At 55.8% G+C, this 57671-nt stretch carries 49 protein-coding genes, 1 pseudogene and 1 CRISPR repeat array (2 of these 51 only partly in view); of the genes and pseudogenes, 39 read left to right on the plus strand and 11 right to left on the minus strand.

The window, feature by feature from the left end; all coding sequences use genetic code 11:
* A protein-coding gene (locus tag ACE3MN_RS05225) for an LLM class flavin-dependent oxidoreductase (RefSeq protein ID WP_024358514.1) crosses the window boundary here: on the plus strand, nt 1-68 show its 3' end. Its footprint begins 1339 nt before the window's first position; only the last 68 of its 1407 coding nucleotides appear in the window; its start codon lies beyond the left edge, outside the window; it ends in the stop codon at nt 66-68.
* 155 nt (nt 69-223) lie between these two features.
* Here the strand turns inward: ACE3MN_RS05225 and ACE3MN_RS05230 are convergent, their stop codons facing one another.
* The 5 genes from ACE3MN_RS05230 to queF form a co-directional block, all read right to left on the minus strand.
* On the minus strand, nt 224-1165 hold the full coding sequence (locus ACE3MN_RS05230; protein ID WP_024358513.1) for an aliphatic sulfonate ABC transporter substrate-binding protein: 942 nt from the start codon (nt 1163-1165) through the stop codon (nt 224-226).
* Nucleotides 1166-1313: 148 nt separating this feature from the next.
* Nucleotides 1314-2681 carry an L-serine ammonia-lyase gene (locus ACE3MN_RS05235; RefSeq protein WP_049088644.1) on the minus strand — a complete coding sequence of 456 codons (1368 nt, stop codon included), beginning with the start codon at nt 2679-2681 and terminating at the stop codon, nt 1314-1316.
* Between the two features lie 53 nt (nt 2682-2734).
* On the minus strand, nt 2735-4024 hold the full coding sequence (locus ACE3MN_RS05240) for an HAAAP family serine/threonine permease (RefSeq protein ID WP_004137269.1): 1290 nt from the start codon (nt 4022-4024) through the stop codon (nt 2735-2737).
* 536 nt (nt 4025-4560) lie between these two features.
* The gene (ppnN, locus tag ACE3MN_RS05245) at nt 4561-5928 is read right to left on the minus strand and encodes a nucleotide 5'-monophosphate nucleosidase PpnN (RefSeq protein ID WP_102650037.1); all 1368 of its coding nucleotides are present in this window, start codon (nt 5926-5928) and stop codon (nt 4561-4563) included.
* A gap of 111 nt (nt 5929-6039) precedes the next feature.
* Nucleotides 6040-6885 (minus strand): NADPH-dependent 7-cyano-7-deazaguanine reductase QueF, encoded by an 846-nt coding sequence (queF, locus tag ACE3MN_RS05250; protein WP_049085088.1) that lies wholly within the window; start codon nt 6883-6885, stop codon nt 6040-6042.
* Between the two features lie 69 nt (nt 6886-6954).
* Here queF and syd point away from each other — a divergent pair, with 69 nt between their 5' ends.
* The 8 genes from syd to ACE3MN_RS05290 all read left to right on the plus strand — a co-directional run bounded on the left by syd (nt 6955) and on the right by ACE3MN_RS05290 (nt 15454).
* On the plus strand, nt 6955-7500 hold the full coding sequence (gene syd / locus ACE3MN_RS05255; RefSeq protein ID WP_004137273.1) for a SecY-interacting protein: 546 nt from the start codon (nt 6955-6957) through the stop codon (nt 7498-7500).
* A 633-nt stretch (nt 7501-8133) separates the two neighbouring features.
* Nucleotides 8134-8463, plus strand: a complete 330-nt coding sequence (locus ACE3MN_RS05260; protein WP_004137278.1) for a YqcC family protein — start codon at nt 8134-8136, stop codon at nt 8461-8463.
* Entirely contained in the window at nt 8463-9257 is a 795-nt protein-coding gene (gene truC / locus ACE3MN_RS05265; RefSeq protein ID WP_024358510.1) for a tRNA pseudouridine(65) synthase TruC, read from the plus strand. Before ACE3MN_RS05260 ends, truC begins: the two co-directional genes overlap by 1 nt.
* A gap of 2 nt (nt 9258-9259) precedes the next feature.
* Nucleotides 9260-9703, plus strand: coding sequence for a flavodoxin (locus ACE3MN_RS05270; RefSeq protein ID WP_004137281.1), 444 nt, complete (start codon nt 9260-9262; stop codon nt 9701-9703).
* A 484-nt stretch (nt 9704-10187) separates the two neighbouring features.
* Nucleotides 10188-11546 (plus strand): galactarate/glucarate/glycerate transporter GudP, encoded by a 1359-nt coding sequence (gudP, locus tag ACE3MN_RS05275; protein ID WP_004124361.1) that lies wholly within the window; start codon nt 10188-10190, stop codon nt 11544-11546.
* A complete protein-coding gene (locus tag ACE3MN_RS05280) occupies nt 11543-12883 on the plus strand; it encodes an enolase C-terminal domain-like protein (RefSeq protein ID WP_024358509.1) in 1341 nt (446 codons plus the stop codon). The genes gudP and ACE3MN_RS05280 overlap by 4 nt, the downstream gene beginning before the upstream one ends.
* 19 nt (nt 12884-12902) lie before the next feature.
* On the plus strand, nt 12903-14243 hold the full coding sequence (gene gudD / locus ACE3MN_RS05285) for a glucarate dehydratase (RefSeq protein ID WP_004137284.1): 1341 nt from the start codon (nt 12903-12905) through the stop codon (nt 14241-14243).
* A 71-nt stretch (nt 14244-14314) separates the two neighbouring features.
* Nucleotides 14315-15454 carry a glycerate kinase gene (locus ACE3MN_RS05290; RefSeq protein ID WP_004137285.1) on the plus strand — a complete coding sequence of 380 codons (1140 nt, stop codon included), beginning with the start codon at nt 14315-14317 and terminating at the stop codon, nt 15452-15454.
* Nucleotides 15455-15494: 40 nt separating this feature from the next.
* Here the strand turns inward: ACE3MN_RS05290 and barA are convergent, their stop codons facing one another.
* Nucleotides 15495-18248, minus strand: a complete 2754-nt coding sequence (barA, locus tag ACE3MN_RS05295) for a two-component sensor histidine kinase BarA (RefSeq protein ID WP_102650035.1) — start codon at nt 18246-18248, stop codon at nt 15495-15497.
* 124 nt (nt 18249-18372) lie between these two features.
* On the opposite strand from barA, the gene rlmD reads away from it, so the two are divergent.
* The 5 genes from rlmD (at nt 18373) to eno (ending at nt 26146) form a co-directional block, all read left to right on the plus strand.
* A complete protein-coding gene (rlmD, locus tag ACE3MN_RS05300) occupies nt 18373-19716 on the plus strand; it encodes a 23S rRNA (uracil(1939)-C(5))-methyltransferase RlmD (RefSeq protein ID WP_102650034.1) in 1344 nt (447 codons plus the stop codon).
* A 97-nt stretch (nt 19717-19813) separates the two neighbouring features.
* Nucleotides 19814-22051 (plus strand): GTP diphosphokinase, encoded by a 2238-nt coding sequence (gene relA / locus ACE3MN_RS05305; RefSeq protein ID WP_004137289.1) that lies wholly within the window; start codon nt 19814-19816, stop codon nt 22049-22051.
* Between the two features lie 59 nt (nt 22052-22110).
* Complete coding sequence (mazG, locus tag ACE3MN_RS05310; protein ID WP_049085091.1) at nt 22111-22902, plus strand: nucleoside triphosphate pyrophosphohydrolase; 792 nt, start codon at nt 22111-22113, stop codon at nt 22900-22902.
* A 227-nt stretch (nt 22903-23129) separates the two neighbouring features.
* On the plus strand, nt 23130-24767 hold the full coding sequence (pyrG, locus tag ACE3MN_RS05315; protein ID WP_004124328.1) for a glutamine hydrolyzing CTP synthase: 1638 nt from the start codon (nt 23130-23132) through the stop codon (nt 24765-24767).
* Between the two features lie 80 nt (nt 24768-24847).
* Nucleotides 24848-26146, plus strand: coding sequence for a phosphopyruvate hydratase (eno, locus tag ACE3MN_RS05320; protein ID WP_004124327.1), 1299 nt, complete (start codon nt 24848-24850; stop codon nt 26144-26146).
* A 67-nt stretch (nt 26147-26213) separates the two neighbouring features.
* Here the strand turns inward: eno and ACE3MN_RS05325 are convergent, their stop codons facing one another.
* Entirely contained in the window at nt 26214-27323 is a 1110-nt protein-coding gene (locus ACE3MN_RS05325; protein WP_004137295.1) for an SDR family oxidoreductase, read from the minus strand.
* A gap of 459 nt (nt 27324-27782) precedes the next feature.
* Here ACE3MN_RS05325 and queE point away from each other — a divergent pair, with 459 nt between their 5' ends.
* Nucleotides 27783-28454: a 7-carboxy-7-deazaguanine synthase QueE gene (queE, locus tag ACE3MN_RS05330; protein ID WP_004124321.1), complete on the plus strand. Its 672-nt coding sequence runs from the start codon at nt 27783-27785 to the stop codon at nt 28452-28454.
* Nucleotides 28455-28510: 56 nt separating this feature from the next.
* Here the strand turns inward: queE and queD are convergent, their stop codons facing one another.
* On the minus strand, nt 28511-28873 hold the full coding sequence (gene queD, locus ACE3MN_RS05335; RefSeq protein WP_102650033.1) for a 6-carboxytetrahydropterin synthase QueD: 363 nt from the start codon (nt 28871-28873) through the stop codon (nt 28511-28513).
* 436 nt (nt 28874-29309) lie between these two features.
* Between queD and cysJ the strand changes: the two genes are divergently transcribed.
* From cysJ to cas2e, 11 genes and pseudogenes are all read left to right on the plus strand, one after another.
* Nucleotides 29310-31109 carry an NADPH-dependent assimilatory sulfite reductase flavoprotein subunit gene (cysJ, locus tag ACE3MN_RS05340; protein WP_375364287.1) on the plus strand — a complete coding sequence of 600 codons (1800 nt, stop codon included), beginning with the start codon at nt 29310-29312 and terminating at the stop codon, nt 31107-31109.
* Complete coding sequence (cysI, locus tag ACE3MN_RS05345) at nt 31109-32821, plus strand: assimilatory sulfite reductase (NADPH) hemoprotein subunit (RefSeq protein ID WP_004137301.1); 1713 nt, start codon at nt 31109-31111, stop codon at nt 32819-32821. The genes cysJ and cysI overlap by 1 nt, the downstream gene beginning before the upstream one ends.
* 99 nt (nt 32822-32920) lie before the next feature.
* Nucleotides 32921-33655, plus strand: a complete 735-nt coding sequence (gene cysH / locus ACE3MN_RS05350; protein WP_024358494.1) for a phosphoadenosine phosphosulfate reductase — start codon at nt 32921-32923, stop codon at nt 33653-33655.
* A gap of 189 nt (nt 33656-33844) precedes the next feature.
* Nucleotides 33845-36505: a CRISPR-associated helicase/endonuclease Cas3 gene (locus ACE3MN_RS05355; RefSeq protein ID WP_064410879.1), complete on the plus strand. Its 2661-nt coding sequence runs from the start codon at nt 33845-33847 to the stop codon at nt 36503-36505.
* 11 nt (nt 36506-36516) lie between these two features.
* Nucleotides 36517-38073, plus strand: a complete 1557-nt coding sequence (gene casA, locus ACE3MN_RS05360) for a type I-E CRISPR-associated protein Cse1/CasA (protein ID WP_102650031.1) — start codon at nt 36517-36519, stop codon at nt 38071-38073.
* Nucleotides 38070-38621, plus strand: a complete 552-nt coding sequence (casB, locus tag ACE3MN_RS05365) for a type I-E CRISPR-associated protein Cse2/CasB (RefSeq protein ID WP_004137309.1) — start codon at nt 38070-38072, stop codon at nt 38619-38621. The genes casA and casB overlap by 4 nt, the downstream gene beginning before the upstream one ends.
* 14 nt (nt 38622-38635) lie before the next feature.
* Nucleotides 38636-39694: a type I-E CRISPR-associated protein Cas7/Cse4/CasC gene (gene cas7e / locus ACE3MN_RS05370; RefSeq protein ID WP_064410881.1), complete on the plus strand. Its 1059-nt coding sequence runs from the start codon at nt 38636-38638 to the stop codon at nt 39692-39694.
* Between the two features lie 9 nt (nt 39695-39703).
* Nucleotides 39704-40450 (plus strand): type I-E CRISPR-associated protein Cas5/CasD, encoded by a 747-nt coding sequence (gene cas5e / locus ACE3MN_RS05375; protein ID WP_102650030.1) that lies wholly within the window; start codon nt 39704-39706, stop codon nt 40448-40450.
* A complete protein-coding gene (gene cas6e / locus ACE3MN_RS05380; protein WP_064410882.1) occupies nt 40432-41082 on the plus strand; it encodes a type I-E CRISPR-associated protein Cas6/Cse3/CasE in 651 nt (216 codons plus the stop codon). The genes cas5e and cas6e overlap by 19 nt, the downstream gene beginning before the upstream one ends.
* Nucleotides 41079-42000, plus strand: a pseudogene (cas1e, locus tag ACE3MN_RS05385) (type I-E CRISPR-associated endonuclease Cas1e). Before cas6e ends, cas1e begins: the two are co-directional and overlap by 4 nt.
* A complete protein-coding gene (cas2e, locus tag ACE3MN_RS05390; protein WP_004137319.1) occupies nt 42000-42293 on the plus strand; it encodes a type I-E CRISPR-associated endoribonuclease Cas2e in 294 nt (97 codons plus the stop codon). Before cas1e ends, cas2e begins: the two are co-directional and overlap by 1 nt.
* A gap of 98 nt (nt 42294-42391) precedes the next feature.
* Nucleotides 42392-43643: direct repeats of the CRISPR family, unit length 29 nt; unit sequence GTGTTCCCCGCGCTAGCGGGGATAAACCG.
* A gap of 359 nt (nt 43644-44002) precedes the next feature.
* On the opposite strand, the gene ACE3MN_RS05395 is transcribed toward cas2e, so the two are convergent.
* The gene (locus ACE3MN_RS05395; protein ID WP_004137323.1) at nt 44003-45058 is read right to left on the minus strand and encodes an aminopeptidase; all 1056 of its coding nucleotides are present in this window, start codon (nt 45056-45058) and stop codon (nt 44003-44005) included.
* Nucleotides 45059-45304: 246 nt separating this feature from the next.
* On the opposite strand from ACE3MN_RS05395, the gene cysG reads away from it, so the two are divergent.
* From cysG to rpoS, 13 genes are all read left to right on the plus strand, one after another.
* Nucleotides 45305-46711, plus strand: a complete 1407-nt coding sequence (gene cysG / locus ACE3MN_RS05400) for a siroheme synthase CysG (RefSeq protein WP_180971298.1) — start codon at nt 45305-45307, stop codon at nt 46709-46711.
* 9 nt (nt 46712-46720) lie between these two features.
* Nucleotides 46721-47629, plus strand: coding sequence for a sulfate adenylyltransferase subunit CysD (gene cysD, locus ACE3MN_RS05405; protein WP_004104981.1), 909 nt, complete (start codon nt 46721-46723; stop codon nt 47627-47629).
* A gap of 9 nt (nt 47630-47638) precedes the next feature.
* Entirely contained in the window at nt 47639-49066 is a 1428-nt protein-coding gene (cysN, locus tag ACE3MN_RS05410) for a sulfate adenylyltransferase subunit CysN (protein WP_004137327.1), read from the plus strand.
* Nucleotides 49066-49671 carry an adenylyl-sulfate kinase gene (cysC, locus tag ACE3MN_RS05415; RefSeq protein ID WP_004124289.1) on the plus strand — a complete coding sequence of 202 codons (606 nt, stop codon included), beginning with the start codon at nt 49066-49068 and terminating at the stop codon, nt 49669-49671. Before cysN ends, cysC begins: the two co-directional genes overlap by 1 nt.
* Before the next feature lie 53 nt (nt 49672-49724).
* The gene (locus ACE3MN_RS05420) at nt 49725-50051 is read left to right on the plus strand and encodes a DUF3561 family protein (protein ID WP_004137329.1); all 327 of its coding nucleotides are present in this window, start codon (nt 49725-49727) and stop codon (nt 50049-50051) included.
* 139 nt (nt 50052-50190) lie between these two features.
* A complete protein-coding gene (gene ftsB, locus ACE3MN_RS05425; protein ID WP_004124270.1) occupies nt 50191-50508 on the plus strand; it encodes a cell division protein FtsB in 318 nt (105 codons plus the stop codon).
* Between the two features lie 19 nt (nt 50509-50527).
* On the plus strand, nt 50528-51238 hold the full coding sequence (ispD, locus tag ACE3MN_RS05430; RefSeq protein WP_004137332.1) for a 2-C-methyl-D-erythritol 4-phosphate cytidylyltransferase: 711 nt from the start codon (nt 50528-50530) through the stop codon (nt 51236-51238).
* Entirely contained in the window at nt 51238-51717 is a 480-nt protein-coding gene (ispF, locus tag ACE3MN_RS05435) for a 2-C-methyl-D-erythritol 2,4-cyclodiphosphate synthase (protein WP_004124268.1), read from the plus strand. The genes ispD and ispF overlap by 1 nt, the downstream gene beginning before the upstream one ends.
* Nucleotides 51714-52763 (plus strand): tRNA pseudouridine(13) synthase TruD, encoded by a 1050-nt coding sequence (gene truD / locus ACE3MN_RS05440; RefSeq protein ID WP_024358492.1) that lies wholly within the window; start codon nt 51714-51716, stop codon nt 52761-52763. Before ispF ends, truD begins: the two co-directional genes overlap by 4 nt.
* Entirely contained in the window at nt 52744-53505 is a 762-nt protein-coding gene (gene surE, locus ACE3MN_RS05445) for a 5'/3'-nucleotidase SurE (protein WP_004124266.1), read from the plus strand. The genes truD and surE overlap by 20 nt, the downstream gene beginning before the upstream one ends.
* Nucleotides 53499-54125, plus strand: coding sequence for a protein-L-isoaspartate(D-aspartate) O-methyltransferase (locus ACE3MN_RS05450; RefSeq protein WP_024358491.1), 627 nt, complete (start codon nt 53499-53501; stop codon nt 54123-54125). The genes surE and ACE3MN_RS05450 overlap by 7 nt, the downstream gene beginning before the upstream one ends.
* A 122-nt stretch (nt 54126-54247) precedes the next feature.
* Complete coding sequence (nlpD, locus tag ACE3MN_RS05455; protein ID WP_004137339.1) at nt 54248-55366, plus strand: murein hydrolase activator NlpD; 1119 nt, start codon at nt 54248-54250, stop codon at nt 55364-55366.
* Nucleotides 55367-55524: 158 nt separating this feature from the next.
* Nucleotides 55525-56517 (plus strand): RNA polymerase sigma factor RpoS, encoded by a 993-nt coding sequence (gene rpoS, locus ACE3MN_RS05460; RefSeq protein WP_004104962.1) that lies wholly within the window; start codon nt 55525-55527, stop codon nt 56515-56517.
* Between the two features lie 65 nt (nt 56518-56582).
* Here the strand turns inward: rpoS and ACE3MN_RS05465 are convergent, their stop codons facing one another.
* Both ACE3MN_RS05465 and ACE3MN_RS05470 read right to left on the minus strand, forming a co-directional pair.
* Nucleotides 56583-56960: a hypothetical protein gene (locus ACE3MN_RS05465; protein WP_024358490.1), complete on the minus strand. Its 378-nt coding sequence runs from the start codon at nt 56958-56960 to the stop codon at nt 56583-56585.
* Nucleotides 56957-57671, minus strand: partial view of an MFS transporter gene (locus tag ACE3MN_RS05470; RefSeq protein ID WP_024358489.1) — the 3' portion only. 500 nt of this gene lie beyond the right edge of the window; 715 of the gene's 1215 nt are visible here — the last part of the coding sequence; its start codon lies off the right edge, out of view; it ends in the stop codon at nt 56957-56959. The genes ACE3MN_RS05465 and ACE3MN_RS05470 overlap by 4 nt, the downstream gene beginning before the upstream one ends.

Raw genomic sequence — 57671 nt, forward strand, 5'->3', positions numbered from 1 at the left:
CACATCCGGGCGCAGGCTATCGTCGCGGCGAGCAGGTCGCGGTCGCGAGCGAAGAGAAGGTGAGTTAATTCCCTCTCCCCTAAGGGCGAGGGGGCGGGAGTGCGGGGAGGTGTTTTTTCCCGGAGGCGGCGCTTGACGCGCCTGTCCGGGCTACGGGTCCACCGTCGTCTGCGGGCCGGTAGCCCGGGTAAGGCGCCTGCGCCGCGACCCGGGAAGAGAAGGCTTACTGCTTATCCAGCGACCAGGTTGCGCTGCGCACATCGACTTTCACCGGCAGCAGGCCGATGCGGGTGAAGGTATCCGCCAGTGCCTGCTGTTCGTTATAGACCGCAGGGGTCATGCGCTCGGCGCCGTAGGGCAGACGCGCCAGCGTTTTCAGCCAGATAGCCTTATCCAGCCCGGTTGAGGTGGAGAGGATCCCGGCGGCATCGTCCTGATGACCGTTGGCCCATTCGCTCAGTTTACCCAGCTCATCCACCACCTGCTTTGCGGTATCCGGATACGTGTCGGCAAATTTGCGGCTGGCCAGGTAGAAGGTGTAGTGCGGCACCAGCCCTTCGGCATTGCGAATCTGTCGCGCTTTGGCGTTGGTTTCCACTTCGGCGAGGAACGGATCCCAGATAACCCAGGCGTCAATGGCGCCGCGCTGGAAGGCGGCGCGGGCGTCAGCAGGCGGCAGATAGACCGGCGTGATATCTTTATAACTCAGCCCGGCTTTCTCCAGCGCGGTCACCAGCAGATAGTTCACGTCGGAGCCTTTATTGAGCCCCACGCGCTTGCCCTTAAGGTCGGCGACACTCTTAATCGCCGAGTTTTCCGCCACCACGATGGCTTCGGTTTTAGGATTCGCCGGCGAGTGGGCTAAATAGACCAGATCCGCCTGCGCCGCCTGGGCAAAGGCCGGCGGCGCATCGCCGGTGGCGGCGAGGTCGATGCTGCCGACGTTCAGCCCTTCCAGCATCTGCGGTCCGGCGGGGAATTCAATCCAGCGTACGGCGATACCCTGCTTTTTGAAGCTTTCATCGAGAGTGCCGCGATATTTCAGCAGCGCGAAGATATTGGCTTTCTGATAACCAATATTCACGGTCTCTGGCGCTTTCGCCAGCGCGGAAGCGGATAAGCCAGCCAGCAGGAGCAGCAGCGCCGGGCGGGATAATCTGAGCATGATTTGTTCTCCTTGAGCGGTTTTCCGTAAGGTAACAAATCGTCTTTATAACTAATAAATAACTAAATTATCATTTATATAACATAAATGAAGGAAGAGGGCAGGGGGAAGAAAGCCCGGCATGCCGCAGCATACCGGGAGGGGGACGTTAATCGCAGGCGACAATCTTCATTGCCAGGCCGCCGCGCGAGGTTTCACGATATTTGGCGTTCATATCTTTGCCCGTTTCGTACATGGTCTCGATGACTTTATCGAGGCACACCCGCGGCTCGCTGGTGCGGCGCAGGGCCATACGCGCGGCGTTGACCGCCTTGACCGCTGCGATAGCGTTACGTTCGATGCACGGCACCTGCACCTGGCCGGCAACCGGATCGCAGGTGAGACCGAGGTTGTGCTCCATACCAATTTCCGCCGCGATGCATACCTGACCCGGACTGCCGCCCAGAAGTTCAGCCAGACCGGCCGCCGCCATTGAACAGGCTACGCCGACTTCACCCTGGCAGCCCACTTCGGCGCCGGAAATTGAGGCGTTCATCTTATAGAGCGAGCCAATGGCGCTGGTGACCAGCATATAGCGCGCCAGCGAGTTGGCGTTCACTTTGCGGATGAACTTGTCGTAGTAGGCCAGCACCGCAGGTACGATACCGCAGGCGCCGTTGGTCGGCGCGGTCACGACGCGCCCGCCAGCGGCGTTCTCTTCGTTAACCGCCAGGGCGAACATGTTAATCCAGTCAACGACCGCCATCGGGTCGCTGTTGGTGTTGTCCTGGCTTACCAGCATCCGGCGCAGCGCGGCGGCGCGACGGGGAACCCGCAGCTTGCCCGGCAGAACCCCTTCGGTGGTGATGCCGCGCTCAATTCCGCTGCTCATCACCTCCCAGACCGCAGCAAAATGCTGCTCCAGCGCTTCTTTACTGTGCAGCGCCAGCTCGTTTTGCATCATCAGGCCGGAGAGCGATAGCCCGCTTTCGCGGCAGTGGCGCTGCAGGTCGGCGGCATTTTTATACGGATAAGGGACGGCGACTGGCGCTTCGGCGGTCACGCCGAAATGGTCTTCGTCGACGATAAACCCGCCGCCGATGGAGTAGTACGTCTGGCTGTAGAGAACCTTCTCGCCGCCGAGAGCGGTAATACGCATGCCGTTCTCATGCCGCGACAGGTTGTCGGCGTGGAAATTCATGCACCGATCGACCGGGAACGCCACTTCCTGCTGGCCGTTCGCCAGCATCAGGCGGCCATGGGTGTTGACGTCCTGGATAAAGCCGGGAATCGCGTCGATATCGACGGTATCCGGCAGGTTGCCCGCCAGGCCCATAATAATCGCGATGTCGGTATGGTGGCCTTTACCAGTCAGGGAAAGGGATCCGTAGACATCGACGACGACTTTGGTTACCTCGGGAAGCAGCCCGCGCTCAATAAGATCGTCCGTGAATTGTTTGCCCGCTTTCATCGGTCCAACGGTGTGGGAGCTGGAAGGGCCAATGCCGATTTTAAAAATATCGAATACGCTGATCATGATGCATCCAGTGCTGTCGGGAGGCGCGCCGCCGTTAAGCGGCGCGGGGGATATTAGCTAAACAGAGAGTAGAAAATCGCGGAGATAGCAATCAGGCCCATAATCACCACGAATACGTTGCTGACGTGGCCGCTGTATTTGCGCATCGCCGGGACTTTCTGAATCGCGTACATCGGCATCAGGAACAGAATCATGGCGATAATCGGGCCGCCCAGGGTTTCGATCATCCCAAGGATGCTTGGGTTCAGCGTCGCCACAATCCAGGTGGTGACCAGCATGAACAGGGCGGTGATTTTGTTCAGTTTGTTGATTTCGATGGACTTGCCTTTACCGCGCAGGGATTTAATCACCATGCCGTTAAAGCCTTCGCGAGCGCCAAGGTAGTGGCCGAGGAAGGATTTGGTGATGGCGATCATCGCAATGATCGGCGCCATCCAGGCGATGACCGGCGCGTTAAAGTGGTTCGCCAGATAAGACAGAATCGAGATGTTCTGATCTTTCGCCGCCGCCAGATCCGCCGGAGAGAGGCTCAGTACGCAGCTGAAGACGAAGAACATCACGGTCAGCACCATCATGATGTGCGCGCGGGCCAGAATGCTGGAACATTTTTTCTCCGCGCCCTGGCCGTACTCTTCGCGTTTAGCGACGGCGAAGGAGGAGATGATCGGCGAGTGGTTAAAGGAGAACACCATCACCGGAATCGCCAGCCACAGAGTCATCCACAGGCCGTTGCCGGTCGCGGTCGCGCTGCTCAGGGAGAGGGTCTCCAGCGCCGCGCCGTTCCACTGCGGGATCAGATAAAAGGCCAGAATCATCAGCGCGACCACGAACGGGAACACCAGTACGCTCATCGCTTTCACAATCATCTGCTCGCCGAAGCGCACGATGGTCATCATGCCGACAATCAGAATCAGGGAAAGAATGGCGCGCGGCGGCGGCGTGATGTGCAGCTGGTGCAGCATAAAGCTTTCGACGGTATTGGTGATCGCCACGCTGTAAACCAACAGAATCGGGTAGATGGCGAAGAAGTAGAGCAGGGTAATCAGCTTACCTGCGCCGACGCCGAAATGCTCTTCGACCACTTCGGTGATGTCCTCGCCCGGATTCTTACCGGACAGCACGAAACGGGTCATCCCGCGGTGGGCGAAGAAGGTCATCGGGAAGGCCAGAATCGCCATGATGATCAGCGGGATCATACCGCCGACGCCGGCGTTGATCGGCAGGAACAGGACGCCCGCGCCGATAGCCGTGCCGTACAGGCCCAGCATCCACATGGTGTCCGTCTTGCGCCAACCGCTACGGGTAGCATCCGAAACGATGGTGCTGGTTTGAGTGGTTTCCATCTGTATCTCCTGGAGGAAGCAACAAAATCTATTGAATAAAAAAGACCAAATAATATGAAATTCGTTTGTTTACGGTTTTTTAGGCATTTTCTCCGTAACAATTGGTGCGGGAAGATACATTTATATGGTGAATGCATCAGTGATCGCGATCTCAAATGCAATAATCCACTTTAAATGTAAGCAATTTTAGTCCAACAGCCTGTTTCTGGGGATCAGCCAGAGATTTGTGGCGCGGAGGCTATCATTTTCAGCATATGAGAGAATAGTGGCGGGACGTAATAACGAGGTTTTTACTGTAAAAATGCGATGTTCTCGACGTTTTTACGTTAAAAGTCGTCTTTCCTGGTGATATTTATTGCTGTTTTTGGAAACGCAAACGATTGGCTTTTGTGAGAGTGGTGCTAAAAATTCATAAAAGGAATGATTTATCTGGAAAGCGTACGGGCGAATAGATAAGAGAAAAGGGGGAATGCGGCAGGGCGGGGAAAATAGCCCGGGGGCGTAAGCCGCCGCCCGGGAGAAGAACAGAAGATAACTCAGGAACAGATTTCGTAGCAGGGGATGTAGGCGGTGCCGCCCGGCAGCTTCATACGATGCTGCGCCACGAAGCCCTGCAGCAGGTCATCCATGCGGCGCATCATCGCCGCATCGCCGTGAATCTTATACGGGCCGAATTTCTCGATAGCCTGGATACCCACCTCTTTAACGTTACCGGCAACGATACCGGAGAAGGCGCGGCGGAGATCCGCTGCCAGCACTTCCACCGGCTGGTCCGGATAGAGTTTAAGGTTGGCCATATTGTCGTGGGTGGGATCGAACGGCATCTGCAGGTCCGGCGCAATACGCATCGACCAGTTGAAGCTGTAGGCGTCTCCGGTTTCGCGGCGGTTCTCTTTGACCATCGGCATCGCTTTTTTCATCTGACGGGCAACTTCCGCGGCGTCGTCGATGATAATGCGATAGTGACGACGGGCGGATTCGCCCAGCGTATGGACGATAAACTCATCCAGCACGCGGAAATAATCGGCGCTCTCTTTTGGCCCGGTGAGGATCAGCGGCAGAACTTGCGACTTGTTCGACGGGTGCATCAAAATGCCCAGCAGATAGAGCAGCTCTTCCGCCGTGCCCACGCCGCCCGGGAAGATGATGATGCCGTGGGCGATACGCACGAACGCCTCCAGACGTTTTTCGATATCCGGCATGATGATCAGTTCATTCACCAGCGGATTCGGCGGCTCGGCGGCGATAATCGACGGCTCGGTCATCCCGATAAAGCGGCTGTCTCTGTAACGCTGCTGCGCGTGGCCGACGGCGGCGCCTTTCATCGGCGCTTCCATCGCGCCCGGTCCACAGCCGGTGCAGATGTTAAGCTCGCGCAGACCCAGCTGGGTGCCGACGCGGCGGGCGTACAAATATTCGTTTTCGTTAATCGAGTGGCCGCCCCAGCAGACAATCATATTTGGCGCTTCGCCAACGTGCAGGGCGCGGGCGTTACGCAAAATGGAGAAGACCAGGTTGGTGATATGCACCGAGCTTTCAAGATCGAGATTCGGGAAGCGGACGGTGTTGTGGATCTGGCCGTAGACGAACAGGATATCGCGCAGTACGGCAAACAGGTTGGCCTGCAGGGAACGGATAATACGCCCGTCAACGAAAGCGTCTTCCGGCGGGTTGATCAGTTCCAGCTTCACGCCGCGTTCGCGACGCAGCACGTTAATATCGAAGTTTTCAAAACGAGACAGAAGCTCCTTGCTGTTATCGGTCAGGCTCCCCGAGTTGAGCACAGCAAGCGAGCAGTTGCGAAAGAGTTGATACAGGTCACTGCTGGCGGTGCGTTTAAGCATATCCACTTCCAGCTGCGACAGCATATCCATTGAACCAAGCGGGCTAACGTGTGTAATCAAGTGAACTCCTTACAGGACGATTATCGTCTTCCTGTGATTACAATAGCCCTGCTGATGGCGTTTTCACAACCTTGCGCGCGGGTTAACGCACGCAAATTGTGAAAATGTTGATTATTGACGGGCGAGGCGACCGGTGGCCGGCACAAAATCGGTGTTGCTGCGCCACGGGTTGATGTCGAGACCGCCGCGTCGCGTGTAGCGCGCGTAAACCGAAAGGGCTTCCGGCTGGCAGAAACGCTGAATATCGTTGAAGATGCGCTCTACGCACTGCTCGTGGAATTCGTTGTGATGACGGAATGACACCAGATAGCGCAGCAGCTTTTCGCGATCGATTTTCGCCCCGCGATACTGAATCTGCACCGAGCCCCAGTCTGGCTGGTGGGTAATCAGGCAGTTGGACTTCAGCAGATGGCTGACCAGGGTCTCTTCGACCACTTTGCCGCAAGCGGCGTCCTGCAGGTAATCGGCGCTGAACTGGTAGTTATCGATTTCAATATCCTGGTCGTCGATGCAGGTGCCGTGCAGATGGGCCACCGGCTGGCCTTCGAGCTCATCGAGGCGATACAGCGACACCTTCACTTCTCCTTGCGCACAGGCGCTGAGATCGCGCGCCAGCGTCGCCTCGACCGCCTGCCAGTCAGCAAAGCGCGTCTGGTTAAAGCTGTTGAGATAGAGCTTAAAGCTTTTTGATTCCACCAGGTTAACGGTGGTGTCGCTGAGCTCGACGTGGCCCACGGCCACCTGCGGCAGACCTTTGGCGTTCAGCCAGGAGAGCTCGTACAGCGTCCAGATATCGGCGCCGTGAAACGGCAGGTTATCGGCGTGCAGATCCAGCGGGTCGCGGTTCAGGCTGCGCGGGACGCCCTGAAGCAGGCTGGCATCGTAGGTATCGCGGTAATCGGTTGATTTTCCGAGCGTCAGGCCGGCCAGCGCCTGATGATTATCGTAAGAAGACATGTTTCACCATAGTTAAAGCGGTTACACTATATGCCAAGTGTATCCTGTCTAACGTGAAGAGAGAAACCGGTGGATCAGCAAACCGCAGAAGCGCTACAAGCATTTACCCAACGTTACTGTGAGGCGTGGCAGCAGCAGCGTTCCAGCCTGCCGCGCAGCGAAGAGCTTTACGGCATCCCGTCGCCGTGCGTCAACGGCACGGATGATGACGGCGTTTTCTGGCAGCCGCAGCCGTTTTCATTAGAACAAAATATTCACGCGGTTGAACGGGCGCTGGAGATTGTGGTACAACAACCGCTTCATGCTTATTATACCACTCAGTTTGCCGGTGATATGCAGGCGCGTTTCGCCGATGAAACCATGACGCTGCTGCAAACCTGGAGCCCGGACGATTTCCAGCGGGTGCAGGAAAATCTGATCGGTCATCTGCTGGTGCAAAAGCGTTTGAAGCTGTCGCCGACCCTGTTTATCGCCACGCTGGACAGCGAACTGGATGTCATTTCGGTCTGTAATATGAGTGGTGAAGTGATCAAAGAGACCCTTGGCACCCGCAAACGCACGACCCTTTCCCCCTCGCTTGCGAGTTTCCTCAATTCCCTTAAGCCTGTTCTGTAATCCAGACTACCCAAACTTTTGTGAGAGATCTCTTACAAGACCTGTAAGAGATCGTCATCATTTAAGCCGATCCTTCAGGGACCGTATTTTAAGAAATATATTATTTTTCAATTGGTTAATTATTTTCTCATTAATCATACTGACGATTAATCTTAAGATATTGTCTTAACAAGGGTTGTAAGACGGGGCGGAATCAGGGATTCTATGTACATCGACAGGGAGTTGATAAACGAAGTGAACATCAGGATGATGACGCTTCTACAGGACCCGCCAGGATGGCGTTGCAAGGACAGGCTTCAGGATGAAGCACAGGATAACGCAGGATTGCGTAAAAGGACACCTCCAGGAAGGAGAACGAGAGCCGAGCAGGATGTTCGGTGGATCAGGAAGATCAGGATAGACTTAAGGATGAGTTATTTCGCATCGGGGTGGTGTGAAAGCAGGATGCAACTGTTTATGGATGAACATGGTCAGGAGACCTCAGGAAAAGTTTTCAAGGACGAGCAGGGAGCACCAATGTAGCTGGATTGCTGCAAAACGAACCGGGAGCACTGTTTTATACAGTGCTCCCTTTTTTTATTTCTCGTCTGAATTTGCTATTCTGCGCCGGTTTTCAACTCACCGAGGTTTCCCATGACTCTTGATCATCGCGTGCGCGAGCGCCTGCTCGCCATTGAAGCGCTGCTGCGCGAAACGGAACACTGGCAGGATAGCGCCCCCGATAGTCGCGCGTTTGCCAGCGAACAGCCGTTTTGCCTCGACACCATGGAGCCGCTTGAATGGCTGCAGTGGGTATTGATTCCGCGTATGCGCCAGCTGCTGGAAAGCGGAATGCCGCTGCCGCAGAACTTCGCTGTTGCCCCCTATTATGAGATGGCCCTCGATAACGCTCATCCCGTACGCGAAAGGGTGCTGGCCGAACTGCTCCTGCTGGATGCGCTGTTTGCCGGCGACGAAGCCTGATGCTGGAGATTTTATATCAGGACCAGTGGCTGGTCGCGGTAAACAAACCTTCGGGCTGGCTGGTGCACCGTAGCTGGCTGGATCGTGATGAAAAGGTCGTGGTGATGCAGACCGTGCGCGATCAGATAGGCCAGCACGTGTTCACCGCTCACCGCCTCGACAGGCCGACGTCCGGCGTGCTGCTGATGGGGCTATCGAGCGAAGCGGGAAGATTGCTGTCGCAGCAGTTCGAGCAGCATCAAATGCAGAAACGCTACCATGCGATCGCTCGCGGTTGGTTGAACGACGAAGCGGTGCTTGATTACCCGCTGGTTGAGGAGCTGGATAAAATCGCCGATAAGTTCGCTCGCGAAAATAAAGACCCGCAGCCGGCGGTCACCCATTACCGCGGCCTGGCGACGGTAGAGATGGCGGTGGCGACCGGACGTTACCCCACGACCCGCTATAGCCTGGTGGAACTGGAACCGAAAACCGGACGTAAACATCAGCTGCGACGCCATCTTGCCCATCTTCGCCATCCGATTATCGGTGATAGCAAACATGGCGATTTGCGGCAGAATCGCAGCGCGGCAGAGCATTTTGGCTGCGATCGGCTGATGCTGCACGCCAGCCAGCTCTCGTTAACGCATCCCTTTACCGGCGAACCGCTGGTCATTCGCGCCGGTCTTGACGACGTCTGGATGCGCGCGCTGTCGCAGTTTGGCTGGCGCGGCCTTCTCCCGCTAAATGAAAGGGTTGAGTTTGCCGACGACTGCGGTCAGGATGAAGAGATACAGGTCAATTCAGGGAGCTAGTCATGGCGGAAGTCGGAATTTTTGTCGGTACGATGTATGGAAATTCGCTCCTGGTCGCCGAAGAGGCGCAGGCTATTTTGAGCGGGCTGGGTCATCGGGCGAAAGTCTTTGAAGATCCTGAAGTCAAAGACTGGGAGTCCTATACCGGGAAATATGCGCTGGTGGTGACTTCGACCACCGGGCAGGGCGATTTACCGGACAGCATTGTGCCCTTGTACGAAGGCATCAAAGATATGTATCAGCCGCATTTACGCTATGGCATTATCGCCCTGGGCGATAGCACCTACGCCAACTTCTGCGGCGGCGGTTTGAAGTTTGATGCGTTATTGCAGGAGCAGGGCGGCTCGCGCGTGGGCGATATGCTGATGATTGACGCCAGCGAAGATCCGGAACCTGAAAGCGTCTCTAACCCATGGGTAACGCAGTGGGCGACGCTGCTTGATTAAAAAGTTTCGCCCTCTCCCTACAATAGAGGGCGCCCCTTTTTTACTGATGTTCAATGCCAGTGCCAGATTAACGGTCAAAAAGATCGTACCAATTCTCCGTGCGCCTGGCTTCGGGCATTTGCCTTAAAACCTGTGTCATGCCAGGGTCTTTACCGGGCTATTTCACGGGGTCAAGAGAGTTGTTTCACACTCCTGTCTTTTGTACCGCCCTCTCCACCTCTCAACGGGCGCGGTTTTTCATTTCCGTGAACCATCCCCCATCTCGTTAGGCATACGCCATAAATCAGATTTACTCAGCCGGTGAAAGCTGTGTATTTGCACGGTGAGCCCGTCAGCCCCTCTTTTTATACTTTCCCTGCCAGTTCCCAATGCAGTGCCAGATATAACGAAAACAATGAAAAACACTAACACGTCATTCTGAGTACCCTACAGGTTGTGCTGTTCAGAATGAACGTAGCTAACGCTATGATTCAGGAGTGCAACAATGAGTTCATTAAGTCAGGCGGCGAGCGGCGCTGAAAAGCGCACCAATGCTCGCTACTGGATAGTGGTGATGCTGTTTATCGTCACATCCTTCAACTACGGCGACCGCGCCACCTTATCCATTGCCGGATCGGAGATGGCCAAAGATATTGGTCTTGACGCCGTCGGCATGGGTTATGTTTTCTCCGCGTTCTCATGGGCCTACGTTATCGGCCAGATCCCAGGCGGCTGGCTGCTTGACCGCTTCGGTTCAAAACGCGTCTACTTCTGGTCCATTTTTATCTGGTCCATGTTTACCCTCCTGCAGGGCTTCGTCGATATCTTTAGCGGCTTCGGCATTATCGTCGCGCTGTTTACCCTGCGTTTCCTTGTCGGCCTGGCCGAAGCGCCATCTTTCCCCGGAAATAGCCGTATCGTCGCGGCCTGGTTCCCGGCCCAGGAGAGGGGCACGGCGGTGGCTATCTTTAACTCCGCGCAATACTTTGCCACGGTTATTTTTGCGCCGATCATGGGTTGGCTGACCCATGAGGTGGGCTGGTCGCACGTGTTCTTCTTTATGGGCGGCCTCGGGATTATCATCAGTTTTGTCTGGCTGAAGGTGATTCATGAACCGAACCAGCATCCGGGCGTGAACCAAAAAGAGCTGGATTACATCGCCGCAGGCGGCGCGCTGATCAACATGGATCAGGCGGCGGCCAAAGCCAAAGTGCCGTTTAGCGTAAAATGGGGGCAAATCAAGCAGCTGTTGGGTTCCCGCATGATGATTGGCGTCTATATCGGCCAATACTGCATCAACGCTTTAACCTATTTCTTTATCACCTGGTTCCCGGTTTATCTGGTGCAGGCGCGCGGGATGTCGATTCTGAAAGCCGGTTTTGTCGCGTCGGTGCCGGCGATCTGCGGCTTCGCGGGCGGGGTGCTCGGCGGGATTATTTCCGACTGGCTGATGCGGCGTACCGGCTCGCTGAACATCGCGCGTAAGACGCCGATCGTGATGGGGATGCTGCTGTCGATGGTGATGGTGTTCTGTAACTACGTTAACGTGGAGTGGATGATCATCGGCTTTATGGCGCTGGCCTTCTTCGGTAAAGGCATTGGCGCGCTGGGCTGGGCGGTGATGGCGGATACGGCGCCGAAAGAGATCAGCGGCCTGAGCGGCGGACTGTTCAATATGTTCGGCAATATCTCCGGCATCGTGACGCCAATTGCCATCGGCTACATCGTCGGCACCACCGGTTCGTTTAACGGCGCGCTGATTTATGTGGGGGTCCATGCGCTGGTGGCGGTGCTGAGCTATCTGGTGCTGGTGGGCGATATTAAGCGTATCGAACTGAAACCTGTGGCAGGACAATCATCATGACGACGCAATCGAGCCCCGTAATCACGGACATGAAGGTTATCCCGGTGGCCGGGCAGGACAGTATGCTGCTCAATATCGGCGGCGCCCATAACGCGTATTTCACCCGTAATATCGTGGTGCTGACCGACAGCGCCGGCAATACCGGCGTCGGCGAAGCGCCCGGCGGCGAGGTGATTTATCAGACGCTGGTGGATGCTATCCCGATGGTTTTGGGCCAGGAAATCGCCCGCCTGAACAAAGTGGTTCAGCAGGTGCATAAAGGCAATCAGGCTGCGGATTTTGACACCTTTGGCAAAGGCGCCTGGACGTTCGAACTGCGGGTGAACGCGGTGGCGGCGCTGGAAGCAGCGCTGCTGGATCTGCTGGGCAAAGCGCTCAACGTGCCGGTTTGCGAACTGCTCGGGCCGGGCAAGCAGCGCGATGCGGTGACCGTGTTGGGCTATCTGTTCTACGTAGGCGATCGTACGAAGACCGATCTGCCCTATCTGGAAAGCACGCCGGGCAGCCACGCGTGGTATCGCCTGCGTCATCAGCAAGCGCTGAACAGCGAGGCGGTGGTGCGCCTGGCGGAAGCCGCGCAGGATCGCTACGGCTTTAAAGATTTTAAACTGAAAGGCGGCGTGCTGCCCGGCGAGCAGGAGATCGAAACCGCCCGCGCGCTGAAGAAGCGTTTCCCGGATGCGCGTATTACGGTCGACCCTAATGGCGCCTGGCTATTGGACGAAGCCATCGCCCTGTGTAAAGGGCTGAACGATGTGCTGACTTACGCCGAAGACCCCTGCGGCGCCGAGCAGGGCTTTTCCGGCCGCGAAGTGATGGCGGAGTTTCGCCGCGCCACCGGTTTGCCGGTGGCAACTAACATGATCGCCACCAACTGGCGTGAAATGGGCCATGCGGTGATGCTGAACGCCGTGGATATTCCGCTGGCCGATCCGCACTTCTGGACCCTTTCCGGCGCGGTGCGCGTGGCGCAGCTGTGCGATGACTGGGGCCTGACCTGGGGCTGCCACTCCAATAACCACTTTGATATTTCACTGGCCATGTTTACCCACGTCGGCGCGGCGGCGCCGGGTAACCCCACGGCCATCGATACCCACTGGATTTGGCAGGAGGGAGATTGCCGCCTGACCAAAAATCCGCTGGAGATTAAGCACGGAAAAATCGCGGTTCCGGACGCGCCAGGACTTGGCGTTGAGCTGGACTGGGAGCAGGTACAGAAGGCGCATGAGGCCTATAAAAGGCTGCCCGGCGGCGCGCGTAATGACGCAGGCCCGATGCAGTACCTGATCCCTGGATGGACTTTTGACCGTAAACGCCCCGTTTTCGGCCGTCACTGATTTGAATAAGGACTTAACTATGAGCGCACAATTTTCGACCCCCGTTGTTTCTTCTATGCAGGTCATTCCGGTCGCGGGCCACGACAGCATGCTGATGAACCTGAGCGGCGCGCACGCCCCGTTCTTCACGCGTAATATCGTGGTGATTAAAGATAATTCCGGCCATACCGGCGTCGGCGAAATCCCCGGCGGAGAGAAAATCCGCAAGACTCTCGAAGATGCGATCCCGCTGGTAGTCGGTAAGACGCTGGGTGAGTACAAAAACGTGCTGACCGCCGTGCGCAATACTTTCGCCGACCGCGACGCCGGTGGGCGCGGTTTGCAGACCTTCGATCTGCGTACCACAATTCACGTAGTGACCGGGATCGAAGCGGCGATGCTGGATCTGCTGGGCCAGCATCTGGGCGTGAACGTGGCGTCTCTTCTGGGCGATGGTCAGCAGCGCAGCGAAGTGGAAATGCTCGGCTATCTGTTCTTCGTCGGCAACCGTAAAGCCACGCCGCTGCCGTATCAGAGCCAGCCGGATGACAAATGCGACTGGTATCGCCTGCGTCATGATGAAGCGATGACCCCGGATGCGGTGGTGCGCCTGGCGGAAGCGGCGTATGAGAAATATGGCTTTAACGACTTTAAACTGAAAGGCGGTGTGCTGGCCGGGGAAGAGGAGGCGGAATCTATCGTCGCGCTGGCGAAGCGCTTCCCGCAGGCGCGCGTAACTCTGGATCCGAACGGCGCGTGGTCGCTGAATGAAGCGATCAAGATTGGTAAATATCTGAAGGGATCGCTGGCCTATGCGGAAGATCCGTGCGGGGCTGAGCAGGGCTTCTCCGGTCGTGAAGTGATGGCGGAGTTCCGCCGCGCCACCGGTCTGCCGACGGCGACCAATATGATCGCGACCGACTGGCGTCAGATGGGCCATACGCTGTCGCTGCAGTCGGTGGATATTCCGCTGGCGGATCCGCACTTCTGGACCATGCAGGGTTCCGTCCGCGTGGCGCAGATGTGCCATGAGTTTGGCCTGACCTGGGGCTCGCACTCTAACAACCACTTTGATATCTCGCTGGCGATGTTCACCCATGTTGCAGCGGCGGCGCCGGGGAAAATTACCGCCATCGATACTCACTGGATCTGGCAGGAAGGCAATCAGCGTCTGACCAAAGAGCCGTTTGAAATTAAAGGCGGGATGGTACAGGTACCGGCAAAACCGGGTCTGGGCGTAGAGCTTGATATGGATCAGGTGATGAAAGCCCATGAACTGTATCAGAAACATGGCCTGGGCGCGCGCGATGATGCTATGGGCATGCAGTATTTAATCCCGAACTGGACGTTTGATAACAAGCGTCCCTGCATGGTGCGCTAAGGAAATATCGGTCCCTTCGGGGGCCGATTGACCGCACGGCATCGGGTCATCGTTCATTTTAAGGACAGCTTATGAAGATAGTGATCGCACCGGATTCATACAAGGAGAGCCTGAGTGCGCTGGATGTTGCTACCGCGATAGAGCAAGGTTTTCGAGAAATTTACGCCGATGCGGAATATGTCAAACTGCCGGTCGCCGACGGCGGCGAAGGGACCGTCGAAGCCATGGTCGCCGCAACGCAGGGATGCCGGATAGCGGTCACCGTCACCGGTCCGCTCGGCGAGCCGGTGGACGCTTTTTACGGCCTGTCGGGCGATAAACAATGCGCGTTTATCGAAATGGCGGCGGCAAGCGGCCTGGAGAGCGTGCCGCCGGCGCGGCGCAATCCTTTGCTGACCACTTCGTGGGGGACCGGCGAGCTGATTCGCCACGCGCTGGATGCGGGCGTGACGCAAATTATTATCGGCATCGGCGGCAGCGCGACGAACGACGGCGGGGCCGGAATGGTACAGGCGCTAGGGGCGAAGCTGCTGACTAAAGATAACCAGCAGATTGCCGCTGGCGGACGCGCGCTGGAGAACCTCGCGCGCATCGACGTTAGCGAACTGGATAAGCGCCTGGCCGGCTGTCGTATCGACGTCGCTTGCGATGTCACCAATCCGCTGACGGGGCCCGAGGGCGCGACGGCGGTATTTGGGCCGCAGAAAGGGGCGACGGCGGAGATGATCCCCTGTCTGGATAGCGCGCTGGCCCATTTTGCCGAGATTATCCATCGCGATTTAGAACTGGATGTGCTGCATCTTGAAGGCGGCGGCGCGGCGGGAGGAATGGGCGCGGGCCTGTACGCCTTCTGCGGCGCAAAGCTGCGGCCGGGCATTGAGATCGTGACCGACGCTCTGCACCTTGCCGATATCGTGGCGGATGCGGATCTGGTGATTACCGGCGAAGGGCGTATCGATAGCCAGACGGTGCACGGCAAGGTGCCGGTTGGCGTGGCGAGGGTGGCAAAACGCTATAATCTGCCGGTCATCGGCATTGCCGGAAGCCTGACGTCTGACGTCGGCGTCGTGCATCAGCACGGCCTGGATGCGGTATTTAGCGTGATTTATTCAATCTGTACGCTGGATGAGGCGCTGGAAAATGCCGCCGAAAACGTGCGTATGACGGCGAGAAACGTTGCCGCCGTGCTGAAAATAGGGCGGCTATTATAGGTTATCCCCCGGTCGCGAAGCGCGGACCGGGGCATGCGTTTTAAATTCCCAGTAGCTTACAGGCTTCCCGCGCGACGTTGTCCATTTCATCCAGCAGCTCCAGAAACTCCGGTTCCAGCTCCTCGGCGGCGGTGCCCGCGCGCAGCTGACTCTCAATGGTGTGACACAGTTTCTTCAGACGCGGCACGCCGCTATAGCTACAGCTGCCGTGCAGCTTATGCACTAAATCCAGCACCCCTTCCGGCTGCTCTCCCACCAGCTGTTCTTCCACCTTGTTACGTACTTCAGGCATAAAGGCGAGCAGCATTTGCAGCATTTCCCGCGCCAGGTCCGGTTTCATCGCCGCCTGACGCAGCGCCAGCTGCCAGTCGAGGGTGACATTATGATTGATGGGCGGTTCCGCAGGCTCCGCGGCGGCCTGCGGGAGCGCCGCCTTTCCCGGCTGATAGCGCAGCAGCAGACTGTGGAGCTTATCTTCCTCAATGGGTTTCGCCAGATAGTCGTTCATTCCCGCTTTGAGTAATTTCTCACGCTGCCCCTCGAGGGCGTGGGCCGTCACGGCGATCACCGGCGTTTGCTGCTGATGGGGGAGCTGGTGAATCAGTTCGCAGGCGCGGATACCGTCCATTTCCGGCATTTGAATATCCATCAGAATCAGATCCTGCTGCGTTTCTCTGGCTCGTTCGACGGCTTGCTGACCGCTGTCGCAGAGGATGACATGCTGGACTAAGTCCTCCAGCAGCGCGCCGATGAGCTTGAGATTCGCCGGATTGTCATCAACGGCCATGACCGTCATCGGTAGCTTCTTACTATCGGCATGCGGCGGCAGAATCGTCGGCTGCGCATGGCAGGAGGCCGTCAGCGCCGGCAGTAAGCGCGTTGAGGTTAATGGCTTAAGCAAACAGGCGGCGATGCCGTCCTGGCGCAACGTTTCGGCGCTGACCTGAGCGTGGCACGGTAGGGCCAGCACCAGGTGATCGGCAAGCTTGCTGGCCCTTGCCAGCTTATCGCGATGCTGGCTCAGGTCGCGTATGGATACCGGAATCCCTGCCAGCAGGATATCGTAGTGGGCATCCGGTAGGGCCGTCATCGTCGGACTATAGACCACCTCCAGCGGCGTTGTCGCCAGTAGCTCCATCGTGCTCTGCGCCGCCGCCGCGTTGGCTTCAATATAGGCCAGCTTTTTGCCCGCCAGGCACTGCGTTGGCACGCTATCGGGAACCGCGTTGGGGTTGAGGTCGAGGCTGATATGGAACCAGAACGTCGAGCCGCGGTTAGGCTGGCTATGGAAGGAGATATCGCCGCCCATCTCCTTCACCAGGCGCTGGGTGATGACCAGCCCGAGGCCGGTTCCGCCGTGGCGACGGGAGATGCTGGCGTCGGCCTGGCGGAACGCCTGGAACAAACGCGACTGATCGCGTTCCGGAATGCCGATACCGGTATCGTGGATCTGGACTTCGATTTGGACGCGTGAGTTGCTGATGGCGCGCTGTTCCACCAGCACGTCAATATTGCCGTGTTCGGTGAACTTGATGGCGTTGCCCATCAGGTTGGTAATAATTTGCTGCAGGCGCAGCGGGTCGCCAATGACGTTATCCGGCACATCATTTTTGATATTCAGCGTCAGCTCCAGCCCTTTGTCGTGCGCCGAGTGCGCCAGCAGCGTAACCACCTCGTCCAGCGAGGTGCGCAGCAGGAACGGGATGCTCTCCAGAATGAGCTTACCGGCTTCAAGCTTAGAGAAGTCCAGAACATCGTTAATAATGGCCAGCAGATTGTTAGCGGAACGCTCGATGGTGGTCAGATGATCGCGCTGGGTGGTATTTAAATCAGTTTTCAGCGTCAGGCGCGTAAAGCCAATGACGCCGTTGAGCGGCGTGCGCAGCTCGTGTGACATATTGGCGAGGAATTCGGATTTGATTCGCGCCGCTTCCTGCGCGCGTTTTTTCGCCAGGTCCAGTTCGACGTTCTGGATTTCCATCTGCTCAAGCGTTTCCCGCAGATCGGAAGTGGCCTGATCGACATTGTGTTGCATCTCTTCGTGGTAGGCCGCCAGCGACATCGCCATGGAGTTGATGCCGTTTTTCAGCATATCCAACTCGCCGAGCATAAAGCCTTCAACGCGGCTATCAAGCTGGCCGCGGCGGATGCGGTCAACGGTATTCACCATGTTGCGGATCGGCCCGGTCACGTCGCGCATGAGTCGCCAGCCGAAGATCAGCGCAATACCGATACAGAACAGCATCATCACGCTGGAGATAAAGATCTCTTTGTACTGCTGCAGCCGCACCGATTTGAGATCCAGCTCCAGCGCCACGTAGCCGAGCATATTGCCCGGCATCTTGGCATCGCTTCCCGGTGATTCATCCGGTGAATAGCTTTCCGAGATGATGGGGGTACGCAAAATCATCAAATCGCCGTGACGAATCACGCTTAAACGGCGGGGAAAGGGGATCCCTTTTGGCAGCTGCAATTCGCCGGGATCGAGCTGAAAATTAGAGGTGACAAACAGCCTGTTGTGCGAGTCGTAGATGGAAATGGCGCGCACAATATCGGAGTGGCGGCGATGAAGTACGCTGATAAGCTGCCCGATTGACTCGCGGTTTTGCAAATTCATGCCATATTCACTGGAGACCGCCAGCGGTTCGATAATACTGGCTCCGGCATCCTCCAGCTGGCGCTGTAGGTCGTTATAGCGGTGTGCGACGAAGAAAATACTGAGCAGCAGACCGATCAGGACGGTGGGCGCCAGAATAAGAATCATCATGCGGGCACGAAGGCTGTAGTTGGTCATGCGGTTCCATTATGGGAGAATATATACATCATCCTTACAGGCTGCTGAGGCATTGGTTACGCTGGCTCACCCTGAAAGAACTCGTGTATAGAGTCAGTATATTTAATTGAGACAAATCTCTACGATGGCGCAATTCTACTCTGCAAAACGGCGTGTGACGACGCGCCAGATCATAACCGTTACAGTAAATGACCTTGATCCCTTTGGACAGGGCGTTGCGCGTCACCAGGGTAAGGCGCTGTTTGTTAGCGGTTTATTACCGCAAGAGCAGGCCGAAGTGGTCCTGGTCGAGGATAAAAAACAGTATGCCCGCGCACAGGTTAAACGTCGTCTTAGCGACAGCCCGCAGCGGCAGGCGCCGCGCTGTCCGCATTTTGGTATCTGCGGCGGATGTCAGCAGCAGCACGCCAGCGTTGAGCTGCAGCGGCAGAGCAAACGCGCCGCCCTCGCGCGGTTAATGAAGCGCGATGTTGATGACATTATAGCCGCTTCGCCGTGGGGCTATCGTCGCCGGGCGCGTCTGAGCTTGAATTATCAGCCAAAGACCCAACAATTACAGATAGGCTTCCGGAAGGCCAACTCCAGCGAAATTGTTGATGTGGTGCAGTGCCCCGTTTTGGTGCCCGCTCTTGGTGCGCTACTGCCCGCGGTACGAGAATGTCTCAGCGGATTGCAATCGCTGCGTCAGCTTGGCCACGTGGAGCTGGTGCAGGCGGACAACGGCCCGCTGATGGTTTTACGCCATACCGCGGCCCTTCCGGCAGCAGATAAAGAAAAGCTGGAACGTTTTTCGCAATCTCACGGTCTTTCCCTGTATCTCGCCCCGCAAAGCGAGATACTGGAACATATTCGCGGGGAAGCGCCCTGGTATACGTCCGACGGTCTACGCTTAGTGTTCAGTCCGCGCGACTTTATTCAGGTCAACGACGGCGTAAACCAGCTCATGGTGCGTACGGCGCTGGAATGGCTGGATATCCAGCCTCAGGATCGCGTGCTGGATCTCTTTTGCGGCATGGGCAATTTTACCCTGCCGCTGGCAAAACGCGCGGCGCAGGTGGTTGGCGTGGAAGGGGTTCCCGCGCTGGTCGTGAAGGCGAGAGAGAACGCGGCATTAAACGCGTTACACAATGTGACTTTCTTTCATGAAAACCTGGAAGAGGACGTTACCCGCCAGGCGTGGGCGAAGCACGGTTTTGATAAAGTCCTGCTCGATCCGGCGCGCGCCGGCGCGGCGGGCGTGATGTTACATATTATAAAATTAGCGCCGCGTCGGGTGGTGTATGTTTCTTGTAACCCGGCGACGCTGGCGCGCGATAGCGACGTTTTATTGCAGGCGGGATATACCATTCAACGCCTGGCGATGCTGGATATGTTCCCGCATACCGGACATCTGGAATCAATGGTGTTGTTTGAGCACAACAATTATTCAAATCGCATTGAAGCGGCATCCTCAGGAGCAGGTGACTGAGATAAAAGACGAAAGCCAACGTTGACGCGGTTTGAAGGATGAAGTGTAAAAGTTGAGGCTTGCCGACTTCGGCAGGCGGTCCCTTAAGGAGAGGACAATGGTTGCGGTAAGAAGTGCACATTTAAATAAAGCTGGTGAATTTGACCCGAAGAAATGGATCGCGAGTCTGGGAATTTCCAGCCAGCAGTCGTGTGAACGCTTAGCCGAAACCTGGGATTATTGTCGAGAGAAAACGCAGGGGCACCCGCAGGCCGACCTCCTGCTGTGGCGCGGCGTGGAGATGGTGGAAATTCTCTCCATGCTCAGCATGGATATCGACACGCTGCGGGCGGCGATGCTGTTCCCTCTGGCGGACGGCAACGTCGTCAGCGAAGAAATTATGCAGGAGAGCGTCGGCAAATCCGTCGTTACCCTGATCCACGGCGTGCGGGACATGGCCGCGATACGCCAGCTTAAAGCCACCCATACCGATTCAGTCTCCTCTGAACAGGTGGATAACATCCGCCGCATGCTGCTGGCGATGGTTGATGATTTCCGCTGCGTGGTGATTAAGATCGCCGAGCGTATTGCCCATCTGCGCGAGGTGAAAGATGCGCCGGAAGATGAGCGCGTGCTGGCGGCGAAAGAGTGTACCAATATCTACGCGCCGCTGGCCAACCGCCTGGGGATCGGCCAGCTCAAGTGGGAGCTTGAGGATTACTGCTTCCGCTATCTGCACCCGGCGGAATATAAGCGGATTGCTAAATTACTGCACGAGCGGCGCATCGATCGTGAGCATTACATTGACGAATTCGTCGGGCATTTACGCACGGAGATGAAAACCGAGGGCGTCAAAGCCGAGGTCTACGGGCGTCCCAAGCATATCTACAGCATCTGGCGCAAAATGCAGAAAAAACATCTTGCCTTCGACGAGCTGTTTGACGTGCGGGCGGTGCGTATCGTCGCCGAACGCCTGCAGGATTGCTACGCCGCGCTGGGGATAGTGCATACTCACTACCGCCACCTGCCGGACGAGTTTGATGATTACGTCGCCAATCCCAAGCCTAATGGCTATCAGTCAATCCATACCGTCGTGCTGGGCCCCGGTGGCAAAACGATTGAAATTCAGATCCGTACTCGCCAGATGCATGAAGATGCCGAGCTGGGCGTGGCCGCGCACTGGAAGTACAAAGAGGGCGCCAGCGCAGCGGCCAGCGGCGGGCGCGGCTATGAAGATCGCATTGCGTGGCTGCGTAAACTGATTGCCTGGCAGGAAGAGATGGCTGATTCCGGCGAGATGCTGGATGAGGTGCGTAGCCAGGTCTTTGACGATCGGGTTTACGTTTTTACGCCGAAGGGCGACGTGGTGGACTTACCTTCCGGTTCGACGCCGCTCGATTTTGCCTATCATATTCACAGCGATGTCGGCCACCGCTGCATTGGGGCGAAAATCAGCGGGCGTATTGTGCCGTTTACCTATCAGTTGCAGATGGGCGACCAGATTGAAATCATCACCCAGAAGCAGCCCAACCCAAGCCGCGACTGGCTGAACCCGAACCTCGGCTACGTGACCACCAGCCGCGGGCGTTCCAAAATACACGCCTGGTTCCGCAAGCAGGATCGCGACAAGAATATTCTTGCCGGGCGGCAGATCCTTGACGACGAGCTTGAACACCTTGGCATTAGCCTGAAGGACGCGGAAAAGCATCTGCTGCCGCGCTACAACTTCAACGAGCAGGACGAACTGCTGGCGGCGATTGGCGGCGGCGATATTCGCCTCAACCAGATGGTCAACTTCCTGCAGGCGCAGTTTAATAAGCCCAGCGCGGCGGAGCAGGATGCGGCGGCGTTAAAGCAGCTGCAGCAGAAAACCCATGCTCCGCAGAATCGCAGCAAAGACAATGGTCGCGTGGTGGTCGAAGGGGTCGGCAACCTGATGCATCACATTGCGCGCTGCTGCCAGCCGATTCCCGGCGATGAAATTGTGGGCTTTATCACCCAGGGCCGCGGGATCTCGGTGCACCGCGCGGATTGCGATCAGCTCGCGGAACTGCAGTCTCACGCCCCGGAGCGCATCGTTGACGCGGTGTGGGGAGAGAGCTACTCGGCGGGCTACTCGCTGGTGGTACGCGTGCAGGCCAACGATCGCAGCGGCCTGCTGCGCGATATCACCACCATTCTCGCCAATGAGAAAGTTAACGTGCTGGGCGTGGCCAGCCGCAGCGATACCAAACAGCAGTTGGCGACGATCGATATGACCATCGAGATCTACAACCTGCAGGTGCTGGGCCGCGTGCTGGGTAAACTGAATCAGGTACCGGATGTCATCGACGCCCGTCGCCTGCACGGCGGTTAACTTCACTTTCTTTATGTCGGCCGGGGTCGCCCCGGCCTGATTCTTTAATGGAAACGACAATGAGCCAAATCGACCGCCTGCTCGGCATTATGCAGCGTCTGCGCGATCCGGAAAACGGCTGTCCGTGGGACAAAGAGCAGACTTTTGCCACCATCGCCCCGTATACCCTCGAAGAAACCTATGAAGTGCTCGACGCGATTGCCCGCGAAGATTTTGACGATCTGCGCGGTGAATTAGGCGACCTGCTGTTCCAGGTCGTCTTCTACGCTCAGATGGCGCAGGAAGAGGGGCGCTTTGATTTTAACGATATCTGCGCCGCGATCGGCGACAAGCTGGAGCGCCGCCATCCGCATATTTTCGGCGATGCCTCCGCCGGGAACAGCAGCGAAGTGCTGGCCCGCTGGGAGCAGATCAAAAGCGCAGAGCGAGCGGAAAAGTCCCAGCACTCAGCGCTGGACGATATTCCGCATAGTCTGCCGGCGCTGATGCGCGCGCATAAAATCCAGAAACGCTGCTCGGCGGTCGGCTTTGACTGGACTTCTCTGGGGCCGGTGCTGGACAAAGTGCACGAAGAAATAGACGAAGTCATGCACGAAGCGCAGCAGGCGGTGGTGGATGAAGCTAAACTGGAGGAGGAAGTGGGCGATCTGCTGTTTGCGACGGTCAATTTATCCCGCCATTTAGGGGTAAAAGCTGAAGTTGCCCTGCAAAAAGCCAACCTGAAGTTTGAGCGCAGATTCCGCGAAGTAGAGCGGATTGTCGCCGCGCGGGGCCTGGAAATGACCGGCGTTGACCTCGATACCATGGAGCTGGTGTGGCAGGAAGTAAAACGCCAGGAAACTGATCTCTAAAGAGTTTTCGTGATCAAGCGCTATTTGTGTGATTTTTTAAATAACAAGCGCTTGATTTACGTCAAAAACATTTCGCCAAAAGCGGCTATTTTCTCACTCCCTGCGTTTGTGTGGGCCTGATGAAAAGGAGGGATAATGAAAGTTTGTGGCGTCAGTCATGATCGGGTATACTGCTTTCCCGTCCTGGTTATTCCATCGTCTTTTAAACCTAACTTCTCAGGTTCAGCATGACAACGAACTATATTTTTGTGACCGGCGGGGTCGTATCCTCTCTGGGTAAAGGCATTGCCGCAGCTTCCCTCGCAGCCATTCTCGAAGCCCGCGGGCTTAACGTGACCATGATGAAACTGGATCCGTACATCAACGTCGATCCGGGCACCATGAGCCCAATCCAACACGGGGAAGTGTTCGTTACTGAAGACGGCGCTGAAACCGATCTGGACCTGGGTCACTATGAGCGTTTCATTCGCACCAAGATGACCCGTCGCAACAACTTCACCACGGGCCGTATTTACTCTGATGTCCTGCGCAAAGAGCGTCGCGGCGACTATCTGGGGGCCACCGTTCAGGTTATTCCGCACATCACCAACGCGATCAAAGAGCGCGTGCTGGCGGGCGGCGAAGGCCATGATGTGGTGCTGGTAGAAATCGGCGGCACCGTTGGCGATATCGAGTCGCTGCCGTTCCTTGAAGCGATTCGCCAGCTGGCGGTGGATATCGGTCGTGAAAACGCGCTGTTTATGCACCTGACCCTGGTGCCGTACATGGCCGCCGCGGGTGAAGTCAAAACCAAGCCGACCCAGCACTCCGTTAAAGAACTGCTTTCCATCGGTATTCAGCCTGACATCCTGGTCTGCCGCTCCGATCGCGCCATTCCGGCGAACGAACGTGCCAAAATTGCATTGTTCTGCAATGTGCCAGAAAAAGCCGTTATTTCGATGAAAGATGTCGATTCCATTTATAAAATTCCGGGCCTGTTGAAATCGCAGGGGCTGGACGATTATATTTGTAAACGATTCAGCTTAAACTGTCCGGAAGCGAACCTGGCCGAATGGGAACAGGTTATCTATGAAGAAGCGAACCCGGCAGGCGAAGTCACCATTGGTATGGTCGGCAAGTACATTGAACTGCCGGACGCCTACAAATCGGTGATTGAAGCGCTGAAACACGGCGGTCTGAAAAATCGCGTTACCGTCAACATCAAGCTGATCGATTCGCAGGATGTGGAAACGCGCGGCGTCGAAATTCTGAAGAATTTAGACGCTATCCTGATCCCAGGTGGCTTCGGCTATCGCGGCGTTGAAGGTAAGATTGCCACCGCGCGCTATGCGCGTGAAAACAACATTCCTTATCTGGGTATTTGCCTGGGTATGCAGGTTGCGCTGATTGAGTTCGCGCGCAACGTAGCCGGGATGGAAAACGCCAACTCAACGGAATTTGTGCCAGACTGTAAGTACCCGGTTGTGGCCCTGATTACCGAATGGCGTGATGAAGACGGTAATGTCGAAGTGCGCTCTGATAAGAGCGACCTCGGCGGCACGATGCGCCTTGGCGCACAGCAGTGCCAGCTGGGCGAAGATAGCCTGGTGCGCCAGCTGTACGGTGAGCCAACCATTACCGAACGCCATCGCCACCGCTACGAAGTCAACAATATGCTGTTGAAACCGATTGAAAATGCGGGCCTGCGTATTGCGGGCCGTTCCGGGGATGATCAGTTGGTCGAGATCATCGAGGTGCCTAACCATCCGTGGTTCGTCGCCTGTCAGTTCCATCCGGAGTTTACTTCGACGCCGCGTGATGGCCATCCGCTGTTTGCCGGCTTTGTGAAAGCCGCTAGCGAGTACCAGAAGCGTCAGGCGAAGTAAAAGAGTTAGAACGGCAATGCACCCATCCGGGTGCATTGTTTGTCTGGAGTTTTAGTTTAACTTGTACTGAGGAAAACCTAATGTCCAAAATCGTTAAAGTCATCGGTCGTGAAATCATCGACTCCCGTGGTAACCCGACTGTTGAAGCCGAAGTACACCTGGAAGGTGGTTTCGTCGGTATGGCAGCTGCTCCGTCAGGTGCTTCTACTGGCTCCCGCGAAGCGCTGGAACTGCGCGATGGCGACAAATCCCGTTTCATGGGTAAAGGCGTACTGAAAGCCGTTGGCGCTGTTAACGGCCCGATCGCTCAGGCAATCCTTGGCAAAGACGCCAAAGATCAGGCTGGCATCGACAAAATCATGATCGACCTGGACGGTACTGAAAACAAATCTAACTTCGGTGCGAACGCTATCCTGGCCGTCTCTCTGGCTAACGCCAAAGCTGCCGCTGCTTCTAAAGGTCAGCCGCTGTATGAGCACATCGCTGAGCTGAACGGCACCCCGGGCAAATACTCCATGCCGGTTCCGATGATGAACATCATCAACGGCGGCGAGCACGCTGACAACAACGTCGACATCCAGGAATTTATGATTCAGCCGGTTGGCGCTAAATCCCTGAAAGAAGCCGTACGTATGGGTTCTGAAGTGTTCCACAACCTGGCTAAAGTTCTGAAAGCTAAAGGTATGAACACCGCTGTTGGCGACGAAGGCGGCTATGCGCCGAACCTGGGCTCCAACGCTGAAGCGCTGGCTGTTATCGCTGAAGCGGTTAAAGCTGCTGGCTACGAGCTGGGCAAAGACATCACTCTGGCGATGGACTGCGCGGCTTCTGAATTCTACAAAGACGGTAAATACGTTCTGGCTGGCGAAGGCAATAAAGCGTTCACCTCTGAAGAATTCACCCACTTCCTGGAAGAGCTGACCAAACAGTACCCGATCGTCTCCATCGAAGATGGCCTGGACGAATCTGACTGGGACGGTTTCGCATACCAGACTAAAGTACTGGGCGACAAAATCCAGCTGGTTGGTGACGATCTGTTCGTAACCAACACCAAGATCCTGAAAGAAGGTATCGAGAAAGGCATCGTTAACTCCATCCTGATCAAATTCAACCAGATCGGTTCTCTGACCGAAACTCTGGCTGCGATCAAAATGGCGAAAGACGCTGGCTACACTGCCGTTATCTCTCACCGTTCAGGCGAAACTGAAGACGCTACCATCGCTGACCTGGCTGTGGGTACCGCTGCAGGCCAGATCAAAACCGGTTCTATGAGCCGTTCTGACCGCGTTGCTAAATACAACCAGCTGATTCGTATCGAAGAAGCGCTGGGCGAAAAAGCACCGTACAACGGTCGTAAAGAGATCAAAGGTCAGGCATAAGCCCGTCTTTCTCTGATATGAAAAAGCCAGCCTTCGGGCTGGCTTTTTTTTGCCCCGAAACCGGTAACTACTTAAAATCTACCGCCATTTGCTGCGGAATAGAAAGCCCGCGCGTGGTTTGTACGCAGCGGTCAATGTAATCGGTAAAGCGCGGCGGTTTCGGCATGCCCATGCTGAGCAGCTTGTCGTTGCTGAACCGCACGTTGAGCGTGGCGAAGGCGCCGTACAGACGCATGGCCTTTAGCATCAGCCGCTCGTTGCAGGGGCCAAAAATAGTCTTCAGCTCACGGCGCATTTTGACCAGCGTTTCATAGCTGACCTGCGCGTATTTATCGCCGACCGGCGCCTGTTCGAGGGCGGAGGCCATCGCGTTATCGATATCCGCAAACCTTACGCTGTTTTCCTCTCCCGCTGAAATATGCACCACCTCTCCGCGCGCCAGCGGGCTGATAAGCAGCATCATCAGGGCGTCGGCGCAATAATCGACGGGGATCACGTCGATGCGGTCTTCCATTGAACACATAAATTTTTGCAGCATCAGCCCCATGCTGAACACCCAGAAGATGCTGCTGGAGGGCTGACAGCCGTGATGAGTGTGGCCAACAACAATCGAGGGGCGGGCGATCGCCAGCGGTAGCGTCGGGCATTCCTGCCGCATAAGACGTTCAATTGTTGATTTAGAGTGCGTGTACTCGACCAGATGCTCGGCGCGTTCACGGAACGCCGTGCTTTCCGCTACCAGCGAATCGGGGTCTGGTGAGCAGGACATCGCGGTGCCCACGTGCAGAAAGCGCTGAAGGCCGCTGACCTGAGCCATCCGCCGGGCAAACTGCAGCGTACCTTCGACGTTGACTTTCCAGATAAGCGGATTGTTACCAAATGAGGCGACGGCGGCGCAGTTGAGCACGTGGGTGACCTGATTCAGGCGCGGATCCTGGAGAAAAGGCTGCGGATTGGCCAGATCGCCCAGCAGGATGTTGTGGGGCGTCAGGGCCGTTAATCTCGCTTCGCTAATATTGAATTTTCGCAGGTTATCCTTAATCCGTTCTACGGCGGCTACACTATTATCAGCACGAACTAACAGTAATAGATTAGGCGCATTCATTTTATTAAGAATGCTTTCTAACACTGCTCCACCCAGAAACCCGGTCGCGCCAGTAATTAATAATGTATTCATGAATGCAGTCTCAGTAGTATTGGTTGACTGGATTCTAGGCGCGGAAAATTAAACGGATATTCAATGGGGGATGAACATAACGTGCGGTTTATTAAGGTTATTTTAAGGAAAAGCGTCGCCGTGGATCGAATTTGACCCCGAGCTCATCCCATAAATTCATTATTTCATGTATCCATTTGTACATCGTTGAAATTTATTATTTTTAATTTGGATTTTTTATTTTTAGCGTTCAGGATTATACATGTTTTGTTACACCAAAAATTTTAGCCATGCCGCTTAATAGTCGCCTGATGATTATCAGGCTAATTAAAAAACCGTCGCTGAATAATATTATCTGTCCGTCGCCAGAGGAGTATCGTCCTGGCGTATTTTTAATCAATCACGCGGTGCAGCGCGGGACAAGATCTGCGCGGGCAAATCTGCGATAATGCGCGCTCACAACCCTAAGCAGAGATGATTATGCAGTACCCGATTAACGAGATGTTCCAGACCTTGCAAGGCGAAGGTTACTTCACCGGCGTTCCCGCCATTTTTATTCGTTTACAGGGATGCCCGGTTGGTTGCGCCTGGTGCGATACCAAACATACCTGGGATAAGCTTGCCGATCGGGAAGTGTCGCTGTTCAGCATACTGGCGAAAACTAAAGAGAGCGATAAATGGGGCCCGGCAAGCAGCGAAGATCTGCTGGCCATCATCGGGCGTCAGGGCTGGACGGCCCGCCACGTGGTCATTACCGGCGGCGAGCCCTGTATTCATGATTTAACGCCGTTAACTTCTTTACTGGAGCAAAACGGATTTAGCTGCCAGATAGAAACCAGCGGCACCCATGAAGTTCGCTGCACGCCTCATACCTGGGTGACGGTGTCGCCAAAGGTGAACATGCGCGGCGGCTATGATGTGCTCTCGCAGGCGCTACAGCGGGCTGATGAAATTAAACATCCGGTTGGACGCGTGCGCGATATCGAAGCGTTGGATGAACTGCTGGCAACGCTGGCTGATGAAAAGCCGCGCATTATCGCCCTTCAGCCGATTAGCCAGAAAGATGACGCGACGCGCCTGTGCATTGAAACCTGTATCGCCCGCAACTGGCGCTTATCGATGCAGACGCATAAATATCTGAATATCGCGTGATATAAAAAACCCTGATAGCGCAAGGCTACCAGGGTTTTCTTCAGCGAAAGGCGCTCTCACTCGCCGCGATAGACGCAGCCCGCGGTGCAGGTTTCTTTGATCATCACCGCGCTCAGCAGCGGAACCCGCGGTTTCATCTGCTCCCAGAGCCATTTGGCCAGCACTTCGCTGGTCGGATTGGACAGCCCCGGAATATCGTTCAGATAGTAATGGTCGAGGCGATCGTAGGTGGGTTTAAACGCGGCCTTCAGCTCGGCAAAATCCATGATCCACCCGGTATGGGGATCGACTTCACCGGTAATCTCCAGGCGCACCATAAATGAATGGCCGTGCAGACGACCGCATTTATGGCCTTCCGGCACGTGCGGCAGGTGGTGAGCGGCTTCGAAGGTGAAATCTTTAAACAGCGTGGTGGACATCTTTTATTCTCAATATGGCAAAAAACCGCCGTAGGGTACCGGAAAGCACCTTTTTTCGCATTAACTAAAACGGCCCTGAACACAAAATAGACGTATTGATCCAACTTATACAAATTAAGTGCTTATATTTCATGTGCTTATTTAATCGATTTTGTTGTTAATAACTATAACTAAAACAGGTTAGTTCATTTGGTTATTTGTTATTTCCATCCCTTATTTAGTTGTTACTATTTGCACCGTTAACCTACCAACTCGTCATACTTCGAGCCGCATGTGCGTTGGCAATACTCGGCCACTTACTTCGGTAAGTTCCCGGGGATGCGCTGTGTCGCCGCCAGCCTGCAACTCGAATTATTTAGAGTAAATACATTTTCTTCTGTTTTATCGCGCTGACAGGGCGTGAATCACAGCTTTGCTTACTGGAATATAACGACGCATGACGACACAGGCCCCACCTTCCAATTTGCTACCGCTGAGTCCGGAGCAAATGGCGCGCCTTCAGGCGGCCACGACCGACTTCACGCCCACCCAGCTGGCCTGGGTTTCTGGTTACTTCTGGGGCGCGCTGAATCAGCAGCCCGGCGCGGAGGCTGTCGCGCCAGCCCAGGCGGCGGAAGTTCCGTCCATCACCCTGATTTCGGCATCGCAAACCGGCAACGCCCGCCGCGTGGCTGAAGCGCTGCGCGACGATCTGCAGGCCGCGCAGCTGAACGTGAAGCTGGTTAACGCAGGCGACTATAAATTCAAACAAATTGCCTCCGAAAAGCTGCTGGTCATGGTGACGTCGACGCAGGGCGAAGGTGAGCCGCCGGAAGAAGCCGTTGCGCTGCATAAGTTCCTGTTTTCGAAGAAAGCGCCGAAGCTGACCGATACCGCATTTGCCGTGTTTGGCCTCGGCGATACCTCCTATGAATTCTTCTGCCAGTCCGGCAAAGATTTTGACAACAAGCTGGCCGAACTGGGCGGCGAACGCCTGCTCGACCGCGTTGACGCGGATGTCGAGTATCAGGCCGCCGCCGCCGAATGGCGCGCTCGGGTGGTTGAGGTACTGAAAGCGCGCGCGCCTGCCGCTGCGCCGTCTCAGCTGCTCGCCAGCGGGTCGGTGAACGAGATCCACACCAGCCCCTATAGCAAAGAAGCGCCGCTGACCGCGACGCTGGCGGTGAATCAAAAAATCACTGGCCGCGATTCTGAAAAAGACGTGCGCCATATTGAAATCGACCTCGGCGACTCTGGCCTGCGCTATCAGCCGGGCGATGCGCTGGGCGTCTGGTACCAGAACGATCCGGCTCTGGTGAAAGAGCTGGTGGAGCTGCTGTGGCTGACGGGCGCGGAACCGGTCACGGTTGACGGCAAAACGCTGCCGCTCGCCGAAGCGCTGGAGTGGCACTTCGAGCTGACGGTTAACACCGGCAACATCGTGGAGAACTACGCCACCTTAACCCGCAGCGAGTCTCTGCTGCCGCTGGTGGGCGATAAGGCGCAGCTCCAGCATTACGCCGCGACCACGCCGATTGTCGATATGGTGCGTTTCTCCCCGGCGCAGATGGATGCTCAGGCGCTGGTCGACCTGCTGCGTCCGCTGACGCCGCGCCTGTACTCTATCGCCTCTTCGCAGGCGGAAGTGGAAAGCGAAGTCCACGTCACCGTTGGCGTGGTGCGTTATGACATCGAAGGCCGCGCCCGCGCCGGCGGCGCCTCCAGCTTCCTGGCTGACCGCGTCGAAGAAGATGGCGAAGTGCGCATCTTTATCGAGCATAACGATAACTTCCGTCTGCCCGCTAACCCTCAGACGCCGGTTATCATGATTGGCCCCGGCACCGGCATCGCGCCGTTCCGCGCCTTTATGCAGCAGCGCGCGGCGGAAGGCGCGGAAGGCAAGAACTGGCTGTTCTTCGGCAACCCGCACTTTACCGAAGATTTCCTCTATCAGGTGGAGTGGCAGAGCTACGTCAAAGAAGGCGTGCTGAGCCGCATCGACCTGGCCTGGTCCCGCGATCAACAACAAAAAGTCTACGTTCAGGACAAGCTGCGCGAGCAGGGGGCCGAACTGTGGCGCTGGATTAACGACGGCGCCCATATTTATGTCTGCGGCGATGCCAATCGTATGGCAAAAGACGTTGAGCAGACCCTACTGGAAGTGATTGCCGAATACGGCGCGATGGACGCCGAAGCGGCGGACGAATTTTTAAGTGAGCTGCGCGTTGAGCGCCGTTATCAGCGAGATGTCTACTAATGAGCGAAAAACATCCAGGCCCGCTGGTGGTCGAAGGTAAACTGACTGACGCCGAGCGCATGAAGCTCGAAAGCAACTACCTGCGCGGCACCATTGCGGAAGATTTGAACGACGGCCTGACCGGCGGTTTTAAAGGCGATAACTTTCTGCTGATCCGTTTCCACGGTATGTATCAGCAGGATGACCGCGATATCCGCGCCGAGCGCGCGGCGCAGAAGCTGGAGCCGCGTCACGCGATGCTGCTGCGCTGCCGCCTGCCGGGCGGGGTGATCACCACTAAACAGTGGCAGGCGATCGATAAATTCGCCGGCGATAACACCATTTACGGCAGCATCCGTCTGACCAACCGTCAGACCTTCCAGTTCCACGGCATTCTGAAGAAGAACGTCAAGCCGGTGCACCAGATGCTGCATTCGGTGGGGCTGGACGCGCTGGCGACCGCCAACGATATGAACCGTAACGTGCTGTGTACTTCTAACCCGTACGAGTCTCAGCTGCATGCTGAAGCCTACGAATGGGCGAAGAAGATCTCCGAGCACCTGCTGCCGCGCACGCGCGCTTATGCCGAAATTTGGCTGGATCAGAAGAAAGTCGCCACCACTGATGAAGAACCGATCCTCGGCCAGACCTACCTGCCGCGTAAGTTCAAAACCACCGTGGTGATCCCGCCGCAGAACGATATCGATCTGCACGCGAACGATATGAACTTCGTGGCCATCGCTGAAAACGGCAAGCTGGTGGGCTTTAACCTGCTGGTTGGCGGCGGTTTATCGATTGAGCACGGAAATAAGAAAACCTACGCCCGTACGGCGAGCGAGTTTGGCTATCTGCCGGTGGAGCACACCCTGGCGGTGGCAGAAGCGGTGGTGACGACCCAGCGTGACTGGGGTAACCGTACCGATCGTAAAAACGCGAAAACCAAATACACCCTCGAACGCGTGGGGGTTGAGACCTTTAAGGCGGAAGTGGAGCGTCGGGCGGGCATCAAGTTTGAGCCGATCCGTCCGTACGAGTTCACCGGCCGCGGCGATCGTATCGGCTGGGTGAAGGGTATCGACAATAACTGGCACCTGACGCTGTTTATTGAAAATGGTCGTATTCTTGATTATCCGGGGCGTCCGCTGAAAACCGGCCTGCTGAAGATCGCGAAGATCCACAAAGGCGAATTCCGCATTACGGCGAATCAGAACCTGATCGTTGCCAGCGTACCGGAAGATCAGAAGGCGAAGATCGAGAAGCTGGCGCGCGATCATGGTCTGATGAACGCCGTTACGCCGCAGCGCGAAAACTCGATGGCCTGCGTGTCGTTCCCGACCTGTCCGCTGGCGATGGCGGAGGCCGAGCGTTTCCTGCCGTCGTTTACCGATAAAGTCGAGGCGGTGATGAGCAAACATGGCGTTGGCGACGAGCATATCGTCACCCGCGTCACCGGCTGCCCGAACGGCTGCGGCCGGGCGATGTTGGCGGAAGTGGGGCTGGTCGGTAAGGCGCCGGGCCGCTACAACCTGCACCTGGGCGGCAACCGCAGCGGGACGCGTATTCCGCGTATGTATCGGGAAAATATTACCGAGTCGGAAATCCTCGACTCGATCGACGAACTGGTAGGGCGCTGGGCGAAAGAGCGCGAAGCGGGTGAAGGCTTCGGCGACTTTACGGTGCGTGCGGGCATCATTCGCCCGGTGCTCGACCCAGCCCGTGATTTCTGGGAATAAACATCCAGCTGCCCGGTGGCGTTTCGCTTACCGGGGCTGTGGGTTTTGTAGGCCGGGCAAACGCAGTATCGCCCGGCGAAACAGACAAACGAGGTCCTTATGTCCATACTCGATCTAAACGCGCTGAACGCATTACCGAAGGTCGATCGTGTTTTGCAGCTGGCGGAAACCAATAGCCAGTTGGAAAAGCTGAGCGCGGAAGCGCGCGTCGCGTGGGCGCTGGAAAACCTGCCGGGCGAATACGTGCTCTCCTCAAGCTTTGGTATCCAGGCGGCGGTGAGCCTGCATCTGGTCAATCAGGTGCGTCCGGATATTCCGGTCATTCTGACCGATACCGGCTATCTGTTCCCGGAAACCTACCAGTTTATCGACGAGTTAACGGACAAACTCAATCTGAACCTGAAGGTCTATCGGGCGAAGGAGAGCGCTGCATGGCAGGAGGCGCGCTACGGTAAGCTGTGGGAGCAGGGCGTTGAGGGCATTGAAAAATATAATGACATCAACAAAGTCGAGCCGATGAACCGGGCGCTGCAGGAGCTGAACGCGCAAACCTGGTTTGCGGGTCTGCGCCGCGAGCAGTCCGGCAGCCGCGCCCACTTACCGGTGCTGGCGATCCAGCGCGGCGTGTTTAAGGTGCTGCCGATCATCGACTGGGATAATCGTACCGTCTATCAGTATCTGCAAAAGCACGGCCTGAAGTATCACCCGCTGTGGGATCAGGGCTATTTGTCGGTAGGGGATACCCACACCACCCGTAAATGGGAGCCGGGGATGGCGGAGGAAGAAACGCGCTTCTTTGGCCTGAAAAGAGAGTGCGGACTGCACGAAGGTTGAGATGAGTCCCGGCGCTGCCGGGATTTTTTCCTGAATTGTTAATTATTGATGTCTTTATAATTATTAATAATTGATATTATTATCAATTCCATCGCAAAGATAAAATATTTTTGATGTAAATCACATCTCTTATTTGGCAGTGTGATAATACTTGAATAAATATGCCTGCTAAATGGAATAATATAGAGAATGTTCAATTATTGGGGGAAATCCCTGCGCGGAGATGATGATGGCGGTGATGATTATCACTTGCTATGTTGGCATTCTCTGGATGTTGCCGCTGTAGGTTATTGGATGGTGCAGGATAATATCCATAGTATTAATGATTATCTTAATAAACTGGGGCTTCATCATAGAGAACAGGCGGCACAATTTTTTGCATGGCTATTATGCTGGCATGATATTGGAAAGTTTGCCCACTCTTTTCAGCAGCTTTATCGTCATGAAGAGTTAAATGCGCAGGACGAATATATAAAACATTATGAAGCCATCCCGCATGCGACTCTGGGATATTGGCTCTGGAATGCTTTTTTAAGCGAGTGCTCTGAACTTTTTCCTGAATCCTCTCTTTCTGCCCGTAAGTTAAAGCGCGCCATTGCGCTTTGGATGCCCCTTACGACAGGCCATCATGGTCGACCGCCTTCTTCAGTAACAGAACTAAAAAATTTTCGTCAGCAGGATAAAGAAGCGGCTCGTGATTTTCTTATCAGGGTTAAATCATTATTTCCACTGATTGAGGTTCCTGATTTTTGGGATGATGATGACGGTATTGCGCTTTTTAAACATCTCTCATGGTTTATTTCCGCTGCGATAGTACTGGCTGACTGGGTCGGTTCTTCAATCCGGTATTTCCCTCGAATCGCTAAACCAATGGGCGTCGAGGAATACTGGCAGCAGCATGCGCTGGTTAAAGCGAAAGTAGCTATAACCGTTTTCCCTCCTTCCTCTGGCGTTGCCCCTTTTTCCGGAATAAAAGCGTTATTCCCTTTTATTCAACAGCCAACACCTTTGCAGAAAAAAGCGCTTGAACTGGATATTGATAAAGAAGGTCCACAATTATTTATTCTTGAAGATGTGACTGGCGCTGGAAAAACGGAGGCCGCGTTGATTTTGACGCATCGTCTGATGGCTACTGGAAAGGCGCAGGGGCTCTATTTTGGTCTGCCGACGATGGCGACGGCGAATGCCATGTTCGATCGTATGTCGGAGAGCTGGCTGGCGCTGTATCAACCGGGTTCTCGGCCAAGTCTTGTCCTGGCTCATAGCGCGCGTGGATTAATGGATCGTTTCACGCAGTCTCTCTGGTCGGGAGATTTATCAGGTTCAGAAGAGCCTGACGATCTTCTGCCTTCCAGCCAGGGGTGTGCCGCCTGGTTTGCCGACAGTAATAAAAAAGCGCTGTTAGCTGAAGTGGGCGTTGGTACGCTTGATCAGGCAATGATGGCGGTGATGCCGTTTAAACACAGTAATTTACGGATGCTGGGGCTGAGCCATAAAATTCTGTTGGCGGATGAAATTCACGCCTATGACAGCTACATGTCGCGGATCCTTGAGTGCCTGGTTGAGAAGCAGGCAAGCGATGGCAATACCACGATTCTGCTTTCCGCCACGCTATCACAGCAGCAACGGGACAGGCTGGTTGCTGCTTTTGCTAAGGGCGCACAGGGGCGGGTAGAAGCACCGTTATTAGGCCATGACGATTATCCCTGGCTCACGCAGGTGACCGGTTCGAAGGTGGTTTCTCAATATGTGGAGACCCGTAAAGAAGTTGAGCGCAGCGTCAAAGTTAACTGGACGCACGGCGAACAGGAGTGTCTTGAACGCATTGAGCAAGCGATAGGCCAGGGAAAATGTATTGCATGGATACGCAACTCCGTTGATGACGCAATTCGTATTTATCGCCAGCTTCTAACCCGAGGCGTTGTACCTTCCGAAAGCCTCTTGTTATTCCATAGCCGTTTCGCCTTTTACGATCGTCAGCGCATTGAAAACCGGGCGCTGGCGCAGTTTGGTAAACAAGGTGTTGCGAAGCGTTGCGGACAGGTTCTGATTGCCACACAGGTCATTGAGCAAAGTCTGGATATCGATGTCGATGAAATGATCTCTGATTTAGCGCCAGTGGATTTGTTGATTCAGCGAGCCGGTCGTTTACAGCGCCATATCCGCGATCGTAATGGCTTATTGAAAGCTTCTGGAAGAGACGAACGTAACCCGCCAGAGCTGCTGATCTTCGCCCCAGAATGGGATGACGAACCGCAAGAGGATTGGTTCTCAAACGCTATGCGCAACAGCGCCTACGTCTACCCCGATCATGGGCGCCTGTGGCTAACCCAGCGTGTGCTGCGCGAACAAGGGGAAATTCGAATGCCGCAGTCAGCCCGATTGCTGATTGAGTCTGTCTATGGCGAAGAAGTTGATATGCCACCGGGGTTCGTGAAGACGGAGCAGTTGCAGGAGGGGAAATTCTACTGTGACCGGGCATTTGCTAAGCAAAACATTATCAACTTTGCGCCGGGCTACAGCCCTGAATGCAGTGATTATCTGCCAGAGAAACTTTCGACGCGTCTGGCCGAAGAGTCGGTTTCATTGTGGTTGGCGAAAATTGTCGATGGAGCAGTTATGCCTTATGCCCCAGGAGAGCACGCCTGGGAAATGAGTGCGCTGCGGGTACGTCAGGGCTGGTGGGATAAGCACCGTGGAGATTTCGTTCTGCTTGACGGTAAGCGACTCCAGCAGTGGTGCGCGGAGCAGCATCAGAATCAGGAGTTTGCCTTAGTAATTGTAGTATCGGATCTGGAAACGTGCGGCTATTCAGCGCATGAAGGGTTGATTGGAAAGATGGAGGTATAGCAGATACTCGCATGGATAGTTTCTCACTTTTGACTACCCCCTGGCTCCCCGTACGTTTAAAAGACGGTTCTACGGGCAAGCTGGCGCCGGTTAATCTGGCGGATGAAAACGTGGTGGATATCGCCGCCGCGCGGGCGGATTTACAGGGCGCGGCCTGGCAATTTCTGCTGGGTTTATTGCAGTGCAGCATGGCGCCGAAAAATCATTCTCGCTGGGAAGATGTCTGGTTCGAAGGGCTAAGCGCAGATGTGCTTCAGCGAGCGCTGGAACCGCTGGAGCCTGCGTTCCAGTTTGGCGCTGATACGCCCTCTTTTATGCAGGATTTCGAAGCATTAACCGGAGAAAAAGTCTCTATTGCGTCATTGTTGCCGGAAACCCCAGGCGCACAAACCATTAAACTTAATAAAGACCACTTTGTTAAGCGCGGCATCACGGAGCGATTTTGTCCGCACTGCGCGGCGCTGGTGTTATTCTCGTTACAGCTTAATGCGCCATCGGGCGGCAAAGGTTATCGCACCGGGCTGCGCGGCGGCGGGCCGATGACCACGCTTATAGAATTACAGGAACATAAGGGTGAGCGGCAAACGCCGCTGTGGCGCAAGCTGTGGCTCAACGTTATGCCGCAGGATAGCGCCGGAATGCCTGTGTCTGAAAGGTATGATGAAACCATATTCCCCTGGCTTGCCCCTACCCATAGCAGTGAACTGGCAAGTGCTGTCACCACGCCGGAGCAGGTGAATCCGCTCCAGGCCTATTGGGGAATGCCGCGACGCATTAGCCTTGATTTTAATACTATCCATTCAGGCCGCTGCGATCTCTGTGAAACCGAAAGTGATGAGCTGCTTAGCGGTATGACCGTGAAGAACTATGGCGTTAACTACGCGGGATGGATTCATCCGCTGACACCTTACCGCCTGCCTCTGAAAGAAGGCAGTGAGCGTTATTCCGTTAAGCCGCAGCCCGGCGGGCTTATCTGGCGCGACTGGCTGGGGTTAAATCAGAAAGGAGCTTCGGAAAATAACACTGAATATCCAGCGTTAGTCGTTACAACATCCAGCGCGCGTAGCCTCAAAGACGTAAAAGTTGGGCTGTGGGGTTTTGGCTATGATTTCGACAATATGAAAGCCCGCTGCTGGTATGAACATCACTTCCCATTGCTATTAACCGAAAATATTATCCCCGAACTACGCACGGCGGCACTAACGGCATCGCGCAACCTTAGCCTGCTGCGCAGCGCGTTAAAAGAGGCCTGGTATTCCGATGCCAAGGGCGCGCGCGGCGACTTCAGCTTTATTGATATCGACTTCTGGCATCTGTCGCAGGAACGCTTTCTTGAGCTTATTCGCGATCTTGAAAACGGCCTGAACGCAGACGAAAGGCTGAACCGGTGGCAAACGAATATCTGGCTGTTTACCCGCAGCTACTTTGATGACCATGTTTTTACCAACCCTTATGAGGGCGTCGATCTCAAACGCATCATGCTGGCGCGTAAAAAATATTTCACCAAATCGGCGGAGAAGCAGAGCGCGAAAGCCGCCAAAGCGAAAAAGCAGGAGGCTGCTGAATGAGTATTGTGAAGGACGACCATAGGGCCACGCTGCGCAGATGGCACAAAGATTTACAGGAAAAACGCGGCCTGCGTGCCAGCCTGCGGCGCAGCAAAACGGTCAATGAAGCCTGCCTGTCGGAAGGATTTCGTTCATTGCTGATGCAGACTCACACGTTATGGAAAGTCGAAGGGCAACAGTGGCGTTTTACCGCGCTGGCGATAACCGCGTCGCTGGCCGCACACGTTAAATCTATCGATGAACGGCAGAAATTTGCCACGCAGCTAGGCCAGACGACGGGCAATAACCAGGTCATGTCCGAACTGCGTTTTTCCCGGCTGTCTGCGGTAAAAACGCCTGATGAGCTACTACGTCAGCTACTCCGTGCCGTTCGGCTGCTTAACGGCGCGGTGAACTTTCCCTCACTGGCGGACGATGTCTTCCACTGGTGTCGTGAATACGACGAACTGCTTAATCATACCCGCCGCCAGCAGCGGCCGACTGAATTTATCCGTATCCGCTGGGCGCTGGAATATTACCAGGCCGGTGAAGCTAACAACGACGATTAGTAAGGGACTATCAGATGACCACATTTATTCAGCTGCATTTACTCACCGCTTATCCAGCCGCCAACCTGAACCGCGACGACACCGGTTCACCGAAAACTGTGGTGCTTGGCGGTGCGACGCGTCTGCGCGTTTCTTCGCAAAGCCTGAAGCGCGCATGGCGGACCTCCGAACTTTTTGAACAGGCGCTGTCCGGAAATATCGGTATCCGTAGCGGACGTATTGCTCGTGAAGCGGCGAAGATCCTTATTGAAAAAGGTATTGATGAGAAAAAGACCATCGAGTGGGCGGCAAAAATTGCGGATTACTTAGGTAAGGCAAAAGCAGATAAAAAAGCAAAAGATCCGCTGACCAACACCGAGACCGAACAACTGGTGCATATCAGTCCGGCTGAGTTTGATGCGGTCATGGCCCTGACGCACCGTCTGGCGGAAGTAAAGCGTGCGCCAAACGAAGACGAGCTGGATTTATTGCGTCACGATCGTATGGCTGTCGATATTGCCATGTTTGGCCGCATGCTGGCCAATAAACCGGAATTCAATGTTGAAGCTGCCTGCCAGGTTGCGCACGCCTTCGGCGTTAGTGAAACGATTGTGGAAGATGACTTCTTTACCGCTGTTGATGATCTCCGGAAGACTTCGCTAGAGGATGCCGGTGCCGGACACCTCGGCGAAGCCGGATTTGGCTCGGCGCTGTTTTATACCTATATCTGCATCGACAAAGATCTGCTGGTGAAAAATCTGAACGGTAATGAGGAACTGGTGAACAAAACGCTACGTGCCTTTACTGAGGCAGCGCTGAAAGTCTCGCCAACCGGTAAGCAAAACAGCTTCGCCAGCCGCGCCTATGCGTCCTGGGCGCTGGCGGAAAAAGGCACCGATCAACCGCGTTCGCTGGCCGCGGCATTTTACAATCCGATCAACGGCACCAATCAGCTGGATGCTGCGGTAAAACGCATTACTGAACTGCGTGAAAATATGAATACCGTTTACGAACAGCAGACATCATGTGTCGATTTTGACGTTATGAAAAAGAAGGGAAGTATCAAAGACGTACTGGACTTTATCTGCGCGTAAGGGGCGGCTATGAGCCAATATTTGGTTTTTCAGCTACATGGGCCGATGGCCTCCTGGGGCGTTGATGCGCCCGGCGAAGTGCGCCATAGCCACGAGCTACCCTCGCGTTCGGCACTGCTAGGTTTCCTGGCAGCAGCACTGGGTATCCGGCGCGATGAAGAAGCTCGCTTGAACGCGTTCAATCAGCATTACTCTTTTCTGCTGTGCGCCAGTCAGGAACCGCGCTGGGCGCGAGACTATCACACGGTCCAGATGCCGAAAGAAGTGCGTAAAGCCCGTTATTTCTGTCGTCGTGAAGAGTTGAGCGATCCAGAACTGCTCAGCGCGCTGATCTCGCGGCGGGACTATTACACTGATGCCTGGTGGATGGTGGCGCTTACGCAAACGACGGATGCGCCTTATTCGCTGGAACAACTGCGGGATGCATTACAGCACCCTGTTTTTCCTCTGTATCTGGGGCGAAAAAGTCACTCGCTGGCTTTGCCACTTGCGCCGTTGTTGCTGGAGGGTGCCGCACCGGATGTGTTGAACGAGGCGTATCGACAGTATCGGGAAAAGTTCAACAAGATAAATATCCGACTAGCAGAACTGCAACCTGAGTGCTGGTGGGAAGGCGAGCATGTCGGTCTGAATGCTAATAAAGTCTTACGTCGTCGTGACAGCCCGATGAGCCGCAAGCACTGGACGTTTGGCGAGCGTACCGTTAATCAAGGGCCGCTGCTCATCAAGGAGGAACCGTGTACCTTGCAAAAATAACGCTGCATACCAGCCAGCTATTACCATCACAGCTATTACAACTGGTGGATCGCGGTGAATATGCGATGCACCAGTGGCTCTGGGAGTTATTTCCAGAAGGGCCGGAGCGGCAGTTTCTTTATCGCCGGGAGGAGCTTCAGGGGGCGTTTCGTTTCTTTGTTCTTTCCCTTGAGCCTCCCGCTGAAAGTGAGATTTTTGATATTCAGTATCGACCATTTGCACCAACGTTGATCGCAGGACAGACCCTGTGTTTTAGCCTGCGTGCTAACCCAACGATTTGTAAAGGCGGTAAACGTCACGATCTATTGATGGAGGCGAAGCGCCAGGTAAGGGGGCAGGTTAATGGCCCGGATATCTGGCTGCATCAGCAGCAGGCGGCGCAGGGCTGGCTGGCGCGTCAGGGGGAGCAAAATGGGTTTTCACTGCGTGAAGTGAATGTTGATGCCTATCGGCAACAGCAGGTTGTGCGGGTGAAATCGCGCCAGATGATCCAGTTCAGTAGCGTGGATTACTCCGGCGTGCTGGTGGTTAACGAACCCACGTTATTCCTGCAACGTTTGATTCAGGGATACGGGAAAAGCCGGGCGTTTGGCTGTGGGTTAATGTTGATTAAACCCGGAGATGACGAGTGACATTTGTTCCGCTAAGCCCAATCCCATTGAAAGACCGTACGTCGATGATTTTTCTCCAGTATGGCCAGGTAGACGTACTCGATGGCGCGTTTGTGTTGATCGATAAGACGGGGATACGTACTCATATTCCGGTTGGGTCTGTAGCATTGCATAATGCTGGAACCGGGAACGCGGGTTTCTCATGCTGCGGTACGCCTGGCATCGACGGTTGGTACGTTACTGGTATGGGGGGGGGAAGCGGGAGTACGCGTTTACTCTTCCGGCCAGCCCGGCGGGGCGCGTGCTGATAAACTTCTTTATCAGGCGAAGCTAGCGTTGGATGATGATTTACGTCTGAAAGTAGTGAGAAAAATGTATGAGCTGCGGTTTCGGGAACCCCCTCCAGCGCGACGTTCTGTTGAGCAACTGCGCGGTATTGAAGGGGCCCGCGTCCGTCAGACTTACTTGTTATTGGCTAAACAGTACGGCGTGAAGTGGCATGGGCGTAATTATGATCCTAAAGACTGGGAAAAGGGTGATGTAGTTAACCGGTGCATCAGCGCGGCGACTTCTTGTCTTTACGGAATATCAGAAGCAGCGGTGCTGGCGGCTGGCTACGCGCCTGCGATTGGTTTTATACATAGCGGCAAACCTCTTTCATTTGTTTATGACATCGCGGACATCATCAAATTTGAAGCCGTCGTTCCTAAGGCATTTGAAATTGCCGCTCGCGCACCGGCTGAACCCGATCGAGAAGTTAGACTGGCCTGCCGTGATATTTTCCGTGGTACTAAGCTGACTGGAAAACTCATTCCTTTGATTGAGGACGTGCTAGCTGCTGGTGAGATTGAGCCGCCTCAGCCAGCGCCAGATATGTTGCCGCCGGCGATACCAGAGCCACAGCGACTCGGCGACGGCGGGCATCGGGGGCATGGCTGATGAGTATGGTAGTTGTTGTTACGGAAAACGTGCCGCCGCGCCTGCGAGGACGGCTTGCCATATGGTTGTTAGAGATTAGGGCTGGCGTCTACGTCGGCGATGTTTCAAAACGTGTGCGGGAGATGATTTGGCAACAGATTACGCAATTAGGCGGCGCTGGAAATGTTGTTATGGCCTGGGCGACGAATACAGAGTCCGGTTTTGAGTTTCAAACTTGGGGAGAAAATCGACGTAGTCCGGTAGATTTGGACGGCCTGAGATTGGTTTCTTTCCTTCCCATTGAAAATCAGTAAGTTATAAGTTCTTTAATAAAAAGGAATTGTAGAACATAAGTTGGTAAATTGTTGCTCTCTGAAAATTGTAATAGAAAACAAATATATATATTTAGAGTGTGTTCCCCGCGCTAGCGGGGATAAAGACGCCGCAGACGGGCGGGACGTGTCTGTCGCTGTGTGTTCCCCGCGCTAGCGGGGATAAAGTTTAACGTGCTGGCCAGCCAGCCGGCAGATTTGTGTGTTCCCCGCGCTAGCGGGGATAAACGTGTAAACGAACTATAAATACCAATTCCGCCAGGTGTGTTCCCCGCGCTAGCGGGGATAAACGGGATACGGGCCTTCTTTCCGGCATCACAAATCGTGTGTTCCCCGCGCTAGCGGGGATAAACCGCTATGACGTCATCCTGACTCCAGGCAGGTTGGGTGTTCCCCGCGCTAGCGGGGATAAACCGGAAATTCCGGTCCGTCGCGCGCGCAATATCGCGTGTTCCCCGCGCTAGCGGGGATAAACCGCGAATAAACCGGATCCTTTTCGCCCTGCGTCAGTGTTCCCCGCGTTAGCGGGGATAAACCGGCTCGCTAATCAGATAATCCCGCACCTGTCCGGTGTTCCCCGCGCTAGCGGGGATAAACTGAGTTCAAATCCTTTATGGAGGCGATAGGGACGGTGTTCCCCGCGCTAGCGGGGATAAACCGTGCGCCAGCATACCTGGGACGCACAGACAAACGTGTTCCCCGCGCTAGCGGGGATAAACCGCCAGCCCACGAAGTGATTATTTACGCCTATTAGTGTTCCCCGCGCTAGCGGGGATAAACCGCAGATAGACGATAGAACCATCACTGCGGGTGAGTGTTCCCCGCGCTAGCGGGGATAAACCGTCTTCAACCATGGGTAGCCTCTTTGCGTAAAGGTGTTCCCCGCGCTAGCGGGGATAAACCGGTGTCAGGCAACAGGCATCCTGCAAGCGCTGGTGTGTTCCCCGCGCTAGCGGGGATAAACCGGTGATATTGTGATTGCCGCGGTGGACGGGGAAGTGTTCCCCGCGCTAGCGGGGATAAACCGATAACGAGGGCTGGAGTTCTGACGACGGTGGCGTGTTCCCCGCGCTAGCGGGGATAAACCGCAGCTTTCCAGAATGTAAACGAGACTGTTTACGTGTTCCCCGCGCTAGCGGGGATAAACCGCGTCTGGGGAATATCATCAGCATTAATTTGGTGTGTTCCCCGCGCTAGCGGGGATAAACCGCCAGTAGCGTTTGAGTTTAAGTGTGTACCCTAGTGTTCCCCGCGCTAGCGGGGATAAACCGCTCCCGCTGGACGCTTCGACATGTCTGCAAATGTGTTGCCCGCGTCAGCGGGGGTTAACCGGTTTTTTCCCATACGCGCTCCGCATTCAGGGAATGTTCCCCGCGCCGCCATTCTTATTATCCTGTACTTTATTTTTTTACGTCATTATTTAGTGTGGCAAAGTCCAGTTCCAGTCAATACTTGCCAAAATTTTTGGCTCATGGGAACAGTGCGCCGTTTTTAACATAGCGCTTATACAGACGTTTTACCGATGCTGGGTTCTGAGCCCAAATCCAACCCGTCGTGCCAGACGCGCTGCCAGATATGAACCTGGTTGTCGGTGATGGACCGCGCGCTGGCAGCCAGTAGTAGAAACAACGGTATTAAAAAGCGAAAACGCATCATGGCGACAGTCCTTGTTGCCAGATTTTATCGTTAGTCTATTTTGAGGTGGGCTTCTTCTCCGCCTTCGCCAGCTCTTTCACCAGCGGCAGCATCACTTTCATCACATCGCGTCCGCGATGCTCAATCCGCCCCGGCAGCGCTTTATCAATATACTGCAGGTTATCCAACTGAAGGTTGTGCCAACTGGTGCCGTCCGGAAAGCTGCGTGATTTGCCCCGCTGCTGATAACCGTCTTTCTTGCCCAATGACCAGTTGGTCGCTTCCACCGACAGTACCGGGATCCCGGCGTTATCGAAAACGCTGGCGTCGTTACAGCAGCCGGTGCCTTTCGGGAAGTCCCGGTTTAGCCCTGGATTGATGAAGGCCGCGATGCCGTGGCTGCGGGCGATAAACAGCGCCCGGTCGCGGGTGAGCTTGCGCACCGACGCTGGCGTGCTGCGGCCGCTATTAAAGTACAGCTTATCGCCCACGACCAGATTATCGAGATTAATCACCAGCAGGGTGTTTTTCTTTTCCGCATCGCTCATGCGCTTAAGCAGATTCTGTGCCCCCAGCCGGCCTTCTTCTTCGCCGCTGGTGGCAACGAAGCGAATACCGTAACGGGTGGGAACGTTCTTTAACTGTTCAGCAAGTTCCAGCATGACGCCCAACCCCATCGCGTTATCGTCGATCCCCTGTAGGGTCAGGCCGCCGAGGTTATTTTCAACATCTTTATCGCTCTGCGGCGCGTAGGTATCCAGGTGCGCCATGATAATGATCTGCTGGCGAGATTGGCCTTCATGAGCGGCGATCACCGTACTGCCGGTGACGTTATGCCAGTTTTTACGCTGACTGCTATCGGTATAGACGTAGCGGGTATTGAAGCTGCGCACATCGCTCTGATAACCCATCTGGGCGAACTGCTGGCGGAGGTAATCGGCTGATAGCATCTCGGCCGGCGTACCGGTCATTCTTCCGGGAAAAAAGGTGGCGATATGACGAGCCTGGGCATTGGCGGTTTCGCCCGGGGCGCTGAATGCCGGGGCGGCGGAGAAGACAAATCCTGCGCCCAACGCCAGGGGGAGCAGGCGACGGCACAATGCGGAAAACATAGGGGGTCCTTTAGCACTTAAAACAATTTCACCCGCGTAGTATGAAACTGTGACCGGGGTTAAACAATTTCAATCGCTCTTAAATGGTGGAAAAACCGCGTGTTAAGCACTTTTTGATATTTGCTTTCCCAGGTCGTTATTCTTTTGAGTAACAACTCATTCCATTTCGTAATTTCATTTGCTCTAAACCGCACCCTATAGTCGCTCTATTGCTGATTGTAAGAGAGTTGTTGCGCAGTGGAATACTTGCCGATATTTGCCGAAGTGAAAGACAGACCTGTGCTGGTGATCGGCGGCGGCGAGATAGCCGCGCGTAAGATTACGTTTTTGCTGCGCGCTGAAGCGAAGGTGCACATTGTCGCCGAAACGTTGATGCCGGAACTTGCCGAAAAGGTCGAGCGCGAGGAAATTCAGTGGCGGGCAACCGTTTTTGAAGAGCAGCAGCTTGATGACGTATTTCTGGTGATTGCCGCCACCGAAGATGACGAGCTGAACCAACGCGTTTACGTCGCGGCGAACGCGCGTTATCGGCTGGTCAACGTCGTGGATAATCAAGCGCTGTGCTCGTTTGTCTTTCCATCAATTGTCGATCGCTCTCCGCTGCTGGTGGCCATCTCTTCCAGCGGCAAAGCGCCGGTGCTGTCGCGGATTTTGCGCGAAAAAATCGAAGCCCTGCTGCCCACCAATCTGGGGCGGCTGGCTGAAACGGCGAGCTACTGGCGTCACCATATTAAAACCCATCTGAAAACCACCGCCGAACGCCGCCGCTTTTGGGAGCGCGTGTTTACCGGTCGTTTTGCCAGCCTGATGCTGGCGGGCAACAAAGCCGAAGCGGAAAAAGCGCTGGAAGATGAACTTCGGCAGCCGGAAAAGCGCCCCGGTGAAATTATTCTTGTCGGAGCAGGGCCGGGCGATGCCGGATTGCTGACTCTGCGCGGCCTGCAGGCCCTTCAGCAGGCGGACGTGGTGTTTTACGACAACCTGGTCACCCCGGAGGTGCGCGAACTGGTGCGCCGGGACGCGGAGACAATCTGCGTCGGTAAAAGCGCCTCCGGCATATCCGTACCGCAGCAGGAGATCAACCGTCTGCTGGTGGACGCAGCGAAAGAGGGCAAAACGGTGATTCGCCTGAAGGGCGGTGACCCGTTTATTTTTGGCCGCGGCGGCGAAGAGCTGCAGGCCGCGGCCGAAGCGGGCATTCCGTTTCAGGTCGTCCCGGGCGTGACGGCGGCGGCGGGCGCAACGGCCTATGCCGGAATTCCGTTGACGCATCGTGATTATGCCCAGAGCGCAACCTTTATTACTGGCCACTTCGGCGCGGAAAACTCGCCGCTCGACTGGGCGCGGCTGGCGCAAAGCGGCCAGACCCTGGCGATTTATATGGGCAGCCTGAAAGCGGCGGAAATCAGCGCGCAGCTGATTGCCAACGGCCGCGAGGGCGATACCCCGGTAGCGGTGATCTCGCGCGGCACCTGCGCCGATCAGCAAACGAAGACCGGCACATTACAACAGCTTGAAAGCCTGGCGAAAGACGCCCCGATGCCCGCCCTGATCGTGGTAGGAGACGTGGTGCAATTACATCAACAGCTCGCCTGGTATCAACACACCTCATCCTCAGAGGCCTTTAAGGCTTCTGTAGTAAATCTGGCTTAAGGAACGGTTATGGACCAAAAACGACTCACTCACCTGCGGCAACTGGAGGCGGAAAGCATCCATATCATTCGTGAGGTGGCCGCCGAATTCTCTAACCCGGTGATGATGTACTCCATCGGTAAAGACTCCAGCGTGATGCTGCATCTGGCGCGTAAAGCGTTTTATCCGGGCACCTTGCCGTTCCCGCTGCTGCACGTCGATACCGGCTGGAAATTCCGCGAAATGTATGAGTTCCGTGACCGTACCGCTAAAGCCTACGGCTGCGAGCTGCTGGTGCATAAAAACCCGGAAGGGGTGGCGATGGGGATTAACCCGTTCGTTCACGGCAGCGCCAAGCATACCGATATCATGAAAACCGAAGGTCTCAAGCAGGCGCTGAACAAATACGGCTTCGATGCCGCGTTTGGCGGCGCGCGTCGCGATGAAGAGAAATCCCGCGCCAAAGAGCGTATTTACTCCTTCCGCGACCGCTTCCACCGCTGGGACCCGAAAAACCAGCGCCCGGAGCTATGGCACAACTATAACGGCCAGATTAACAAGGGCGAAAGCATCCGCGTCTTCCCGCTCTCCAACTGGACCGAGCTGGATATCTGGCAGTACATCTATCTGGAAAATATTGAAATTGTTCCGCTGTACCTGGCGGCAGAACGTCCGGTGCTGGAGCGCGACGGGATGCTGATGATGATCGATGACGATCGCATCAATTTACAGCCCGGCGAGATGATCAAAAAACAAATGGTACGCTTTCGCACCCTCGGCTGCTGGCCGCTGACCGGCGCGGTGGAGTCCAACGCGCAAACGCTGCCGGAGATTATCGAAGAGATGCTGGTGTCGACCACCAGCGAACGACAGGGGCGCGTGATTGACCGCGACCAGGCAGGCTCCATGGAGCTGAAGAAACGTCAGGGTTATTTCTAAGGAGCCGCCATGAACACCACAATTGCACAACAAATTGCCAATGAAGGCGGCGTAGAAGCCTACCTGCACGCCCAGCAGCACAAAAGCTTGCTGCGCTTTCTGACCTGCGGCAGCGTCGATGACGGTAAAAGTACGCTGATTGGCCGGCTGCTGCACGATACCCGCCAGATTTATGAAGATCAGCTCTCCTCGCTGCATAATGACAGCAAACGTCACGGCACGCAGGGCGAAAAACTCGATCTGGCGCTGCTGGTGGACGGTCTGCAGGCTGAGCGCGAGCAGGGGATTACCATCGACGTCGCCTACCGTTACTTCTCTACTGAGAAGCGCAAATTTATTATCGCCGACACCCCGGGACACGAGCAGTACACCCGTAATATGGCGACCGGCGCGTCCACCTGCGACCTGGCGATCCTGCTGATCGACGCCCGCAAAGGCGTGCTCGATCAGACTCGCCGCCACAGCTTTATCTCGACGCTGCTGGGGATCAAACACCTGGTGGTGGCGGTGAACAAAATGGACCTCGTCGATTTTAGCGAAGAGACTTTTAACACTATTCGTGAAGCGTATCTGACCTTTGCTGAACAGCTGCCAGGCGATCTCGACATTCGCTTTGTCCCGCTCTCCGCGCTGGAAGGGGACAACGTCGCCAGCCAGAGCGAGAAAATGCCGTGGTACAGCGGCCCGACGCTGCTGGAAGTGCTGGAAACCGTTGAGATTCAGCGCGTGGTGGAAAGCCAGCCGCTGCGCTTTCCGGTGCAGTACGTTAACCGCCCTAATCTCGACTTCCGCGGGTTTTCCGGGACGGTTGCCGCCGGCCGCGTGAGCGTAGGACAGCGTCTGAAAGTGCTGCCGTCGGGGGTGGAATCCACCGTGGCGCGCATCGTCACCTTTGACGGCGACCTGCCGGAAGCGGCGGCCGGGGAGGCGATCACGCTCGTGCTGAAGGATGAAATTGATATCAGCCGCGGCGACCTGCTGGTGGACGCGGCGGTCTCTCTGCCTGCGGTACAAAGCGCCAGCGTTGATGTGGTATGGATGGCGGAGCAGGCGCTGGCGCCCGGCCAGAGCTACGACATTAAAATCGCTGGTAAGAAAACCCGCGCCCGCGTGGATGGCGTACGCTACCAGGTTGATATCAACAATCTGACCCAGCGCGAAGTAGAATCGCTGCCGCTCAACGGCATCGGACTGGTAGATCTGACTTTCGACGAGCCGCTGGTGCTGGATAAATACCAGGATAACCCGGTCACCGGGGGGCTTATCTTTATTGACCGTTTAACCAACGTTACCGTTGGCGCGGGCATGGTACGCGAGCCGAACGAACAGGCGCAGGCGGGCGCTTCCCAGTACAGCGCGTTTGAGCTTGAGCTGAATCAGCTTATTCGTAAGCACTTCCCGCACTGGGACGCTCGCGACCTGCTGGGAGGCAAGTAATGGCCCGGCATGACGAAAACGTTGTCTGGCATGCGCATCCTGTCACTCAGGAGCAGCGCGAACAGCATCACGGCCATCGCGGCGTGGTGCTGTGGTTCACCGGGCTTTCGGGCTCGGGGAAATCCACCGTTGCCGGCGCGCTGGAAGAGGCGCTGCATCGGCTCGGCGTGAGCACCTATTTGCTGGATGGCGATAACGTGCGTCACGGCCTGTGCAGCGATCTTGGCTTCAGCGACGACGACCGCAAAGAAAACATTCGCCGGGTGGGTGAAGTGGCGAAACTGATGGTGGATGCCGGACTGGTGGTATTGACCGCGTTTATCTCTCCGCATCGCGCAGAACGGCAGATGGTACGCGAGCGTTTAGGCGAAGGACGTTTTATCGAAGTCTTTGTCGATACGCCGCTGGCGATCTGCGAAGCGCGGGATCCGAAAGGCCTGTATAAGAAAGCGCGGGCCGGAGAGCTGCGCAACTTTACCGGAATAGATTCAGTGTATGAATCCCCGGAGCGCGCTGAAATTCACCTCGACGGTGAACAATTGGTAACAAATTTGGTGCACCAATTATTAGACCTGCTACGACAGAGCGATATTATCAGATCCTGAAACGGCAGCGGCATCATCACAGGATGCCGATCGCCAGGTCAACAGGATTCGATATGCGCAATACCCAGAACATCAGTATTATTCGTTCAGAACCGCCGCCGACAGTCAGCGACGAGACCACCTGGTCTCTGTCGGGCGCTGCCGTTGGCTTTATTTCATGGCTGCTGGCGCTGGGTATTCCCTTCCTGATCTATGGCAGTAATACGCTATTTGTCCTCCTCTATACCTGGCCGTTCTTTCTGGCATTAATGCCGGTTGCCGTCGTGGTTGGCATCGCGCTGCATTCGCTGATGGACGGAAAACTTCAATACAGCGTCTGCGCGACGATTTTGACCGTCGGACTGATGTTCGGTCTGCTGTTCCTCTGGCTACTGGGGTAGTCTTTTTACGAATGAATCTAGCCTGGGTATCAACGGTAAAAATGTGGTACAGTCCCCGCGTTACGCGGCGTCGTCCGCGCGCCAGAGTAGAGAACTCGGGCGAGTTATGGGATGATGATGCCGTTTTTCAGGGGGCAGGATGGGTAAACTAACGCTGCTGTTATTGGCTTTGCTGGTCTGGCTACAGTATTCGCTGTGGTTCGGCAAAAATGGCCTGCACGACTATAGCCGGGTTGATGACGATGTCTCCGCGCAGCAGGCAACTAACGCTAAATTAAAAGCACGCAACGATCAGCTGTTCGCCGAAATTGACGACCTCAACGGCGGTCAGGAAGCTATCGAAGAGCGCGCACGCAATGAACTCAGTATGACCCGCCCGGGCGAAACGTTTTATCGTCTGGTGCCGGATGCGTCAAAACGCAACCAGGCCGCGGGGCAACAGCAGAATAATCGATAAACAGGCCCAGGATTACAACATGGCAGCCACTTTTCCGGGCGTTTGCGCCGTGGTGCCGGCAGCCGGTTTTGGCCGCCGCATGCAAACGGAATGCCCTAAACAATATCTCTCAATCGGTAACAAAACGATTCTCGAGCACGCGGTCGCCGCGCTGCTGGCAAACCCGCGTATACGGCGGGTGGTCATCGCCGTCAGCCCGGGCGACGTGCGCTTTAGCCAACTGCCGTTGGCGAACCATCCTCAAATTACCGTCGTTGATGGCGGGACAGAACGCGCGGATTCCGTTCTCGCTGGCCTGAAGGTGCTTGGCGAGGCTGATTGGGTGCTGGTGCACGATGCCGCGCGCCCCTGCCTGCACCAGGATGACCTCAGCCGCCTGCTTCAATTATGCGAAACCAGCCGTACGGGCGGCATTCTGGCCGCTCCGGTTCGCGACACGATGAAGCGCGCGGAGCCGGGCAGGGCGGCCATCGCCCATACCGTTGAGCGTAATGATTTATGGCACGCGCTGACGCCGCAATTTTTCCCTCGCGAACTGCTTGTTGATTGCCTGACGCGGGCGCTTAATGAAGGCGCGACTATCACCGACGAAGCCTCGGCGCTGGAGTACTGCGGCTTCCATCCTGAACTGGTCGCCGGACGAGCTGATAATATAAAAGTGACGCGCCCGGAAGACCTGGCGCTGGCCGAATTTTACCTTACCCGTTCCCGACACCAGGAGAAGGCTTAATGCGAATTGGACACGGTTTTGACGTACACGCTTTTGGCGGTGAAGGCCCAATCATTATCGGCGGCGTGCGCGTGCCCTACGAGAAAGGGCTGCTGGCGCACTCCGACGGCGACGTCGCGCTGCACGCGCTGACCGATGCGCTGCTCGGCGCGGCGGCGCTGGGCGACATTGGCAAGCTGTTCCCGGATACCGATCCGGCCTTTAAGGGCGCCGACAGCCGCGAACTGCTGCGCGAAGCGTGGCGGCGGATTCAGGCGAAAGGCTATACCCTTGGCAACGTAGACGTCACCATCATCGCCCAGGCGCCGAAAATGCTGCCGCATATTCCCCAGATGCGCGTCTTTATCGCCGAAGATCTCGGTTGCCATATGGATGATGTGAACGTCAAAGCCACCACCACGGAAAAGCTGGGCTTTACCGGCCGCGGCGAAGGCATCGCCTGTGAAGCGGTGGCGCTGCTGCGTAAGGCGGAGAAATGATCGCTTTTGACGAACTCACCTACCTGCATGGAAAACCGCTGGGCCAGGGGCTGCTAAAAGCCAGTCCGGAGGACTTTTTGGTGGTGGAAGATCTCGGCTTTTCCCCCGATGGCGAAGGCGAGCATGTGCTGGTGAGAATTCTGAAAAACGGCTGCAATACCCGTTTTGTTGCTGACTCGCTGGCAAAATTCCTTAAAATTCATGCGCGTGAAGTGAGCTTTGCCGGGCAGAAGGACAAACACGCGGTGACTGAACAGTGGCTGTGCGCCAGAGTGCCGGGCAAAGAGATGCCCGACCTGAGCAAATTTCAGCTCGAGGGTTGCCAGGTTCTGGAGTACGCGCGCCATAAGCGCAAGCTGCGCCTCGGGGCGCTGAAGGGGAACCAGTTTACTCTGGTACTGCGCGAAGTCAGCGCCCGCGACGATGTCGAAAAGCGTTTACAGGCGATCGTCGAGCATGGCGTGCCCAACTATTTCGGCGCCCAGCGCTTCGGTATCGGCGGCAGTAACCTGCAGGGGGCGCTGCGCTGGGCCGAGAGCGGCGCGCCGGTGCGCGATCGCAATAAACGCAGTTTTTGGTTGTCGGCGGCCCGCAGCGCATTGTTTAATCAACAGGTTGGTATTAGATTAAAAAAACCGGAATTTAATCAGGTTGTTGATGGCGATGCGCTACAATTAGCGGGGCGCGGAAGCTGGTTCGTTGCGGACTCTGAAGAACTGACGGCACTCCAGGCGCGGGTAGATAACCGCGAGCTGATGATTACCGCTGCGCTTGTGGGCAGCGGCGACTGGGGAAGCCAACGGGGCGCGCTGGCCGCTGAACAGGCGGCAGTGGCCGAAGAGACGCAGCTACAGGCGCTGCTGGTGCGTGAAAAAGTAGAGGCCGCCCGCCGGGCGATGCTGCTTTATCCCCAGCAGATGAGCTGGAACTGGTGGGATGACGTTACCGTTGAACTGCGTTTCTGGCTGCCCGCAGGCAGCTTCGCCACCAGCGTAGTAAGGGAGCTTATCAATACAACGGGTGACTATGCGAATATTGCTGAGTAACGATGACGGGATTCATGCGCCGGGCATTCAGACCCTGGCAAAGGCCTTACGAGAATTCGCTGAGGTTCAGATAGTTGCACCCGATCGTAACCGCAGCGGAGCGTCGAATTCCCTGACGCTGGAATCTTCGCTACGTACTTTCACTTTTGATAACGGCGATATCGCCGTACAGATGGGCACCCCGACGGACTGTGTTTACCTCGGCGTGAACGCCCTGATGCGGCCGCGTCCGGATATTGTGGTCTCCGGCATTAACGCCGGCCCCAACCTCGGTGACGACGTCATCTATTCCGGCACCGTTGCCGCCGCGATGGAGGGCCGTCATCTCGGCTTTCCGGCGCTGGCCGTCTCGCTAAACGGCTATCAGCATTATGATACCGCCGCCGCGGTCACCTGCTCGATTCTGCGGGCTTTAAGCCGCGAGCCGCTGCGCACCGGGCGCATTCTCAATATCAACGTGCCGGATCTGCCCCTTGAGCAGATTAAAGGTATCCGCGTGACCCGCTGCGGCAGCCGGCATCCTTCCGATCAGGTGATCCCGCAAAAAGATCCGCGCGGCAATACGCTGTACTGGATTGGACCTCCGGGCGAGAAGTACGACGCCGGGCCGGATACCGATTTTGCCGCCGTGGATGAAGGCTATGTGTCGGTCACTCCGCTACATGTCGATTTAACCGCCCACGGCGCACATGAGGTGGTGAGCGGCTGGCTGGATCGCGTTGGGGTTGATACGCAATGGTAAATAAACGTGTTGAAAGTCTTCTCAATCAGCTCCGCACGCAGGGCATTGTTGACGAGCGCGTGCTGAACGCGATCGCGCTGGTGCCGCGAGAAAAGTTTGTTGATGAAGCCTTTGAACATAAGGCGTGGGAAAACACGGCGCTGCCGATTGGCCAGGGGCAAACCATCTCGCAACCCTACATGGTGGCGCGGATGACCGAGCTTCTGACGCTAACGCCGGAGTCAAGGGTGCTGGAAATTGGCACCGGATCTGGCTATCAGACGGCGATCCTGGCGCATCTGGTGCATCACGTGTGCTCGGTTGAGCGCATTAAGAGTTTGCAGTGGCACGCGCGCCGTCGCCTTAAACAACTTGATTTACATAATGTTTCAACCCGTCACGGCGATGGATGGCAGGGTTGGCAGGCACGCGCGCCGTTCGACGCGATCATCGTTACCGCCGCGCCGCCGGAAATTCCGGCCGCGCTGCTGGCGCAGCTGGACGATGGCGGCGTACTGGTGCTGCCGGTAGGCGAAGAGCACCAGTTCCTGAAGCGAATCCGTCGGCGCGGCAACGAGTTTGTCATTGATACTGTCGAAGCCGTGCGCTTTGTACCCCTCGTGAAAGGGGAGTTGGCCTGAACCCGGATTATTCCAGGTTTTTTTGCCTGCATTTAGGCATAGGGTGGACGCATTTTTCGTGTCCTGGCCGGGCGCCGTCCGGTGAGCAAGATATTGGTAGTTAACATATTCCTGGGGGATAAATGAGCGCGGGAAGCCCAAAATTTACCTTAAGCCGCATTGCGGCTTTGTCACTGGTGTCACTCTGGCTGGCAGGCTGCAGCAGCTCCAACAATCCGCCTGCGCCGGTCAGCTCGGCTGGCGGGGCTTCGTCTTCCAGTACGAATTCCGGAATGCTGATCACGCCTCCGTCAAATAACGTTCCGCAGGCGCGCCCGGTACAAACGCAACCGGTGCAGACGCAGCCCGCTCAGATTCAGCCGATGGCCCAGGAGCCGGTGCAAACGGTAAACGGCAAAATTGTCTACAACCGTAAGTATGGGGATATTCCGAAAGGTAGCTATACCGGCGGCAGTACCTATACTGTTAAACGCGGCGACACGCTATTCTATATTGCGTGGGTCACCGGGAACGACTTCCGCGACCTGGCGCAGCGTAATAATATCCCGGCGCCGTACGGTCTGAACGTCGGTCAGACGCTGCAGGTTGGCAACGCGTCCGGCCAGCCAATCACCGGTGATAACCCTGTCGCCCAGGCCAGCGTGAAGGCCAGTAATGGCGGGATGTTAACCGCAAATTCTGCACAAAAATCCACCGCGGTGGTTGCGTCCCAACCAACTATTACGTATTCTGAATCTTCAGGTGAACAGAGTGCTAATAAGATGTTGCCGAATAACAAGCCCGCGACGACAACTGCCGTCGCGCCAGTTACGGCCCCAGCTGTCAGCACAACCCAATCGACTGCAAGCAGTACGTCAACCAGTTCGCCGATCTCTTCATGGCGCTGGCCGACTGATGGCAAGGTTATCGAGAACTTTAGTGGCGCCGAAGGCGGCAATAAAGGTATTGATATCGCAGGCAGTAAAGGACAGGCTATTGTCGCGACCGCAGATGGGCGCGTCGTCTATGCCGGTAACGCACTGCGCGGTTACGGTAATCTTATTATCATCAAACACAACGATGATTACCTGAGCGCCTACGCACATAACGATACGATGCTCGTAAAAGAGCAACAAGATATCAAGGCGGGGCAGAAAATCGCTACCATGGGTAGCACAGGTACTAGCTCTACACGTTTGCATTTTGAAATTCGTTACAAGGGGAAATCCGTCAACCCGCTGCAGTATTTACCGCAGCGATAATTTGGCAAAGTACGGATAAGCTCAGTATCGCTAACAAAGGCGCCAGGGCGGCCGCGATGCCTTCTTCACCGGGGCAGAAAAGGTTATCGTCCTGGCGTCTTTTGAGTGATGTTTAGCCAAGGTGCTTTGCTTAGGGATCACGGGTAGGAGCCATCTTTATGAGTCAGAATACGCTGAAAGTTCATGATTTAAATGAAGACGCGGAATTTGATGAGAACGGAGTCGAGGTTTTTGATGAGAAAGCCTTAGTTGAAGAGGAACCCAGTGATAGCGATCTGGCTGAGGAAGAGCTTCTTTCGCAGGGAGCAACCCAACGGGTGCTCGATGCGACGCAGCTTTATCTTGGAGAGATTGGTTATTCCCCGCTGCTGACGGCCGAAGAAGAGGTTTATTTTGCGCGTCGCGCGCTGCGTGGTGACGTTGCGTCACGCCGCCGGATGATCGAAAGCAACCTGCGTCTGGTCGTCAAGATAGCCCGCCGTTACGGCAATCGCGGTCTGGCTCTGCTGGATCTGATTGAAGAAGGTAACCTGGGGCTGATTCGCGCAGTTGAGAAGTTTGACCCGGAACGTGGGTTCCGTTTTTCGACTTACGCGACCTGGTGGATTCGTCAAACGATTGAACGGGCGATCATGAACCAAACCCGAACGATCCGTTTACCGATCCATATCGTCAAAGAGCTGAACGTCTATCTGCGTACCGCACGCGAGTTGTCCCATAAGCTGGACCACGAGCCAAGCGCGGAAGAGATAGCCGAACAGCTGGATAAGCCAGTTGATGACGTGAGCCGGATGCTGCGTCTGAACGAGCGCATTACCTCGGTGGATACCCCACTGGGCGGCGACTCGGAAAAAGCGCTGCTGGATATTCTGGCCGATGAAAAAGACAACGGCCCGGAAGACACCACGCAGGACGATGATATGAAACAAAGCATCGTCAAATGGCTGTTCGAACTGAACGCCAAGCAGCGTGAAGTGCTGGCTCGTCGCTTTGGCCTGCTGGGCTATGAAGCCGCGACGCTTGAGGATGTGGGCCGCGAAATTGGCCTGACCCGCGAACGCGTGCGCCAGATCCAGGTAGAAGGCCTCCGCCGCCTGCGGGAGATTCTGCAAAGCCAGGGGCTGAATATCGAAGCGTTGTTCCGCGAGTAAGATACCTTTCTTAAAAAAGGCTCAATCGTTTGATTGGGCCTTTTTCTTTTTTGCGTCTCCGCCGCTTATGCGAGCGCCGTCTCGTGGAGGTGCAGCCAGATGATTTTCTCTTCCTGCAGACGGAAAAGAACCGTTGACCAGCGTGCGGTGTCCGCTTTGCCGGGTAAAGCGTGGGTTTCCCGATAGAGCACCGCTGCGCCATCGTGCCATTCGGCAAGTATGGCGGTATTGTCGATGACAATCTTCAAGCCCGGGCGGCTGGCGCGAGCTCCGTGAAAAAAAGCGCTGACCGACTGATGGTCCATGCGCATACCGTTTATCGGGATCATGCTAAATTCCGGGCTAAAGCGATGCAGCAGCGCTTCGGCGCTCCCTTCCCCCTGATTCAGCCAGTGTTCTATAGCCACGTGGGCCGCAATAACTTCCGCAATATAGCGATTCATTTGTTCTCCATTTTACCGTGCAGGCGCATGATTAACGCCCGGTTATCGAATTTAAGGCAGCCCAGCAGCGGCACCAGGGTCAAAACGGCGGCGGCGATAAATACGCCGCGCCACGCCAGCGGGGTGGGCCAGTAAAGTAAAAAAGCGCTCAGTAAGGCTGCCAGTAGCGCAGATCCTATCAGGAAACTGAGCTGGCGATTGAGGTTCCACAGCGCGCTGGCGTCCGGCATATCGGGGTTCGCCACGTTAAGAAACGCGCTGCTCTGGGCCGTACTGCTGCACAGGCTGCCGCCTGCGCCCATCAGGATAAACGCCGCGATCAGCGCGCTGCTGGCGGTATGCGCATTGACGCCAGCCAGGATGAGTATTCCGGCTGCCTGGAGAAGGCAGCCCAGCGCAATCAGGGGGCGGGGGCCGAGACGATTGAAATAGCGGCCGGTCGTCGCGATCGCCACAAACGAGGCCAGCGACCACGGAAGCATCAGGGAGCCGATGGCGGAGGGCGCCATCCCCGTCACGCTTTGCAAATAAAACATCCCGACGACATTGATGCCAATAAAGGTTCCCGGCACGCAGAGATAGACCAGCATAGAAAAGCGCAGCAGCGGGTCGCGCAGTAACGAGAGATGTAAAAAGCCGCCCGACCGCGCGACGCTCTTCTCATCCTTGAGCCACAGCGCGGCCAGCCCGAACGTCAGCAGCGCTATCGGC

The sequence above is a fragment of the Klebsiella grimontii genome, from assembly GCF_042137965.1.
GTDB classification, from domain to species: Bacteria; Pseudomonadota; Gammaproteobacteria; order Enterobacterales; family Enterobacteriaceae; genus Klebsiella; species Klebsiella grimontii.

What these genes read in the sequence shown, in the direction of transcription:
- relA (WP_004137289.1), top strand. Translation starts at nt 19,814, where the DNA reads ATGGTTGCGGTAAGAAGTGCACATTTAAATAAAGCTGGTGAATTTGAC.
- ACE3MN_RS05325 (WP_004137295.1), bottom strand. Translation starts at nt 27,323, where the DNA reads ATGAATACATTATTAATTACTGGCGCGACCGGGTTTCTGGGTGGAGCA.
- gudP (WP_004124361.1), top strand. Translation starts at nt 10,188, where the DNA reads ATGAGTTCATTAAGTCAGGCGGCGAGCGGCGCTGAAAAGCGCACCAAT.
- cysI (WP_004137301.1), top strand. Translation starts at nt 31,109, where the DNA reads ATGAGCGAAAAACATCCAGGCCCGCTGGTGGTCGAAGGTAAACTGACT.
- ACE3MN_RS05230 (WP_024358513.1), bottom strand. Translation starts at nt 1,165, where the DNA reads ATGCTCAGATTATCCCGCCCGGCGCTGCTGCTCCTGCTGGCTGGCTTA.
- ACE3MN_RS05355 (WP_064410879.1), top strand. Translation starts at nt 33,845, where the DNA reads ATGTTCAATTATTGGGGGAAATCCCTGCGCGGAGATGATGATGGCGGT.
- ftsB (WP_004124270.1), top strand. Translation starts at nt 50,191, where the DNA reads ATGGGTAAACTAACGCTGCTGTTATTGGCTTTGCTGGTCTGGCTACAG.
- truC (WP_024358510.1), top strand. Translation starts at nt 8,463, where the DNA reads ATGCTGGAGATTTTATATCAGGACCAGTGGCTGGTCGCGGTAAACAAA.
- cysJ (WP_375364287.1), top strand. Translation starts at nt 29,310, where the DNA reads ATGACGACACAGGCCCCACCTTCCAATTTGCTACCGCTGAGTCCGGAG.
- barA (WP_102650035.1), bottom strand. Translation starts at nt 18,248, where the DNA reads ATGACCAACTACAGCCTTCGTGCCCGCATGATGATTCTTATTCTGGCG.
- ACE3MN_RS05395 (WP_004137323.1), bottom strand. Translation starts at nt 45,058, where the DNA reads ATGTTTTCCGCATTGTGCCGTCGCCTGCTCCCCCTGGCGTTGGGCGCA.
- ACE3MN_RS05280 (WP_024358509.1), top strand. Translation starts at nt 11,543, where the DNA reads ATGACGACGCAATCGAGCCCCGTAATCACGGACATGAAGGTTATCCCG.
- nlpD (WP_004137339.1), top strand. Translation starts at nt 54,248, where the DNA reads ATGAGCGCGGGAAGCCCAAAATTTACCTTAAGCCGCATTGCGGCTTTG.
- gudD (WP_004137284.1), top strand. Translation starts at nt 12,903, where the DNA reads ATGAGCGCACAATTTTCGACCCCCGTTGTTTCTTCTATGCAGGTCATT.
- ACE3MN_RS05420 (WP_004137329.1), top strand. Translation starts at nt 49,725, where the DNA reads ATGCGCAATACCCAGAACATCAGTATTATTCGTTCAGAACCGCCGCCG.
- ACE3MN_RS05465 (WP_024358490.1), bottom strand. Translation starts at nt 56,960, where the DNA reads ATGAATCGCTATATTGCGGAAGTTATTGCGGCCCACGTGGCTATAGAA.
- surE (WP_004124266.1), top strand. Translation starts at nt 52,744, where the DNA reads ATGCGAATATTGCTGAGTAACGATGACGGGATTCATGCGCCGGGCATT.
- queD (WP_102650033.1), bottom strand. Translation starts at nt 28,873, where the DNA reads ATGTCCACCACGCTGTTTAAAGATTTCACCTTCGAAGCCGCTCACCAC.
- eno (WP_004124327.1), top strand. Translation starts at nt 24,848, where the DNA reads ATGTCCAAAATCGTTAAAGTCATCGGTCGTGAAATCATCGACTCCCGT.
- ACE3MN_RS05260 (WP_004137278.1), top strand. Translation starts at nt 8,134, where the DNA reads ATGACTCTTGATCATCGCGTGCGCGAGCGCCTGCTCGCCATTGAAGCG.
- ispF (WP_004124268.1), top strand. Translation starts at nt 51,238, where the DNA reads ATGCGAATTGGACACGGTTTTGACGTACACGCTTTTGGCGGTGAAGGC.
- ACE3MN_RS05270 (WP_004137281.1), top strand. Translation starts at nt 9,260, where the DNA reads ATGGCGGAAGTCGGAATTTTTGTCGGTACGATGTATGGAAATTCGCTC.
- pyrG (WP_004124328.1), top strand. Translation starts at nt 23,130, where the DNA reads ATGACAACGAACTATATTTTTGTGACCGGCGGGGTCGTATCCTCTCTG.
- cas2e (WP_004137319.1), top strand. Translation starts at nt 42,000, where the DNA reads ATGAGTATGGTAGTTGTTGTTACGGAAAACGTGCCGCCGCGCCTGCGA.
- ispD (WP_004137332.1), top strand. Translation starts at nt 50,528, where the DNA reads ATGGCAGCCACTTTTCCGGGCGTTTGCGCCGTGGTGCCGGCAGCCGGT.
- cas5e (WP_102650030.1), top strand. Translation starts at nt 39,704, where the DNA reads ATGAGCCAATATTTGGTTTTTCAGCTACATGGGCCGATGGCCTCCTGG.
- cysC (WP_004124289.1), top strand. Translation starts at nt 49,066, where the DNA reads ATGGCCCGGCATGACGAAAACGTTGTCTGGCATGCGCATCCTGTCACT.
- rpoS (WP_004104962.1), top strand. Translation starts at nt 55,525, where the DNA reads ATGAGTCAGAATACGCTGAAAGTTCATGATTTAAATGAAGACGCGGAA.
- ACE3MN_RS05450 (WP_024358491.1), top strand. Translation starts at nt 53,499, where the DNA reads ATGGTAAATAAACGTGTTGAAAGTCTTCTCAATCAGCTCCGCACGCAG.
- queF (WP_049085088.1), bottom strand. Translation starts at nt 6,885, where the DNA reads ATGTCTTCTTACGATAATCATCAGGCGCTGGCCGGCCTGACGCTCGGA.
- rlmD (WP_102650034.1), top strand. Translation starts at nt 18,373, where the DNA reads ATGGCGCAATTCTACTCTGCAAAACGGCGTGTGACGACGCGCCAGATC.
- queE (WP_004124321.1), top strand. Translation starts at nt 27,783, where the DNA reads ATGCAGTACCCGATTAACGAGATGTTCCAGACCTTGCAAGGCGAAGGT.
- cas7e (WP_064410881.1), top strand. Translation starts at nt 38,636, where the DNA reads ATGACCACATTTATTCAGCTGCATTTACTCACCGCTTATCCAGCCGCC.
- ACE3MN_RS05240 (WP_004137269.1), bottom strand. Translation starts at nt 4,024, where the DNA reads ATGGAAACCACTCAAACCAGCACCATCGTTTCGGATGCTACCCGTAGC.
- cysD (WP_004104981.1), top strand. Translation starts at nt 46,721, where the DNA reads ATGGACCAAAAACGACTCACTCACCTGCGGCAACTGGAGGCGGAAAGC.
- truD (WP_024358492.1), top strand. Translation starts at nt 51,714, where the DNA reads ATGATCGCTTTTGACGAACTCACCTACCTGCATGGAAAACCGCTGGGC.
- casB (WP_004137309.1), top strand. Translation starts at nt 38,070, where the DNA reads ATGAGTATTGTGAAGGACGACCATAGGGCCACGCTGCGCAGATGGCAC.
- casA (WP_102650031.1), top strand. Translation starts at nt 36,517, where the DNA reads ATGGATAGTTTCTCACTTTTGACTACCCCCTGGCTCCCCGTACGTTTA.
- mazG (WP_049085091.1), top strand. Translation starts at nt 22,111, where the DNA reads ATGAGCCAAATCGACCGCCTGCTCGGCATTATGCAGCGTCTGCGCGAT.
- ACE3MN_RS05235 (WP_049088644.1), bottom strand. Translation starts at nt 2,681, where the DNA reads ATGATCAGCGTATTCGATATTTTTAAAATCGGCATTGGCCCTTCCAGC.
- cysH (WP_024358494.1), top strand. Translation starts at nt 32,921, where the DNA reads ATGTCCATACTCGATCTAAACGCGCTGAACGCATTACCGAAGGTCGAT.
- cysN (WP_004137327.1), top strand. Translation starts at nt 47,639, where the DNA reads ATGAACACCACAATTGCACAACAAATTGCCAATGAAGGCGGCGTAGAA.
- ACE3MN_RS05290 (WP_004137285.1), top strand. Translation starts at nt 14,315, where the DNA reads ATGAAGATAGTGATCGCACCGGATTCATACAAGGAGAGCCTGAGTGCG.